Below are 57,138 nucleotides of genomic sequence, written 5' to 3' on the forward strand. Positions count from 1 at the left end.
GCGGCCTGGACGCGTACTGGCCCGAGCAGGCGGTGGCCCTGGAGCTGGACACACGGGCTCCGCGCCAGGACGAGGACGCCCTGTGGTCGGAATACGCGCGCAAGCGGGAACACCTGGAGCGCCTGGGCATCACGGTCGTGCACACGACCCCGAAGAAGCTGCGCAACGCGATGGAGCAGCAGGCGGCGGTGGTCCGGACGGCACTGATGGCGGCGGGCGGCCGCGAGCCCGCGGCGTATGTCGTGGTGTTGCCTCGGTCGTGAGGGGCCGGGAGGCGTCAGGGGGGCGAGGAGGGGCCGCCGTATCGGGTACGGATCCGGTATGGCGGCCCCTCCTCGCGTACGGGCCAGATGTGACGCGTGACGCTGTGTGCGGACTGCCGCGCGCCGATAGAGTTGCTCGCGCTATCAGCCGTACGGGGACAGGGGGCACTCGCGGTGGCGAGCGGAGAGTACAGCGTCGATCTGAGCGCGCTGGAGGATGTGCTCAGACAACTCAACGAGGTTATTTCGAATCTGGGCAACACCTCTTCCAACGCGCGCTACCAGACGTACCTGCCGCCCGGCGCACTGGGCAGCGCGGACTTCGCTGAGGCGAACGATCTCCACCTGGCGCACACGGAGATGAAGCAGCACCTCGAAGACATCGTCGCCCACATCCATGGCCTGATGGATGAGTTCGGGACGAAGACGAAAAAGACGCACGGCGCGTACCAGGACCAGGAAGCGGAGATCAAGGCGGCGCTGTCGGGCGGGGGCACGGCATGAGCTCGGGCGGGAAGAAGAGCGACGACGGCTACACGTACGAGTACGTCCCGGCGGGGATGTGCTTCAACGAGAAGGCCACGACGCCGTTCGCGGATCTGGACATGGACCAGATGAAGGCCATGGTCATCAACGCGAAGCCGGGCGAGGTCCACGACGTGGCGCAGGGCTGGCTCAAGGTCAAGCATGACCTGGTGGGCGGCAAGGAGGGTGGCGGCGGGGCCCGGCACGACTTCCTGCAAGCGGTGTACGGGGTCCTGGAGCACTGGGAGGGCGACGCCGCCGACCGGTTCAAGGAGCAGGCCGAGGTCATCGCGAAGAAGATGCAGGACGGCGCCGTGTACGCCGATTACACCTCCACCGCGATGCAGAACGCGGCCACGGTGCTCGGAACCATCAAGACCGCGGTCGACAACATGGAGAAGCCGGGGACGCTGGCCAGCGCGGGTGACTTCATCGCGGACGGCTTCATGCACGACGACAGCGGCTACGACGCGGACCGGCGTGCCGGGATGTCCGCCCAGGAATCCCTGGACCGCAACGACGACGACCTCTCGGCGGGCAAGGAGGCCCAGCTGAGGATGGCCGCGAAGATGGAGGAACTGGGGGCGGCGTACGCGTCGCAGGCCAGGGCCATGGGGTCATGGAACATCAGGAAGGTTGACGAGGGCCACGACTACCCCGGTGATCCCGGAGGCACTGTGCCGATGCCGATCGTCGCGATCCCGACCGGAAACGGCCCTAGGCTGATGGGCCGGACTTCTGCCAGCAACGCTGCGTCGAGCGGCTCTGGCCGGTCCACCATCACGACGTCTCCCAACAACCCCAACCACGTTGCCGGTGCAGGTACCGGTTCCCCTTCCAAGGTGCCCGCGCCCTCCGGCGTCGGTACGGATGTGGACGGCCTTGCGACCGCCACGCCCCGTGGGACTGGCCCTGGAGGCGGCGCGGGGGCAGACAGTGGCCGAGCAGGCGGCGCGGGCACGGGATCTGGAGCAGGTGGCGGTTTCCCGGGCGCACCCGGCGGCCCTGCAACTGGCTCAGCACGTGGTGTCACTGCCCCCGGTGCAGGCTCTGCGACAAGCAACGGCCGTTCGGGCATGGGCGGTGTGGGAGCAGGGGCGGTGGGAGGTACCGGAGCCGGTAAACAGTCCGGTGGCCGCGGCCCTCTGGCCCGTTCGAAGGGCGGGGTAATGGGCGAGCCTGAAGGCACCTCCTCCCCCGGAACCCGGGCCGGTTCTGGTCTGCACGGCAGCCGCGGTGGCACGAATGAGGGCCGCAGAGCGGCGGGCCTGTCGGGCTCCGGGCATGCTGGCGCGGTCGGCAAGGGTCGTGACAGGAAGGCGAAGGACAGTAAGGCAGTTCCGGACTACCTCGTCGAGGACGAGGAGACCTGGGTGCCGAAGCGGGACGACACAACCCCGCGGGTCATCGAGTAGGCACGAACGCGGCAGCGCGGAAGCAGTACAGAAACGGGGCTCGCGTGATCCACTGCGCAGGCCCCGCCCGGCGGGACGAAAGAGGGATACACGGCATGGGCCTCACGCGGACGCTGCGCATGGCAGGCAGTACAGCAGCGGTGGGAGCACTGCTCTTCGCCACCGCGTCCCCTGCATCGGCGGACCAGGTGAGGAACGACCAGTGGCCGCTCCGCGCCCTTGACGCCGAGGCGGTCTGGAATGTCGCGACGGGCAAGGGCGTCACTGTAGCCGTGATCGACGACGGCGTTGACGCCTCCCACCCCGACCTGAAGAGCAACGTCCTCCCGGGCAAGGACTTCATGGACGGGGACTCCGACGCCTCGCCTGTCACAGGCGAAGATCACGGAACAGCCATGGCCGGCGTGATCGCTGGCCACGGCCACGGCGCCAACGGCGCTGACGGCGTGAAGGGACTCGCTCCCCAGGCAAAAATCCTGCCCCTGCGTGACGAAGGCGGCCGGTGGGGCGGCCTCGCCTCGTCGATCAGGTACGCGGTGGACCACGGTGCATCGGTCATCAACATCTCCCAGGGTGGCCCTACGCCAGCCCCTGGCGGCGCGGAACGAGAGGCGATTCAGTACGCGCTTCAGCACAATGTGATCGTCGTGGCGGGGGCGGGCAACGACGGGAAGAGCGGCTCCGAAGCCGCCTTCTACCCGGCCAGTTATCCAGGCGTGGTGAGCGTCGGCGCCGTCAAGAAGTCCAACGAGTTCTGGGAGAAGTCCAACTCCGGCGCAAACCTCCTGCTGACGGCCCCTGGCTACCGCGTCGTCTCGGCTAAGGCGGACTCGAACGGCTACCGCATGGGCGACGGTACTTCCGACGCCACCGCCTACGTCTCCGCCGCCTGCGCCCTGCTGCGCGAGAAGTTCCCCGACCTCACCGCGGGCCAGATCGTCAACCGCCTCACCAAGACCGCCGGCCTCCCCGCCTCGGCCAAGGGCCTGAAGCTCCCCGACCAGAAGTACGGCTACGGCTACATCCGCCCCCTCGCCGCCCTTCAGCAGAACATCCCGGCCGGCTCCAAGAACGGCCCACTGACCATGCCCGCAGCCCAGCCCCCGGCAGCGTCCTCCACGTCCGATGATTCGAGCGGCGGCCTGACCACCAACTCGATCATCGCGCTCAGCGCGCTCGGAGTTCTCGGTCTGCTCATCGTGATCGGCGTACCCCTGCTTCTGGTCCTGCGCGCGAAGCGCCGGGCGGCGGAGCAGAGCCAGGTCAACCAGTACGGCCAGGTCAACCAGCAGCCCGAATACGGAAGCCGGTATCCGTAGATGGCGCCCCGATAGCCTGTCGGGCATGGATAACCCACAGGACACTCCGCTCACCCGTGAAGAAATGCAACGGCGTTGGCCGTCAGCAACGCCTAAGGAGCGGCGCGAGATGATGCGCCGTGTACGGGAACACGAGCTGAACACGGATGAGGGCGCGGCACGGGACAGGCAGCGCAAGGCGATTTTTTATGGGGTGTTGGCACTGATCATTATCGGCGGCCTCGCCTACCAACTACTCCCCCGATACGCCTCGGATCAGCTGGCGACGGCCTGGCTCAACGCCATCGCAGTCAACAGCAGTGCGAGCGCTGCCCAGCTGAGGGAGACCCTCTGCCGCCGCCACCCCGCGAGACCGAGTCCAGCGCTCGCCGAGACCAGCACCGTGACAAGCAGACCGCCGAAGGTGAAGTCACCAGTGAAGATCGCAACCAGCAAGGTCGCCCAGTACCCCAGGGCGAAGAGGACTCCGGCGACCAGCGCAGACACGTAGATCATGCGGTTGGGGTCGTCCTTGCCGTCCGTGGTATGGGGGTTTTCGCTCCCGGGCATACGCATGCAACTACCCTATACGGAGAGGGCGCTTGCGCCGACACCGGCTGAACTATGCGGAGAACCATGGGATTCAAGGTAGTTCCAGACGATCTCGAAGCCTACGGAAAGATGATCGATCGCGCTGGACAGGACGCGCTGCAGGGAAAGGCGTACCTCAACCGTCACAGCGAAATATCTACCCAGGACCAGGGACTTTTCACCCGGCCATTTGATTTTCACGATTCCCTGCGCGCCGACGTGGCGGACGTGTTCGACCGACTGCACTCACTTCTCGACGCGTCGTCCCGGGAGCTCGTCAGGTCCGCGGGCTACTACCGGGATACCGACCAAGCCGAAGCAGCCAAGGTGGACGCTGTCCAGCCTCCGTCGAAACGTTGAGGACGCAACATGGCTTTCACGGACGTAACTGAACCAACCGGTCGACTCAAGGCGCCCGAGAATCCTGCGGATTTTCACAGCCCCTTGAAAGTGCTGAACGACGCAAGCGACCTCGTCAGCCCGACGTACTGGGTGAATGAGATCATCAAGGCGTCTACGGGATACAACCCTCTGGACAAGGCCAAGGAGTACTTGGCCGGCGATTGGGCAGCGTACGCGAAGTGCGGCGAGGTTTGGGAAAGCCTGGGCAAGATGTGTGCCGACATTTCCGAGAACATCAACGCCGGCAATCGTGAGCTCGACGCCACCTGGGACGGCAATGCCGCGGATGCTGCCTTCAACTACTTCAAGGCTCTGGCCGAGCGTTGTGATGAACTGCAGGCTGACCTCAGCGCTCTGAGTACTCAGTACGGCATCGTGTCGCATGGCGTGTGGTCCACAGCAGAGGGAGTCGGCGCGATCCTTGGCCAGATCGGCGATGCCGCTGCCACGGCGGCAATCTCGGCTGCCGCTGGCACGTTGACCTCTTGGACCGGCTGGGGCGCGGCAGTCGGCTACGGCCTTGCCGGATTCGAGATCCTTCGAATCATCGAGCTGTGGGGTGATGCCACCAAAATGATCAACAATGCTCAGTTGATTGTCAACGGTGCTATGGGCGTCACGGAGTCGGTCGGTGGCGAACTGGCCGGCAAACTCCGTGACTTTCGACTGCCTGCGGAAGCGTACGACAACGCCGTGGCCTGACCGCGTCCCGGAGCAAGGATGGAACCAGCGATGGACCGCCACGACAGTAATCCGGATTCTGCGGTGAGTGACGCGGAATTTGAGAGTTCCACTCGGGACCAGGCTCAGGCTCGCGCCCTTCGCAAGCAATTGCAGCAACTGGCGGGCGGCGGCGCCGGCGAGGTGCTGCAGGAAATGTCCAAGGAAATCCTCTCCGGTCGAATTGGGCTGCGTGAGGCTCTGCGGGTCCCCGCCTACGCCGAGGCTCTCGGGGAGCGCACTCGCACCTTCCGGGAGGCGTGGGAGCACATGACACCGGAAGAACGAGAGAGCCAGCAAGCCGGAGCCCGACGTTTCCTCGATGCTCAGCGTCAGGAGATCGAGGAAGAGCGCCGAGAGAAGCAGGACCCGCCGGCCTCAGGCAAACCCGCACGCCACAGCGGCCGTGGCTGGAGTGCGTATTGACCCGACCTGCCCATACTCCAGCCGTAAGGTCAGCAGGTCAGTCAGCGCTTCCTCAGCACCAACTCCGTGTTCCGGTCCCCCGGCTCCCCCGCCAGAGACTTGGCGCCCGGGGCGTTGAAGGAGAGCTCCCGGTACAGCGCCGCCAGGCCCGTCTGGGAGAGGTCCGCGAAGTCCGTGCGGTGGGGAGCCGCGGACTCGATCAGCGTCGTGAACAGGGACAGTGTGCCGTCCTTGTTGTCCACCAGCTCGATCACGCGGGCGAGTTGGGGATGGTCCACGTGGGAGGCGGTGGAGATCTCCCAGAAGGAGTGGCCGTCCTCGGCGCCGGTGTGCGGGGTGATGACGTTCTTGTGCATGTGGCCGTTCACCCAGGCCAGTACGTTTTCGTGGCGGGCGAGCGCGGCGACCAGCTCGTCGCCGGTGTGCCGGAGCTCCCCCGGGCGGCGCGGGTCGGTGCGCGTGTTGTCCATGGACTTGCTCGTGTGATGGCTGAAGACGACGGCGTACGCGTCCTGGTTGTCGCGCAGGGTCTGCTCCAGCCACTTCAACTGGGCCGTCCCGATGGAGCCCTCGTAGTGGCCGCCGGGGTCGGTCGTGTCGAGGCTGATGCCGATGACGTCGTCGGAGATGCGGAAGGCGTAGTACTGGGTGCCCGCCTCCAGGTTGGCAGCCGAGTAGCCGTGGCCGACCGGGCCGCGTCCGGCGTAGGCCGGGTTCAGGTGGGCCTTGAGGTAGTCGGACGGGGTGTACGGGGCACGGGACTCGTCGGGGGTGACGGACCGCATCTGCCGGGTGTGCGCCTTGAGCATGTCGCGGAAGTCGGTGCCGTGCGGGTCCGTGGCGTTCTTCATGGCCTTCTGCAGCTTCGCCGCCTCGGGCTCGGACAGCGTCATCAGCTTCTTGCCGCCGACGGCGAACTCGGCGAAGTAGGAGTCACGGGGGCCGTAGCAGCCGAGCGGGAGCGAGTCGTGGTTGCCGACGGTCGAGTACCACGGCAGGTTGAGGCCGGGGCTACGGACCTCGCGGACGGCGGCGGCCAGAAAGCCGGGCAGGTGCGGGAAGCCGAGCGCCTTGTCGCTGTCGCGCAGGGAGGAGTCGGGCTGCCAGTACTGCTTCAGGTCGCTGTTCTGGACGCCCTCGTAGTGCCGCCGGTCACCGGAGTTGGGGGTGATGCGGCCGCCGCTCATGACCTTCATGAACCACTCGAGTTCGAGGTGGGCGTTGTTGTCGGTGTTGTCGCCCGTGGTCATGACGAAGTGGAGCGGGGAGCCGGTGACGGGCGCGCCGCGCAGGGCGTTGACCCGCTCGACGAGCGAGACGGCGCCGGGCACGGTGAGCGCCTCCTGCGGACGCCAGGCGTGCGGGTCGCAGGAGCGGAAGAACTCCCAGCGCAGGGGGTGCTGGACGTCCATCAGGTGCAGGTCGGTGAACTGCACGAACGCCGCGAGTGCGGTACGGCGCCTGGCGCGGCCCGCCTTGGGCGCGGTCAGTTCGCCGCGCACGACGCGCTGCCAGCCGGGGCCGGCGCCGAGGCGCCGGTAGCCGGAGCTGCTGAGCGGGGCGGCGACCGAGGCGAGGGTCGTGCCCTTGGTGTAGGGGACGAGGGGCGCCGGAACCTTGCGCGAGGAGGCCACGGGCGCCTCGGACGCGGCGTGGGCGGGGGCGGCCTGGCCGTCGGCCGGGCGCAGGGCGTAGCCGACGCCCGCGGAGGCGGCCACCGCCCCGGCGGCGGCGAGGACGGTGCGGCGGTGGACCCGCGGCGCGGAGGTGTCGTCGGAGGTGTCGACAGAGCGTGTGCGCGGCATGGCGCGATCTCCCCGGGTGCGAACGCGTCGGCAGTGGTCGCGGGCGGTCGCGGTCGCTAACTTCCCGCTTCCTGTGGATCGTTGGCACCGGGAATGACCTGTGCGTGAACGAGATCGCAACAGGCGGCGCCGATCACCCGACGTCGGCCATGGCACGGGGATGCGGCCATGAAGCGGATGGTGAGCCGCCGGAGGACCGTCACTCGGTGTTCATCCGCGGGGGTACGAGAGGGCCCTCAGCCCAACGGCCGTCCCGTGGCCGGCCGTCCGGCGGCTGGCCGTTCGCGCCACAGCCCTGAGGGCGGCGTCGACGAGCGGCACCCGGTGCAGGCCGGAGATGCGGGGCGCGCCCGCCCAAGGGGAAATCGCCGGTTCACCGGCGGCCTCGCGCGCTCTATGGCGGAAGTACGCCATGGCTCCATCCCGCCACGGTCAACTCTCCCCAAACTTCTCCTCCTTGGGTAAAGCTGAGCGACCGTCCGGCGTCGGCGCTTCGGCCCCTCGGCGCCCGGACGGACGGACGTGCCGTGCAGAACGCACCTTCACTTCAAGGGATGCCGATGACCCTCACCTCCAGCAGCGACCCGATACCGGGTCCGAGACGCGCGGTCCGGATCGCCGTGGCTGCCGGCGTGGTGGCCGCGCTCGCGGCCGCCGGGCCGATACCCCTGGCCGTCGCGGCGGGCGACTCCGGACCCGCGACGGCCGACCCGGGCGTCAAGTCGTCCCAGTACAAGCTGGGTTCAAACGACGCCGACCTGCTCGCCGAGGCGAAGGCCGAGGGCGACAAGACCGTCACGATGATGGTCGCCACCGCGCCCGGCCAGACCGAGCAGGTCGCGGACCAGCTCGACGCGGTCAAGGGCGGCCTGGTGGGCCGTACCTTCGACAAGGTCGGCTACGTCCGTGCCACCGTGCCGACCGCGAAGGCGGACGCGGCCATCGCCGCCGCCGCGAAGCTCTCCTCCGTGCAGGGCATCGACCTGCGCCAGGAGATCCCGCTGGACGACCCGGCGCCGAACGCGGAGGGCGCCAAGTCGGCGTCGGGTACGACGACTTACCCCGCGCCCGGCAAGGACACCCCCGCCGAGAACCCGTACAACCCGTCCTTCGAGACGGGCGCCGTCGACTTCGTGAAGGAGCACCCGAAGGCGGACGGCCGCGGCGTCACCATCGGCATCCTGGACTCCGGTGTCGACCTGGGTCACCCGGCGCTGCAGAAGACGACGACCGGTGAACGGAAGATCGTCGACTGGGTCACCGCCACCGACCCGGTCGCCGACGGTGACCTCACCTGGCGGCGGATGACCACCTCGGCCTCCGGTCCGTCGTTCACCAGCTCCACGGCCGACCAGGGCACCGAGACCTTCAAGGTCCCTGAGGGCGACTACAAGTTCAACTACTTCCGCGAGTCCGTCACCGCCGGCGGCGACGCCAAGGGCGACGCGAACCGCGACGGCGACACCAAGGACGCCTGGGGCGTGCTGTACGACGCGGCCTCCGGCACCGTGCGCGTCGACCTCGACGACGACCTCGACTTCACCGACGAGGAGCCGCTGAAGCCGTACAAGGACGGCTTCCAGGTCGGCTACTTCGGCACCGACGACCCGTCGACGGACGTCGTCGAGCGCCAGCCGTTCGTGGTCGAGATCCGCAAGGACGTCGTCTTCAACTCGGCCGGTGACAAGGCCGATTACGTCAACATCGGTGTCATCGAGTCCGAGCACGGGACGCACGTCGCCGGCATCACCTCCGCCAACGGCCTGTTCGGCGGGCGGATGAACGGCGCGGCTCCCGGCGCGAAGCTCGTCTCCTCGCGTGCCTGCACCTGGTCGGGCGGCTGCACCAACATCGCGCTCACCGAGGGCATGATCGACCTCGTCACCAAGCGCGGTGTCGACATCGTCAACATGTCCATCGGCGGTCTGCCGGCGCTGAACGACGGGAACAACGCGCGCGCGGCGCTGTACAAGCGGCTGATCGACACGTACGGCGTCCAGCTCGTCATCTCCGCGGGCAACTCCGGCCCCGGCGCCAACACCATCGGCGACCCCGGTCTGGCCGACAGGGTCATCTCGGTCGGCGCGGCCATCTCCAAGGAGACCTGGGCGTCCAACTACGGCTCCCGGGTGGAGAAGTCGTACGCGATGATGCCGTTCTCCTCGCGCGGTCCGCGGGAGGACGGCGGTTTCACGCCGACGCTGAGCGCGCCCGGTGCGTCCATCAACTCCACGCAGACCTGGCTGCCGGGCTCCCCGGTCGCCGAGGCGGGGTACGCGCTGCCCGCCGGTTACTCGATGCTCCAGGGCACTTCGATGGCCTCCCCGCAGGCCGCGGGCGCCTCGGCGCTGCTGCTGAGCGCGGCGAAGCAGAAGGGCATCGACCTCACCCCGGCGAACCTGCGCACCGCCCTCACCTCGACCGCCGACCCCATCAAGGGCGTGCAGGCGTACGAGGAGGGCGCGGGCCTGATCGACATCGTGGACGCCTGGGACGCGATCAAGGACGGCGCCACCGCCCACGACTACACCGTGAAGGCGCCGGTCGACACCGCTCTCGACTCCGGCCTGAAGACGCCGGGCTTCGGCACGGGCCTGTACGACCGCGAGGGCGGGCTCAAGGCCGGTGACAAGAAGACGTACGACATCACCATCACGCGTACGTCCGGCACCGACAAGGCGATCCGCCACGAGCTGCACTTCGAGAACAACGCCGGCGACACCTTCCGGATCGTCGGCTCCGACGAGGTGCGGCTGCCGCTGAACCAGCCGGTGACCGTCCAGGTCGAGGCCGCTCCGCGCTCGGCCGGCCTCAAGAGCGCGATCCTGGAGGTCGACGACCCGGCGACCGAGGGCGTCGACCAGCAGATCCTGTCGACGGTGGCCGTCTCGGCGCCGGTCAAGTACACGTACGCCGCGTCGGACTCGGTGCAGCGCAACAGCACGCGGTCGTACTTCGTGACCGTGCCCGAGGGCGCGAAGGCGCTGGAGGTCGCGATCGGCGGGCTGGCCGACAAGAGCCAGACGCGGTTCATCGCGATCCACCCGTACGGCACTCCGGTCGACAGCACCTCCACGCCGAACTGCTACAACAACTACCTGAACGGCAACGGCTGCCGGCCCGACGTGCGGTCGTACGCCGACCCGCAGGCCGGTGTGTGGGAGATCGAGGTCGAGGCGCGCCGTACGTCGCCGCTGCTCGACAACCCGTACAAGCTGGACGTCAGTGTGCTCGGCGCGGCCTTCGACCCGGAGACCGTGACCGTGCCCGAGGCCAAGGTCGGCACCCCGGCCCCGGCCTCCTGGAAGGTGACGAACCACTACGCGGCCCTCGACGGCAAGCTGGTCGGCGGTCCGCTCGGCTCCGCCAAGAACGCGCGGCCGACCATCGCCCAGGGCGCCACGCAGACCACCACCGTGGCGGTGCCCGAGGGCGCCGCGTCCCTGGACGTCGTCATCGGCGGCGTCTCGGACAACGCCGCCGACCTCGACCTGACGGTGAAGAACGCCGCCGGCACCGTGGTGGGCCAGTCCGCCGACGGCGACTCGGAGGAGGCCGTGCACCTCGACTCCCCCGCCGCCGGGACGTACACCATCGCGGTCGTGGGCTACTCGGTTCCGTCGGGTTCGACCGCGTACGACTACCAGGACGTGTTCTTCGCGTCCACGCTCGGCACGGTCACGGTCGACGACTCGGCGCCGGTGAAGCTCGGCACGGGTGACTCGGCGACGGTCACCGGCTCGGCCACCGCGGCGGCGGTGGCGCCCGAGGGGCGTGAGTTCTTCGGCCAGGTCCAGCTGGTGAACGCGCGCGGCACGGTCGCGGGCGCCGGCAGCATGAAGATCGAGAAGGTCACGCAGTAGCCGTTACGGCGTGGGGGCGGGCGTCCGTGGTGCACGGACGCCCGCCCTTCCTCATGCCCGCGCGGTGCTGTAGGTCACACCCCGTGTGGCGGGGGCGGAGAGGGGCAGGCGAGCTTGCGGCGCGGGCCCGGCGCAAAATGAATATCTGCAGCTCAGCGCGGTCCAGACCGAAGGTCCGTAACCGGCTTCCCTGTCCGGTCGTCCCTTTCCTCGGGCCGCTGACGGGCTTCCGGGCAAAGAATTGGACAGGTGGGCCCGGGTCGGCCGCATGATGGGAATGCCTCGGCCAGGCAGAACGTACGTAGAAGACGAGACAGAGGAGTCGCCGTGAGGGTCGGAATCGTCGGAGCCACCGGTCAGGTCGGCACGGTCATGCGCAGGATCCTCGTGGAGCGCGACTTCCCGGTGGACGAGCTGCGCCTGTTCGCCTCGGCCCGCTCGGCGGGCACCGTGCTGGACGGCGTGACGGTGGAGGACGCGGCGACCGCCGACTACACCGGCCTGGACATCGTCCTGTTCTCCGCGGGCGGCGCGACCTCCAAGGCGCTGGCCGAGAAGGTCGCCTCCCAGGGCGCCGTCGTGATCGACAACTCCTCTGCCTGGCGCCGGGACCCGGACGTCCCCCTGGTGGTGTCCGAGGTGAACCCGCACGCGATCGCCAACCGCCCCAAGGGCATCATCGCCAACCCGAACTGCACGACGATGGCCGCGATGCCGGTGCTGAAGCCGCTGCACGCCGAGGCCGGCCTGGAGGCCCTGGTCGTCGCCACCTACCAGGCCGTGTCCGGCTCGGGCCTCGCGGGCGTCGCGGAGCTGCACGGCCAGGCGCAGAAGGTGATCGCCGACGCCGACAAGCTCACCCACGACGGCGAGGCGGTCGACTTCCCCGAGGCGCAGGTCTACAAGCGCCCGATCGCCTTCAACGTGCTGCCGCTGGCCGGCAACCTCGTCGACGACGGTCTGAACGAGACCGACGAGGAGCAGAAGCTCCGCAACGAGTCCCGCAAGATCCTGGAGATCCCGGGCCTGAAGGTCTCCGGCACCTGTGTCCGCGTCCCGGTCTTCTCCGGCCACTCCCTCCAGGTCAACGCCCGTTTCGCCCGCCCCCTGAGCGTCGAGCGCGCCCAGGAGCTACTGGCGGACGCGCCGGGCGTGGTCCTCACCGACATCCCGACCCCGCTCCAGGCGGCCGGCAAGGACCCGTCGTACGTCGGCCGCGTCCGCCGCGACGAGACGGTGGACAACGGCCTGGCCTTGTTCGTCTCCAGCGACAACCTCCGCAAGGGCGCGGCCCTGAACGCGGTGCAGATCGCGGAGCTGGTGGCGGCTGAACTGAGCGCGTAGGCGACATGGTGAAAGAGGGGGCGCCCACCGGTGATCAGCGGTGGGCGCCCCCTCTTTTCGCTCTCACAGCGCCAGATGCCGTCGCAGCGCCGCGTTGCTCTCGGCCATGCGCTGCCGCGGCACCGAGCCGATCGGCCGCAGCAACCGCTCCGGCGCAAGCGCGCGCACCTCGTAGAGGAAACAGCCATACTCCACGGCCCGCACATGGACGAGGACCACCTCGGGATCAGCGAAGGCCTCCGCGAAGGCCGCATCAAGGGTGGCCGGGTCCTCGACCAGGCGTCCGCCGAGGATGTGCCCCTCGGCCGAGTACCGGCGGACGGTGCGGTGGGCGTTGGCGAACGGGTAGCCGTCGCCCTCAGGCCCCGGACACCCGTCGGCGTGGATGAAGACCGGCCCCTGTTCGTCGTACGCCCCCGGCTCGGCGCCCGTCTCCGCCGCCCAGCGGCGCAGGGGCGCGTACGAGACGAGGGCGATCCGCTCTCCTGGGGCGCTTCGGCGCAGGCAGCAGCGCAACGGGGCGCCGCCCTCGTCGTCGGTCACGGCGGTCATGGGGCGGCCCGCGTCGTCAGCGGAGCGCAGCTCCTTCAGGGCCGTCGGGTCTATGGGGCGTGCGGTGAACGTCGTCATGGGTCCACGGTCAGGCACACGCGCCCCGTTCACCGGCGGTAAACGGCCATCGCCTTCCACACGGCTCCGTGGAAGGATGGCGCAACCCACCACATACCGAGGAGATGACCGCGTGCCTGGCACAAACCTGACCCGTGAAGAGGCGCAGCAGCGGGCGGAGCTGCTCACCGTTGACTCGTACGAGATCGATCTCGACCTCTCCGGCGCGCAGGAGGGAGGCACCTACCGGTCCGTGACGACGGTGCGCTTCGACGTGGCCGAGGGGGGCGCGGAGTCCTTCATCGACCTGGTCGCCCCGGCCGTGCACGAGGTGACGCTGAACGGGGACGCGCTCGACCCCGCCGAGGTCTTCCAGGACTCGCGGATCGCCCTGCCGGGTCTGCTGGAGGGCCGCAACGTCCTGCGGGTCGTCGCCGACTGCGCCTACACCAACACCGGTGAGGGTCTGCACCGGTTCGTCGACCCGGTCGACGAACAGGCGTACCTCTACACGCAGTTCGAGGTGCCGGACGCCCGCCGTGTGTTCGCCTCGTTCGAGCAGCCCGATCTGAAGGCGACCTTCCGGTTCACCGTGAAGGCGCCCGAGGGCTGGACGGTCGTCTCCAACTCGCCGACGCCGGAGCCCAAGGACAACGTCTGGTCCTTCGCGCCGACGCCGCGCATCTCGTCGTACATCACGGCGCTCATCGTCGGCCCGTACCACTCGGTGCACAGCGTGTACGAGAAGGACGGCCAGTCGGTGCCGCTCGGCATCTACTGCCGCCCGTCCCTCGCCGAGTTCCTCGACGCGGACGCGATCTTCGAGGTCACCCGGCAGGGCTTCGACTGGTTCCAGGAGAAGTTCGACTACGCGTACCCCTTCGAGAAGTACGACCAGCTCTTCGTGCCGGAGTTCAACGCGGGCGCGATGGAGAACGCGGGCGCGGTGACCATCCGCGACCAGTACGTCTTCCGGTCCAAGGTGACCGACGCGGCGTACGAGGTGCGCGCGGAGACCATCCTGCACGAGCTGGCCCACATGTGGTTCGGCGACCTGGTCACCATGGAGTGGTGGAACGACCTGTGGCTGAACGAGTCGTTCGCCACCTACACCTCCATCGCCTGCCAGGCCTACGCCCCCGGCTCGCGCTGGCCGCACTCGTGGACCACGTTCGCCAACTCCATGAAGACGTGGGCCTACCGGCAGGACCAGCTGCCCTCCACCCACCCGATCATGGCCGAGATCGGCGACCTGGACGACGTCCTCGTAAACTTCGACGGCATCACCTACGCCAAGGGCGCGAGCGTGCTCAAGCAGCTCGTCGCGTACGTCGGCATGGACGAGTTCTTCAGCGGCGTGCAGGCCTACTTCAAGCGCCACGCGTTCGGCAACACCCGCCTGTCCGACCTGCTGGGCGCCCTGGAGGAGACCTCCGGCCGCGACCTGAAGACCTGGTCGAAGAAGTGGCTGGAGACCGCGGGCATCAACATCCTCCGCCCGGAGATCGCCACCGACGCCGACGGCGTCATCACCTCCTTCTCGATCCGCCAGGAGGCCCCGGCCCTGCCCGCCGGCGCCAAGGGCGAGCCGACGCTGCGCCCGCACCGCATCGCCGTCGGCCTGTACGAACTCGACGCGGCGACCGGCAAGCTGGTGCGGACCGAGCGCGTGGAACTGGACGTGGACGGCGAACTGACGGCCGTACCGCAGCTGTCCGGCACTCGCCGCCCGGCCGTGGTCCTGCTCAACGACGACGACCTGTCGTACGCGAAGGTCCGCCTGGACGATGAGTCGCTGGCCTTCGTCACCGAGCACCTCGGCGACTTCGCGGACTCGCTGCCGCGCGCGCTGTGCTGGGCCTCGGCCTGGGACATGACCCGCGACGCCGAACTGCCCGCCCGCGACTACCTGTCGCTGGTGCTGTCCGGCATCGGCAAGGAGTCCGACATCGGTGTCGTGCAGTCGCTCCAGCGGCAGGTGAAGCTGGCGATCGACCTGTACGCCGACCCGGCCGCCCGCGAGGCCCTGCTCACGCGCTGGACCGACGCGACCCTCGCGCACCTGCGCACGGCCGAGCCGGGCAGCGACCACCAACTGGCCTGGGCGCGGGCGTTCGCGGCGACGGCCCGTACGCCCGAGCAGCTGGACCTGCTGGAGGCCCTGCTGGACGGCTCGCAGACGGTCGAGGGCCTGGCCGTCGACACGGAGCTGCGCTGGGCGTTCGTCGAACGCCTCGCCGCCGTCGGCCGGTTCGACGAGGCGGAGATCGCCGCCGAGTACGAGCGCGACCGGACGGCCGCCGGTGAGCGCCACGCGGCCACCGCCCGCGCGGCCCGCCCGACGCCGGAGGCCAAGGCGGAGGCGTGGGCGTCGGTCATCGAGTCCGACAAGCTGCCGAATGCCGTCCAGGAGGCCGTGATCTCAGGCTTCGTCCAGACCGACCAGCGCGAGCTGCTCGCCTCGTACACCGACTCGTACTTCGAGGTGGTCAAGGGCATCTGGGACACCCGCTCCCACGAGATCGCCCAGCAGGTCGCGGTCGGCCTGTACCCGGCGGTCCAGGTCTCCGAGGAGACCCTGGCCAAGACGGACACCTGGCTGGCGGCCGCCGAGCCCAACGCGGCCCTGCGCCGCCTGGTCTCGGAGTCCCGCGCGGGCGTGGAACGCGCGCTGAAGGCGCAGGCGGCGGACGCGTAACCGCAGCTGCGTTCGCCGGTACGTCGGCGGGGGCGCCCGGTGCTGCACCGGGCGCCCCCGTTCGTCGTGCGGCGGGCTCAGCCCACGTGTGCGGCCAGCGCCTCCTCGATCGCCGCCGGGCCGGCCGCGTCGGCGGCCCAGGCGACGTAGCCGTCGGGGCGTACCAGGACGGTGGTGCGGCGGTTGCTAGCCCAGTGGGTCAGGGTCAGACGGTCCTTGTAGGCGTTCCGGACCTCGTACGGCTCCGGGGTGATCAGCACGAACCGGCCGCCGCGCAGGGCCTCGTGGAGGCGGCTGCCGCCGGCGAGGCCGACGTCCGGGACGCGGGTACCGGTGAGGGGGTGGGCGCCTCGGGGGGCGGGGTAGCGGTAGCCGATGCCGGTGATCTGGCCCATCGCCTTGCGGCGGGCCGGGGCGAACCGGGTGCCCAGGGTGGCGAGGGCCGCGCGCAGCGCCAGTGTCCAGGGGCGCTTGGCCATGGCGAGGCGGACGATCGCGCCACTGCTGCGCAGCACCGTTCTGCCGATGGGGTGGCGTTCGGCCTGGTAGGTGTCGAGCAGCGCCTCGTCGGCACGGCCGGACATGACCGCCGCCAGCTTCCAGCTCAGGTTGGCCGCGTCCTGCATGCCGGTGTTCATCCCCTGGCCGCCGGCCGGGCTGTGGACGTGCGCGGCGTCGCCGGCCAGGAAGACGCGGCCCACCCGGTAGGCGGGGGCCTGGCGTTCGTCGCTGTGGAAGCGGGACATCCAGCGGGCGTCGTGCATCCCGAAGTCCCGGCCGAGGGCGAGGCGGGTGATCTCCTTGACCTCAGCCAGGTCGACGGGCGCGTCGTCGGGCACGTCGCGGCCGCGGTGCCAGGCGATGGCGCGGTAGTAGCCGTCGCCGAAGGGGACGAGGAAGGCGAAGGCGTCTCCGACGGCGTTGGCGGTGAGCAGGCCTTCCGGCTCCTCGGTGAGCAGGACGTCGGCGAGGACGACGGAACGGATGACGGAGCGGCCGGGGAACGGCAGCCCGATCGCCTCGCGCACGGCACTGCGCATCCCGTCGGCACCGACGACGTACGCGGCCCGCATGCGGTCCCCGCCACCGTCGGGGGTGCGCACCTCGACCGACACCCCGTCCGCGTCCTGGGTCAGCCCGGTCAGCTCGGTCTCGTACCGGAAGTCCACCCCGGCCCGCACCGCACGCCCCTTCAGTGCCTTCTCCACCTCGTACTGAGGGAGGACGAGGACGTGATTGAAGCGCGAGGGGAGAGTGTCGAGATTGATGGCGAGCCGGTCGAAGAGGCGCAGCCCCTCGATGGGCCGCCCGACGGCCTCCAACTCGTCGGCGAGCCCGCGGGCGTCGAGCTGTTCGAGGGTCCGGGCGTGGAGGGCGAAGGCTCGGGTGAGGTTACTGATGGTGTGCGGACGCTTCTCGACGAGGGTGACCGGGACGCCGGCCTCGGCGAGATCACCGGCGAGGAGGAGGCCGGTGGGACCGGCGCCGACGACGATCACGGTGGGTGTGGTTGCCGAGCCGTTCGTGCCATTCGTGCCATTCGTGCCATTCATGGTGGACCCTCCTGGAGTGCCAACGCATGTGGGTCAACGCCTGTTTGTCAACGCTCGTTGGCAAGCGTAGGTTCGCCGCGACGGCGATGTCAACGATTGTTGGCCAACACTTGTTGGCCCACGTTTGTTGGCCCACGTTTGTTGGCCTACGCTCGATGGCATGACCGCCATCAACGGGAGCGCCACCCGCCGCTCCGACGCCACCCGTAGTGCCATCCTCACCGCGGCCCGCGAGCGTTTCGCGTCCGACGGCTACGAGCGGGCCACCATTCGCGCGATCGCCAAGGACGCGGGCATCGACCCGTCGATGGTGATGCGCTACTACGGCAGCAAGGAGGGTCTCTTCGCGGCGGCCGTCGCGGTCGACCTGCGGATGCCGGACCTGACCGCGCTGCCGCGTGAGGAGATCGGCCGGGCCCTTGTCTCGCACTTCCTCGACCTGTGGGAGGACAACGGCGAGCTGACCGCCGTGCTCCGGGTCGGCGTCACCCATCAGGCGGGGGCCGAGCGCGTGCAGAGCATCTTCCGGGACCAGTTGCTGCCGGTGGTCCGGCAGGCGTGCCCGGATCCCGAGCAGGTCCCGGCGCGGGCCGTGCTGTGCGCCGCGCAGCTGCTCGGGCTGGCCCTCAGCCGCTACGTCCTGCGGCTGCCGTCGGCCGTGGCGCTGAGCCGCGAGGAGATCGTGGCGTGGCTCGCGCCCACCGTGCAGCGGTACGTGACGGCGCCGCACCCGGGGGTCAACCCGTAGGGACGCACCCGAGGGTCACCCCGTAGGGAGCACCCGGGGGTCACCCCCGTAAGGACGCGCGCAAGGGCAGGCGTCGGCAAACGCGCCGAGGGCGCCGTCCTCACCGCCGTACGACACGTACGGACGGGAGGCCGGCGCCCTCGGCGCAGCGGTTCGGGAGGTCGCTCAGGCCTTGGACTTGGCGGCGCTGGGCTTGGTCACGCGGTTCTTGGACTTGTCCAGGACCATCACCAGGCCCGCGATGACCACGAACAGCGCGAGCGGGAGGATGACGTAGAGGCCCAGCGTCTCGATGGCGCTCAGGCCCGGGCCGGGGTCGTCACCGTCGTCGCGGGTGAGCGCGAGCGCGGGGGACGACATGAGCAGCATCATCAGCGTCGTACCGGCTGCCAGGGCGCCGGCGCGCAGGGCGTTCTTCTTGTCCACGGTGCAAAAGTAGCGAACGCCTGGAAGGGGCGCGCGCCCGGGGTGCCTTATGCGCGCTCGCACCCCGGCGCACCCGCACCAAGTCACCCGAATCGGCCCGCGTTCACCGCCGGTCGGCCTCCCTGCCCGACGCCCTCCCTCAGCACGTCGAGCAGGGCGCGCAGGCGCGGCGAGGCGGTGAGGTCCTCCAGGGTGACGGGGCGCCCGTCGGCGTCGGCGATCGGCAGCCGCCAGTTGGGGTACTGGTCCCAGGTGCCCGGGAGGTTCTGCGGGCGGCGGTCGCCGGTGCCGTCCGGGAGCCAGACGCCGATCATGCGGGCGGGCGTGCGCAGCAGGAAGCGGTGCACGGCCTGGATCTCCGCCTCCTCACCGGCGGACGGCCGCTCTCCGGACGCGCCCTGGAGCAGTCCGAGGCGCGCCAGCAGCGTCAGCCACTCCCCCGTGTCCGCGGCGGCCGCGGCCCGCTCCTCCTCCACCGGGTGGGCCAACAGGCCGAGTCCGTCGCGGAGTTCGACGTGGTCGCCGGTGAGGCGGGCGGCGGTGGGCGGCAGGTCGTGGGTGGTGGCGGTGGCCAGGCAGTCGGCGCGCCAGTGCTCGGGCGCGAGGGGGCGGCCGTCGCCCTCCCAGTCCCGTTCGAACCACAGCACCGACGTGCCGAGCACCCCGCGCCGCTGCAGGGCCTCACGCACCCCCGGCTCGACGGTCCCCAGGTCCTCGCCGATCACCAGGGACCCGGCCCGCGACGCCTCCAGCACGAGGAGGGCGAGCATGGCCTCGGCGTCGTAACGGACGTACGTCCCCTCCGTCGGCGGCTGTCCCTGGGGCACCCACCAGAGCCGGAACAGGCCCATGACGTGGTCGATGCGCAGGGCGCCGGCGTAGCGGAAGAGGGCGCGGAGCAGGCCGCGGTACGGCGCGTAGCCGGACTCGGCGAGGCGGTCCGGGCGCCAGGGCGGCAGGCCCCAGTCCTGGCCGTGGGCGTTGAAGGCGTCGGGCGGGGCGCCCACCGACATCCCGGCGGCGAAGTGGTCGGCCTGAGCCCAGGCGTCGGCGCCGCCCGGGTGTACGCCGACGGCGAGGTCGTGGACGATCCCGACCGGCATGCCCGCCTCGCGCGCGGCGCGCTGGGCGGCGGTGAGCTGGGAGTCGGTGAGCCAGGCGAGCCAGGAGTGGAAGTCGACCCGGTCGCTCAGCTCGTCGCGGGCGCGGGCGGTCTCGGGCGAGCGGGGGTCGCGCAGCCCCTCCGGCCACCGGCTCCGGTCCGCGCCGTGCGCCTCGGCGAGCGCGCACCAGGTGGCGTGGTCCTCCAGCGCCTGCCCCTGCTCGGCGCGGAAGGCGTCGTACGCCGCCTGCCGCCCGGGCCCGAGGGGAACCTGCCGTACGAGTTCCAGCGCCTCCCGCTTGAGCTCCCCCACCGCGTCCCGGTCGATGAGGGCGTCCTTGTCGAGGACGGCGCCGCGCAGCCGTTCGGCCCGCTCCAGCAGAGTCCGGACGCGCTCGCGGTCCTCGACGTGGGCGAACTCGGGGATGTTCTCGATCCGCAGGTGGACCGGGTCCGGGAAGCGCCGGGAGGAGGGCCGGTACGGGGAGGGGTCGGTGGGGGCCGCGGGGGTGCCGGGGACGGCCGCGTGCAGCGGGTTGACCTGCACGAATCCGGCGCCCGCCGTGCGCCCGGCCCAGGCGGCGAGCTCGGCGAGGTCCCCGAGGTCGCCCATGCCCCAGGAGCGGCGGGAGAGGAGGGAGTAGAGCTGGACGAGCAGCCCGTACGAGCGTTCCGGGCAGCCGGGGAGCCGGTCGGGGGCGACGATCAGATGGGCGTCGGCGGTGCGGCCGTCGGGGGCGGTGGCGGTGAGGCTGTGGACGCCGGGCGGGAGCCCCTCGGCGTCGGCCCGCGTCCCGCCCTGCTCGGTGTCGATACGCAGGCGGGTGCCGGGCGGGAGGGCGGCGAGGGGGTTCTCCGGGGCGCCGGTCCAGTGGACGACGGTGGGCGGCAGCAGGCGGGTGCGCAGCTCCTGCTCGCGCACGGCGAGGGCGGCGCGGGCGGCCTGCGGGGTGCTCGCGTCGACGCCGAGCGCGGCCAGCGCGGCGGCGACGGCACCGGCGGACACGGTGACCGTGCGGTCCGGGGACGGGCTGTAGCCGGTGGCGACGCCGTGCAACGCGGCGAGCCGGGACAACTCCTCGTCGGGGGGCTCGGCCGGCCCGGACGCGGTCACTGCAGCTCCGGCCCACAGGTGTCGGCGGTGGCGTCGGACTCGCTGGTCAGGGGTGCGGCGTCGGCGAGCGGCGGCTCACTGGTCAGCGGCTCGGCGTCGGGCAGCGGCGGCTCACTGGTGAGCGGCAGCTCGACGCAGGATCCTTCCGCGCTGAACACGCAGAGCTGGGGCTCCTCCGGTCCGAACCAGGGGCCCGGCACGGGTTTGGACTGGGCCGGGATCAAGAGGTGAGCCGATGCGGCCACGGGGGCCTCCTTGTGGGGTGAGGCTTCGGGCGGACAACGAAAGGCCTACCCGCCGCGGGCGCAAGCACTCCCCAGAAGGTTTCGAGATCACTATGTACTCAGTACATGTAGTGAGTACATAATCATCGCCATGAGCACCCGTCACATCCTTCTGGGGCTGCTCGCGACAGGGCCGAGCCATGGCTACGACCTGAAGCGGCGCCACGACGAACGCTTCCCGCAAGCCCGCCCGCTCGCCTACGGGCAGGTCTACACGACCTTGCAGCGCCTGGTCCGCGACGGCCTCGCGGAGGTCAGCGGCACCGACGCGGACGGCGGACCCGAACGGACGCTGTACCGCGCGACGGCCGCCGGTGCGGACGAACTGGCCCGTTGGGCCGGGGAGATCGCCCCGCCGGCGCCGTACGTGACGAACGAGATCTTCGCGAAGGTCGTCGTGTCGATCCTCTCCGGCGGCGACCCGGCCGCCTATCTACGCGCCCAGAGGGCGGCGCACATGGAACGCATGCGGGAGCTCACGGCCGTCAAGACCGGCGCCCACGCCGATCTGGCGACCGTGCTCTCCGCCGACTACGCCCTCAATCACCTGGATGCCGACCTCCGCTGGATGAACACCACGGCGGCCCGGCTCACCCCCCTGATCACGGAGGTCGACAGCGCATGACCCAGCCACTGCTGAGAGCCCAGGGGCTCGTCAAGAAGCACGGCACCACACCGGCGCTGCGCGGCGCGTCGGTGGACCTGCACGCGGGCGAGATCCTGGCCGTCACCGGGGCCAGCGGCAGCGGGAAGTCCACGCTGCTGCACTGCCTGGCGGGCATCGTCACGCCGGACGAGGGCAGCGTCGAGTACGCCGGTGAGCTGCTCGAACGGCTTCCGGAGCCGCGGCTCAGCGAGCTGCGGCGGACCGACTTCGGGGTGGTGTTCCAGTTCGGGCAGCTGATACCCGAGCTGACCGCCGCCGACAACGTGGCGCTGCCGCTGATGCTCGCGGGCGCCTCGCGCACGGCCGCGCGGGAGCGGGCGGGCCGGTGGCTGGAGCGGTTCGGCGTCCGGGGGCAGGAGGGGCTGCGGCCCGGCGAGATGAGCGGCGGCCAGGCCCAGCGGGTCGCGCTGGCGCGGGCCCTGGTCACGGACCCGAAGGCCGTCTTCGCCGACGAGCCGACCGGCGCGCTCGACTCCCTCGCCGGGGAGCAGGTGATGACCGCGCTGGTCCACGCGGCCCGCGAGTCCGGCACGGCGGTGCTCCTCATCACGCACGACGCCCAGGTGGCGGCGTACTCGGACCGGGAGGTGTCGCTGCGGGACGGCGTCGTGCTCGACTCCCTCGGCGCACCCGTCGCGCCGGCCGCGCCCTCGTCGGAGGTGTCCCGGTGAGAACCGATCTGCGGCTCGCGCTGCTGCTGCTGGGCGGCTCCGACCGGCGGGAGTGGTGGCGGGTGGGGCTGACGGCGCTGGGCGCGGCGCTGGCGACCGGCTTCGGGACGGCGGCGGTCGCGATCGCCGCGCTGGGTGGCGATCAGTACAGCGTCGGGCTCGCCCACGGCCTGCTCAACCAGCCAGGGCAGCGCGCGGGCGCGATCCTCACCCTGGTGCTCCTGCTCGGCCCGGTGGTCGGCTTCCTCGGTCAGTGCGCCCGCATCGGGGCCGTCCACCGCGACCGACGGCTGGCCGGGCTGCGCCTGGCGGGGGCCTCTCCGGCCCAGGTGCGGCGGATCGCCGCGCTGGAGGTGGGGCTCGCCTGCCTCGTGGGGTCCGTGGTCGCCACGGCCGCTTCCGTGTTCTTCCTGCTGCGTGAGTGGCAGCACCCGCCGGGGTCGGTCTGGGCCGAGTGCGCGCTGGCAGTGGTGACCATACCCGTGCTGGGCACGCTGGTGAGCGTGGTCGCGCTGCGCCGCGTCGTCGCCTCGCCGCTGGGCTGGGTGCTCCGGGTGCGCCCGCAGGGCGGCAGGCGGCCGGGCATCGTGCTGCTGGCGGCGGCTGTGGTGATCCTCGGCGCGGGGCTGATACTCACTCCGGAGCGCTTCGGCGGGTTGCTGACCGTGTTCACCGCAGTGGTTCTCGTGGGGTTGAACGCAGTGTGGCTGACCGGCGCCACGGCCCGGTTCATGGGTCGCCGTCTCGCGGCCCGCACCGAGAATCCGGGGACGCTGATCGCGGCGGAGCGGTTGCGCGACGACCCGTGGGCGGCCGCGCGCACCCATGCGGCTGTACTGCTGGTCACCGTCGTGGGCACCGGATTCATGGGAATCCGGGAGGTTCTGCTCGACGTTCTGCACCGCGCCCATCACCCGATGGACCTGTCCTTCTACACCACGGGCATCGATCTCACCGGCACCGCGATCCTGATCGCCCTGGCGATCACCCTCGCCGGTCTCGCCGTGGGCGCCGCCGAGTCCGTGGCAACCCGGCGCCGCGGCCTTGCGACACAGGCCGCAGCTGGGGTGCCCCAGTCCGTACTGGACCGGGCGCTGCTCCTGGAGACCGCCCTGCCGCTCGCTCCCGCGGTCGCGCTGGCCGGCGCCGGTGGGATGGGGATCGGCGTCTGGTACGCGCAGTTCGGCGGCGTCGACTCCGTGCCGCTGCTGCCGCTGGCCGTGCCCGTGTTCGTCTACGCCGCATGCCTGCTGGCGGCGGCCACCTCGCTGCCGCTGCTGCACCGCTCGGCGCACACGGCGGAGCTGCGCTACGGCTGACGAGCCGGCCGTGTGGGGCGTACCTCCGTACCGGAAGTACGCCCCACACGCACGCCGCGAGCGCCGTGCGAGGCAATGCGAAGGCCCGGATCTCAGGCGGAAATGCCGTCGATCCGGGCCAAGGCGGCCTCGGCGCCGTAGGGCTGCAAGTAGGGCAGCCAGCGTGGGTCCCTGTGCCCGGTGCCGATGATGCGCCAGGCCAGGCCGGTGGGTGGGGCGGGTTTGTGGCGCAGCCGCCAGCCGATCTCGAAGAGGTGACGGTCGGCCTTGACGTGGTTGCAGCGGCGGCAGGACGCCACCACGTTGTCCCAGACGTGCTTGCCCCCGCGGCTGCGCGGGATGACGTGGTCGACGCTGGTTGCGACGCCACCGCAGTACATGCACCGGCCCCCGTCACGGGCGAACAGCGCCCGTCGGGTCAGAGGAACGGGCCCCCGGTAGGGAACCCGCACGAAACGCTTGAGCCGGACCACGCTGGGTGCGGGGAGCGTGACGGTCGCGCTGTGCAGATAGGCGCCGGACTCCTCGAGGCAGACTGCCTTGTTCTCGAGGACGAGGACGAGCGCGCGGTGAAGCGGTACGACGCCGAGCGGCTCGTACGACGCGTTGAGGACCAGGACATGCGGCACGGATGCCTCCTTGTACGCCGGCGGCGCGTGGCTCGCGCCGGGACGATCTGCAGCCAGTCTCCCCTCATGCCTGGTGGACGCGCCACCACGTCCAGGTAACGGGCTGGGAGTGTTTTCGACCACACCGGGATTCATCCCCAGGGCGACGCCCTGTTCAAGCCCAGGTCAGCGAAGTCTGACGCGTACACATCGCCCTGCCACCACACAATGCCCCGTTAGTGTGGTGGTTCTGCCCGTCCGGTGACCCTTACGTGATCTTGAGCGTCACGCCGGAGGGGCGGTGCAGCACCTGGAGGTTCCTGCCGTGTCCTTGTTCGCCGCCGTGATGGCCGCTGGTTCGTCGCCGTCGCCCTCGCCGTCCCCGTCCGCGAGGACGACCCGGGTGCCGACGTTCCAGGACGCCCAGCAGAGCGCGACGCACGCCGCCGGCTGGATCGAGGAGAACTGGTCCACGTGGCTCGCCATGGGGCTCAGGATCCTGCTGATCGTGGTGATCGCGGCGGTGCTGCGCGTGGTCGTACGGCGCGCGATCACCAAGCTGATCGACCGCATGAACCGCACCGTCCAGGCCGTCGACAACACGGCGCTGGGCGGACTGCTGGTCCACGCCGAGCGCCGCCGCCAGCGCTCGCAGGCGATCGGCTCGGTGCTGCGCTCGGTGGCGAGCTTCCTGATCCTCGGCACCGCGGCCCTGATGATCCTGGCCACGTTCCAGATCAACCTGGCCCCGCTGCTGGCGTCCGCCGGTGTCGCCGGTGTCGCGATCGGTTTCGGCGCCCGCAACCTGGTGACGGACTTCCTCTCCGGCGTCTTCATGATCCTGGAGGACCAGTACGGCGTCGGCGACCAGATCGACGCGGGCATCGCCTCCGGCGAGGTCATCGAGGTCGGCCTGCGCGTGACCAAGCTGCGCGGCGAGAACGGCGAGATCTGGTACGTCCGCAACGGCGAGGTCAAGCGGATCGGCAACCTCTCGCAGGGCTGGGCGACCGCCAACGTCGACGTGACGGTCCGCTCCGGCGAGGACCTGGACAAGGTGAAGGCCACCCTGGACGACGTCGCCGAGCGGATGAGCAAGCAGGAGCCCTGGAACGAGATCCTCTGGGGTCCGATCGAGGTGCTCGGCCTGGACAGCGTCCAGATCGACTCGATGACGGTCCGCGTCACCGCCAAGACGATGCCGGGCAAGGCCGTGGCCGTCGAACGCGAGCTGCGCTGGCGCGTCAAGCGCGCCTTCGACGCCGCCCAGATCCCCCTGGTCGGCGAGTCCCCGCACGTCACGGAGGAGCCCGACGCCGCCGTCGTGGACGCCGCCGCCCCGTCGGCGTACGCCAACCCCACGTCCCCGCAGTCCCGCGAGGCGTCGCCGATCACGCCGGTCGCGCCCGCCGTCACCCCGCCGCGGTCGCTCGGGAAGTAGGAGCGGCCGTCCCGCAGGCCGGGCCGGTACGCCTCGCGCGGCCAGGGGCCGGTGGCGCGGTGGCGCAGCGCAGGCTGCCGCGGATGGGAGTAGAGCGGCCGGGGCAGGCGGCGCTGAAGCGCGCTTCCACCACTCCGACGCCGTCGGCCTGGACGTAGCGTCCGCTTCGGCGGCCGCCAGCGGATGTGGGTACGCGAAGGGCTACGCCGCCGAGTCGGAGCAAGACGGACACCAGGGAACCGATCGGACTCACCGGACGTATTCATGGGCAAGGGGTTGCGCGGCGGCCGGGGCGGGCGTGCGGTCGGGGATCGTCAAGGCCGGTGCGGATGTCGGTGCCGGCGGTGATACTGGGCGGCGAGCGGGTGACCATGGGGGAGGTCAGCGGTGACACATACGTCGGAGAGCAGGGCTGCGCCCTCGGGGGCGGGGGCGGGCACCGTGCCCGTCGTGCCGCCTCAGCGGGGCTCGTCCGCGCCCGTTCCGGCCGCGCGGCGTACCGCCTTCGTCGAGGGCGTCGACCGGGTGCGGGCGGCCGCGACCACCGAGCCGGGCCGGTTGCGCGTGATCGGGGCCGTACTCGCGCTGCTGGTCCTCGCGTTCGGGGCGGTCACCGCCTGGCAGGCGACCGACCGCGCGGCCGCCGCCTCCGACGTGCTGCGCAGCAGCCAGCCGCTCAGTTCGGACGCGGCCGACATCTACCGCTCCCTCGCCGATGCCAACACGGCGGCCTCCAGCGGCTTCCTGGCGGGCGGGCAGGAGACGGCGACCTCCCGCGAGCGCTACGAGAAGGACATCCGCACGGCCGCCGCGAAACTCGTGACGGCCGCCATCAGCTCCGAGCCCAACTCGCCCTCCGCCGAGGCGATATCCCGGCTCAACCGGCTGCTCCCGGAGTACAAGGGCCTGATCGAGCGGGCCCGGACGTACAACCGGCAGGGCTATCCGGTGGGCGGCGCGTATCTGCGGTACGCCAACACCACGATGCAGGAGGAGATGCTTCCGGCGGCCGAGGAGCTGTACACGAAGGAGAATCAGCGGCTCCGGTCCGACTACGCGGACGCGACGCCCTACCCGTGGGCCGCGATCGCCCTCGGTGTCCTCGCGCTGGCCGCGCTCGTCTGGGCCCAGCGTCGCACCTACCACCGGACGAACCGGGTCCTGAACCATGGCCTGGTGGCCGCCACGGCGGCCGCGGCGGTGGTGCTGCTCTGGCTCGTCGTCGGCCACACCGTCGCCCGCGCCGACCTCGTCCGCTCCTACGACCACGGCATCCGCTCGCTGAACGCCCTGCACGACGCCCGCATCGCCTCGCTCAAGGCCCGCGGCAACGAGAACCTGAGCCTGGTGGCGCGCGGCGCCGACACGGTCAAGCTCGGCGACACCACGTACGACGCGTACTACTACGACTTCGAGCAGGAGATGGACGTCCTCGGCAAGGGCCTGGCCGAGGCCGGGAAGCTGGCCGACGACCAGGCCGGCAGCAGACCGGTGACGGCCGCCGAGAGCAGCATGGCGGTGTGGAAGAAGCGCCACGCGGCCGCCCGTACCGAGGACGAGAACGGCAACTACCAGCAGGCGCTGGACAAGGTGATCGGCTCCGAGGGCGCGACCGGTGAGTGCTTCGACAACGTGGACGCGAGCCTGAGACGCGCACTGGCGCACGAGCAGACCGAGTTCAGGTACGCGGCCGGGGACGGACTGGGCGCGCTGGGCGGGCTGCCCGCCGGCGCCACCGTGCTCGCCGTCCTGGGCGCGGCGGGCGCGGTGCTCGGCATCGGGCGCCGGCTGTCGGAGTACCGGTGAGCGGCGGGCCGTACCGGCGGAAGGGGCCGGGATACCGGTGACAGGGGTCGGGATACCGGTGACAGGGGTGGGGTACGGGTGACAGGGGGTGTGGCGATGAACGTACGGCGGGTGAGGGCGGCCCTGCGCGGCTGGGGCGGTGTCAGCGCGATGGCGGCCCTCTGCGCCCTCGTCCTGACGTTCGCTCTGCTGCTGCCGCTGACCCAGTCGTCCGGCGGCGGGGAGGGGCGCGGCGGGGTCACGGACCTGGCCGGACCGCGCGTCGCCGTCGGCAGTCCGGCGCGGGCCGAGGACTGCGAGGAGTCGGAGGCACAGAAGCAGACGCTGCCGCCCTCGGGCGACGACGGTCCGGCCATCGACGCCATCAAGTCCCGTACGGGAGCGAAGCGGAAGCTGATCGTCGGCATCGACCAGAACAGCTACCGCTGGGGCTACCGCAACCCCAATGCCGAGGGCGCGAAGCTGGAGGGCTTCGACATCGACCTGGTCCACCGGATCGCGGAGGACATCCTCGGCGACCCGGACGACGTCCAGTTCAAGGCCATACCCACCAGCCAGCGCATACCCGCGATCCAGGACGGCCGGGTCGACATGGTCGTCCGCGCGATGACCATCACCTGCGACCGCCTGGACCAAGTCGCCTTCTCCGCGCCCTACTTCAAGACCGGGCAACAGGTGCTGGCGCCCAAGTCCTCGTCCATCAAGGGCTACGACGGCTCGCTCGCCGGCAAGCGCATCTGCACGGCGGCCGGTTCGACGGCGTACGCCAAGCTGGAGGCGGACCGGCGTGCGGGCCGGCTGGCGTCCACCGCCGACATCTCCCTGACCGTGCCCAACCAGCTCGACTGCCTGGTCCGGCTCCAACTCGGCGAGGCCGACGCGGTGGTGACCGACGCCGCGCTCGCCGCGAGCCAGGCCGCGCAGGATCCGACGGTCGGGCTCCGGGGCACCGCGTTCACCACCGAGTACTACGGCGTGGCGATGAAGAAGGACGCCGACGATCTGGTACGCCGGGTGAACCGGATCCTGGAGGACTACCGGGCGAGCGGCTGGCAGCAGTCGTACGGCACGTGGCTGTCGGCCACACTGGGCAAGGACGCGTCACCGTCGAAGCCGCCCGCACCGGAGTATCTGCGCAAGAGCTGACCGACAGGGGCCGATCCGCCCCGACCGACCGCGGGGGACGGCCCGCACCAAGAGCACGGCCGAGCACCGCCGGCACAGTTCCGTACGGCCAGTACCGCCTGTACCACCAGCCCCGCCAGTACCGTCAGCACCGCCAGTACCGTCAGCACCGTTCCGACTACGCAGCGAGAGGTGATCGATGAGCGTCACGGATCCCGCCGGGCCGGTGATGGACCGGGACGAGGTGGACCGTGCGCTGGCGCGGCTCGGCTCGGAGCACGAGGCCATCGAGACCTCGCTCCTGGCCCTCCAGGACCACGCGGGCCGCCGACTCCTCGAAGGAGCCCGCCTCACCGGCATCACCGAGGAGCGCTGGAGCGCCGCGGAGGCGTCGATCACCCTGCTGTGGACGTACTTCGACGCGTACACCGACGCGCTGCGCGGCGCCCGCGAGATCCGCTCCCGCCGCCGCTGGTCCAGCCGCGAGGACCTGGTGGCGCTGACGGAGCTGCTGCGCGGCGAGTGCGTCACGGTCGCGGACAGCGCGGCGGCGACCGCGCACGCGCCGAGGCCGCTGTCCGCGGCCGGCCGGCTCAGCGAACGGTTCACGCTGGCGGCCCTGGTGGAGCGGATGAACGAGCTGTACGCCACCTCGCTGGACCTGGTGGTCGCCGCCGACACGGTGTGGTCGGCGCTGCCCGCCCGCATCGATTTACTGGCCGCGGAGCTCCGGCGCACCCGCACGCTCGCCCACTCCGTCGGCGTACGTCCCGGCGAACACCCGGCGGGCGACGACCTGGAGCGCATCACGCGCACCCTGACGCGGCTGCGCGAAGAGGTCGTCTCCGATCCGCTCGCCTACTGGGTTCCCTCGCCCGGCAGTTCGGCTCCGGGGGGCGGCCGGCCGGACACCACGGTGTACGACCGGGAGGCGCGCGCGCTGGAGGACGTACGCCGGGAGATCGACGCGGTGCTGACGGTCCGCCAGGACGCCGAGCAGCGGCTGGTCCGGCTGCGGGACGTGCTCTCCCGCGCGGACCGCACGCTCGCCGAGGCGCGCACGGCGCGCGGCGAGGTCCTCGCGAAGATCGCCGCCACCGAGGTCCCCGTGGTCAGCGGGCCCTCGACCGTCCTGCACGAGCAGTTGGCGACCGCCGCCGAGTACCGACGGCACGCCCAATGGCACCGCCTCTCGCCGCTCCTGGAGTCGCTGGAGCAGCGGGCGGAGGACGAACTGCTGCGCGCCCGCGAGTCGTTGACGGAGGTCACCGCGCCGCTCGCGGTCCGCGCGGAGCTGCGCGGCCGGCTCGACGCGTACAAGGCGAAGGTCGCCCGGCACGGGCTGGCGGAGGACGCGTTCCTCGTCGAGCGGTACGACGCGGCGCGCCGCATGCTGTGGAGCGCGCCCTGCGATCTGCGCGTCGCCGAACAGGCCGTACTGCGCTACCAGCAGGCGGCCGCCGAACTGCTCAGCACCCCGCGGGTGCCGCAGCAGGGCGGACCGCAGGACCCGCAGCACCCGCAGCACCCGCAGCACCCGCAGCACCCGAGGGAGGAGTAGCCGGCCATGAGTCAGGCGGGACAGACGTGCCAGCGGCCCGGCTGCGACGGCACGTACGAGGACATGGGCGGCGGCGAGCTGTACTGCGGCACCTGCGGTCTGGCGCCGGTCGTCTCGGTCACCGGGACGGTCGCCTCGCCGCCCACGGGACTCGCCGGCGGCGGCTCGGCGAGCGGCACCAACTCGCGCTCCACCGCCGGTTCGCGCACGTCCTCGCAGTCGTCGCGGTCGCGGCGCTCGGTGTCGGGACGGCTCTCCCGCTCGCTGTCGGGCGGGGCGGGCGGGCGCTCGGTGTCGGTGCGCGGCGCCGGTTCCGCCGCCGGGTCGTCCGGGCGCGGCCGGCTGGGCGCGGGTCTGGTGGCGGTGGAGCAGGTGCCGCGGCCCGACCCGCGCGCGAGGGTGCTGGAGAACCCCGAGGTGCCCGAGCGCAAGCGGTTCTGCTCACGCTCGGACTGCGCGGCGCCGGTGGGGCGTTCACGGGGTGAGCGGGCGGGGCGGACGGAGGGGTTCTGCACCAAGTGCGGGCACCCGTACTCGTTCGTGCCGAAGCTGCGGGCCGGGGACATCGTGCACGGCCAGTACGAGGTCGCGGGCTGTCTGGCGCACGGCGGTCTTGGCTGGATCTACCTCGCGGTGGACCGGGCGGTGGCGGACCGATGGGTGGTGCTCAAGGGTCTGCTGGACACCGGCGACCAGGACGCGATGGCCGCCGCGATCTCCGAGCGCCGCTTCCTCGCGGAGATCGAGCACGCCAACATCGTGCGGATCTACAACTTCGTGGAGCACCTCGACCAGCGCACCGGCTCCCTCGACGGCTACATCGTCATGGAGTACGTCGGCGGCCGCTCGCTCAAGGACATCGCCAACGCCCGCCGGACGGTGGACGGCAGGCGTGATCCGCTGCCGGTGGAGCAGGCGTGCGCGTACGGCATCGAGGCCCTGGAGGCGCTCGGCCATCTGCACGACCGCAACCTGCTGTACTGCGACTTCAAGGTGGACAACGCGATCCAGACCGAGGACCAGCTCAAGCTGATCGACATGGGCGCCGTGCGGCGGATGGACGACGAGGAGTCGGCGATCTACGGCACGATCGGCTACCAGGCGCCGGAGGTCGCCGAGGCGGGCCCGTCGGTGGCCAGCGACCTCTACACGGTGGGCCGGACCCTGGCCGTGCTGACCTTCGACTTCCAGGGCTACACGAGCACCTACACGGACGCGCTGCCCGACCCCGACCACATCGAGGTCTTCCGCCGCTACGAGTCCTTCTACCGCCTGCTGGTCCGCGCGACCGACCCGGACCCGGCGCGCCGCTTCGCCTCCGCGCAGGAGATGTCCGATCAGCTGACCGGCGTCCTGCGGGAGGTCGTCTCCCTCCAGACGGGCCGGGCCCGCCCCGCCCTCTCGACGCTGTTCGGTCCCGAACCGAGGGTCACCGACACGGAGTTGTTCCCGCGGATCACGGGGGACGTCTCGCGCCTGGGGGTCCGCGGCCCCTCCCCGGCGGCAGCCTCCTCCGCAGCGGCTTCGTCCGTCCCGGCCCTCTCCCCGGGCCTCGTGCGGCCCGTCGCCACGGCCGCCGCCGCGCTCGCGCTGCCCGCCCCGCTCGTCGACCCCGCCGACCCCAACGCCGGTTTCCTCGCCGGCCTGCTGGCGCCCGCGCCGGCCGAGCTGATCAGCGCCCTCGCCGGAGCGCCGAGCCGGACCCTGGAGACCCGGCTACGGCTGGTCCGCGCCCGGCTGGAGAACGGTGAAGCCGAGACCGCGCTCGCGTCACTGGCGGAGCTGGAGGCCGAACGGCCCGACGACTGGCGGGTGGTGTGGTGCCGGGGCGTGGCCGCGCTGGTCACGGGCGACTTCGAGGCCGCCGCCCCGGCCTTCGACGCGGTGTACGACGCCTTCCCCGGCGAGGCCGCGCCCAAGCTGGCGCTCGGCCTGTGCGCGGAGGTGCTGGGCCAGCTGGACAACGCCGCCGAGTACTACCGCCTGGTGTGGTCGACCGACCCGAGCTTCGTGAGCGCGGCGTTCGGCCTGGCGCGCGTGCAGCTCGCGTCGGGCGACCGGCAGGGCGCCGTACGGACGCTGGAGTCGGTTCCGGAATCGTCGATCCACTACACGGCGGCGCGCGTGGCCGCCGTACGGGCGCGGCTGCGCGAGCGCGCGGCGGGCGCGGCGGACGGGGCGGGCGGGTCGTTCCCGGACGAGGCGGACGGGTCGTTCCTGGACGATCTGACCGCGGCCGCCGGCCAGGTGGAGGCCCTCGACGCGTACGGTCTGGACCCGGCGCGCCGGGAGCAGTTGTCGGCGGAAGTGCTCGGCTGCGCGCTCGACTGGATACTCTCCGGAGGCCAGGGCGTCCCGCCGGCCGCCGGCGGCGGGGGACGGGTGCTGCTCGGCAGCGGCCTGGACGAGCGGGGGCTCCGCTTCGGACTGGAGCGCTCGTACCGCACGCTGGCCAGGCTCGCGCCCGGCGGCGAGGAGAGGATCGACCTGGTGGAACGGGCCAACCGTTACCGCCCCCGGACGTGGGTGTAGTTCATGTCGCAGATGCCCCAGAAGGCCGCGCTGTCGAAGTGCCCGAGCTGCGCGGAGCCGCTCGAGTCGGGTGACCGTTTCTGCGGTGCGTGCGGTTACGACCTGTCGGCGGTGCCCGCCCGCCCGCAGGACGGCCCGACGCCGACCCTGAACGGCGCGGGTGACGCCGCCGAGGACGGTGTGGCCTGGCCCGCCGCCCCGGAACCGGACACCTCCGGCGCCTCGGCGCGGGAACACCTGCCGTCGGACCTCCAGGCCGTCTCCTCGGCCGACACCACGCCGCCGGAACCACCGGGGCCGATGGATCCGGCAGGTCCGACGGGTCCGTCTTCGGGCGTACGGTTCGACCGGGCGGCGGAGCCGGAGGAGTACCCGCTCCAGGCACCGGACCCGCGAGTGCCCGCGCCCCCCGCCGAGGAGGCGGACGAGGCGGACGAGGCGGACGAGGCGGACGAGGCGAAGATCTGCGTGGCCTGCCGGGCGGGACGGGTCGACGGAGACGGCTACTGCGAGAACTGCGGGCACGCCCAGCCGCGCGAACGCGACCACGTGGAGCAGGAGTCGGGGCCGATCGCGGCCGTCAGCGACCGCGGGCTGCGCCACCACCGCAACGAGGACGCCTTCGCCGTCGGCCGGACCACGCTCCCCGACGGCTCGCCCGTCGCGCTCGCGGTCGTCTGCGACGGCGTCTCCTCGGCGACCCGTCCCGACGACGCGTCGCTGGCCGCGTCGCGGGCGGCGAGCGAGGCTCTGCTCGCCGCGCTGCCGCGCGGTACGCATCCGCAGCAGGCCCTGCACGAGGCGATCGTCGCCGCCTCGCACGCCGTCGACGCGCTGGCCGAGGAGCCCGCCACGGCCCGCGAGCACAGCCCGCACCAGAACGCCCCGGCCTGCACGCTCGTCGCCGCGGTCGTCACCGGCGGCCTGCTGGTCGTCGGCTGGGTCGGCGACAGCCGCGTCTACTGGGTGCCGACGGACCGCGACGCTCCCCCGGCCCGGCTCACCGAGGACGACTCCTGGGCCGCGCAGATGGTCGCCGCCGGCCTGATGAGCGAGGCGGAGGCGTACGCCGACGAGCGCGCCCACGCGATCACCGGCTGGCTCGGCGCGGACGCCTACGAACTGGAGCCGCACACCGCGTCCTTCAAGCCTGACCGGCCGGGCGCGGTCGTGGTCTGCACGGACGGCCTGTGGAACTACGCGGAGACGGCCGGGGAGATGGCCGAGATCCTGCCGCCCGACGCAGGCACCCGCCCGCTGCACAGCGCACAGGTGCTCCTCGGCCACGCCCTGGACGGCGGGGGCCACGACAACGTAACAGTGGCCGTTCTGCCGTTCCCCCTCCCGCCGCAGGGGGCAGGATCGGTCTGAGGCCGCGCACGGGCGCGTAGCGGCGCGCAGGGCGCACACGGGGAAGGCCTCGGCGGAGCGGAGGGGACCGGTCCGCACCAGCCGTCTCCCACGCGACCGTGGGGCTCACAGGGGGGAGCAGTACGGGATGGCCGATTTCTCGAAACCGAACATGCCGCGGTTCTCGGTGGACGTGTACCAGAACGAGTACCTGCCGGAGGGCGGCCGTGAGGTCAACGCCGTCGTCACCGTGACGGCGACCGGCGGCGGCACCCTCGCGAGCGCCGTCGCGGCGCCCCACCTGTACTCCCCCGGCGCGGGCCCGTCCGCCGCCGTGGCGGTCATGGTCGACTGCTCCGGGTCGATGGACTACCCGCCGGCCAAGATGCGGGGCGCCCGTGACGCCACGGCGGCGGCCATCGACACCCTGCGCGACGGCGTCCACTTCGCGGTCATCGGCGGCACGCACCTGGCCCGGGAGGTCTACCCGGGCGACGGCCGGCTCGCGGTCGCCGGCCCCACCACCCGCGAGCAGGCCAAGCAGGCGCTGCGCCGGCTGAGCGCGGGCGGCGGTACGGCCATCGGGACCTGGCTGCGGCTCGCCGACCGGCTGCTGTCCTCGGTGGACGTGGACATCCGGCACGGCATCCTGCTCACCGACGGCCGCAACGAGCACGAGTCGCCGCAGGACCTGCGCGCGACGCTCGACTCCTGTGCCGGGCGCTTCACTTGTGACGCGCGGGGCGTGGGCACCGACTGGGAAGTGAAAGAAGTCACATCGATCGCCTCCGCGCTGCTCGGCGGGGCCGACATCGTCGCCGATCCGGCGGGCCTGGCCGCCGACTTCACCGGGATGATGGAGACGGCGATGGGCAAGGAGGTCGCGGACGTCGCCCTGCGGGTGTGGACACCGGTCGGCACGGCCATCAGGTTCGTCAAGCAAGTCGCGCCCGCCGTCGAGGACCTGACCGGCCGTCGTACCGAGGCGGGCCCGCGCGCCGGGGACTATCCCACCGGTTCCTGGGGCGAGGAGTCCCGCGACTACCACCTGTGCGTCGAGGTGCCCGTGGCGGGCCTCGGCCAGGAGATGCTGGCCGCCCGGGTCTCCCTGGTCGTGCTCCAACCCGACGGCGGCACACAGAACCTGGGCGCGCAGGGCCTCGTACGGGCCGTGTGGACCGACGACCTGGCCGCCTCGACCTCCATCGATCCCCAAGTCGCCCACTACACGGGCCAGGCGGAACTGGCCCATGCCATCCAGCAAGGCATCGATCTGCGCAAAGCGGGCGATATGGATGGAGCAACGGCCAAACTGGGCAGGGCGGTTCAGCTCGCCAGTGCCTCGGGAAACGCCGATACCGCCAGACTGCTCTCGAAGGTGGTGGACGTCGTCGACGCCGCGACGGGTACTGTGCGACTGAAGGCGAAGGTCGCCGAGGCCGACGAGATGACCCTCGAGACACGGTCCACGAAGACTGTTCGCGTGAAGAAGTGACCCGGCACAACCTAAAGAACTGACCCGGCACAACCTCAGGAAGACCCTGACAGAGAGGGTGAAGCGCCGACATGCCGACCTGCCCGAACGGACACCAGTCGGGTTCCGACGACTGGTGCGAGGTCTGCGGTCACCGCATGGCCGGTGCCGTACCTCCGCCGCCTCCGCCGCCGGGCGGGGGCTACGGCTTCCCGCCGCCCGCCGGTGGCCCCGCCGGCCGGCCGGGACGCCCGCCCATGGGCTTCCCGAACCCGGACCCGGAGCTCTGCCCGCAGTGCCGCACGCCCCGCGAGGGCGGCGCGCCGTTCTGCGAGGAGTGCCGGTGGAACTTCCTCACGAACACGGCCACCTCGTACACCCCGCCGGCCCCGGCCGCCCCGCGCCCGCCGACATCGGCCCAGGCGACGCAGTTCCCGCCGCCGGGCCAGTCGTACGGCGGCGGTGACGCGTTCGAGTACCAGGGCTCGCGTCCGTCGCAGATCAACCGTCCCGCCGAGCCGATCCCGCCGGGCCCGCTGGGCAACGAGCCGTCCGGGCCGACGCCCTTCGGCACCGATCCGTCGCGCTCGGTGCCGCCGCAGTCCGGGCCGCCGCGGTCCGGTCCCGGTGCCCCGGCCGGTGGCCCGGGTGCCACGTCGAGCGGGCTTCCGGCCTCGTTCCTGCAGTCCGGTCCTCCCCCGGCACCGGCTGCTCCCGCCTTCCCGCAGGAGACGGAGCGGCCCCCGGCGGGCGGTGCGTCCTCCGGCGGCGGTGACGACTGGGTGATCTCCCCGCCCTCGCCCACCAGCCCGGGCGGCCCCGGTGCCGGCGGCCAGGGCGGCTACGGCTTCCCGCAGCCCGGCGCCTCCCAGGCCCCGCCGAGCCCTGCCTTCCCGCAGGCCCCGCAGGCACCCCAGGCCCCGCAGACTCCGCAGGCCCCGGCGACCTGGACCGCGACGATCGGTCCGGACCGCGAGTACTTCATGGCGATGATGCAGCGCTCCGGCCCCGAGGCCGCGGGCCTGAACCTGCCCGCGTACTCGCCCGAGCAGCAGCGCATGCTCACCGGCAGCCAGCTGACCATCGGCCGCCGTCGGCACTCCACCGGTGACACCCCCGACATCGACCTGTCGGTGCCGCCGGAGGACCCGGGCGTCTCACACCAGCACGCGGTCCTGGTCCAGCAGCCGAACGGCGGCTGGGCGGTCGTCGACCAGAACTCGACGAACGGGACGACGGTCAACGGCGGCGAGGACCCGATCCAGCCCTTCGTGCCGGTGCCGCTCCAGGACGGCGACCGGGTGCATGTCGGCGCCTGGACGACGATCACCATCCGCCGGGGCTGACGCTCCCGGCGTTCGCAAGAAGGACTCAACTCCGCAGGGGCCAGCGGTACGGCCCCTGCGGATCGTCCAGCCATGCCCACTCGTGCCCGCCGTCGATCGTGACGCCGTACCGCTCGCGCGCGGGCGCGCCCTCGCACTCCCACACCTCGTACGCCTCCCGGGCATCGAGGCTGCCGCGGGTCAGGGCCAGCAGAAACCGGAACAGGTCGTGGTCGCGGGCCGGGCGCGGCACTGTGGCCAGGGGCGCCGGTTCCCGCTCGGGCCGGCGCTCGCCGCGCAGGGGCACGAAGTAGGCCGGCGTGGACAGGAAGCGGCCCTCGGCGTGCCCGGCGTCCCGCACGGTCAGCGCGACCAGGCCGGTGCCCAGGGGCGTCAGGATGCGGCCGCCGGAGCGGCACTGGGCGAGCCAGGCGAGCGGCACCGAGGGCAGCGTGCAGGTCGCGATGATCCGGTCGAAGGGGGCGCGTTCGGGAACCCCGCGCGCGCCGTCCCCGGTGACCACGGCCGGGTGGTACCCGGCGGCGGCCAGGTGCTGCCGCGCCGCCTCGGTGATCTCCGGTTCCAGGTCGATGGTGGTGACGAGGCCGTCGTCGCCCAGCCGGTACGCGAGCAGCGCCGCGTTGTAGCCCGTACCGGCGCCGATCTCCAGGACCCGGTCGCCGTCGCGGACGCGGAGTGCGACGAGCATCATCGCCATCAGCGAGGGCTGACTGCTGGAGGAGACCAGCTCGCCGTCGCGCACCCGGGTGGCCAGCGGGGCGTCGGCGTAGGCGCCGCGCAGCCAGCGCTCGCGCTCGCCGGGGTCGGGGCTCTGGCTCCAGCAGCGCTCGTAACCGCCGAGGACGCCGACGTAGTAGAAGGGCACGAACAGGTGCCGCGGCACCTCGGCGAACGCCTCCCGCCACACCGGGTCCTCGGCCCAGGCCCCGCTCGCGTCGATCTCGCGCACCAGCGCCGCCCGTGCCGTGGCGGCGAGGCGGGCCGGTCCCTGGCCGTCGGTGTCGAGTGCAGCGTGCGCGCCCATGGGTCCACTGTGCGGCCCGGCACGCCCCGAGGCGAGCACCGGCCGGGCGGATGGCCGCGCCCATGGCCGGATTCCGGCCGTGATCCGGGCCTGATCCGAACCTGGTACGGGCCTGGTACGGGCCTGATCCGGGCCTGATGCGGGCCTGATCCGGGCCTGGTCCAGACGGGAGGTCCTAGGACTGAAGTCCTGGGTCGTGGCTTCTGAGACCATGGACGGGTGAGAGAGATTCGGCGCGGCACGCTTCAGGAGAAGACCTTCTACGAGCAGGTCGGCGGGGAGGAGACCTTCCGTCGGCTCGTCCACCGTTTCTACGAGGGGGTCGCGGAGGACCCGCTGCTGCGGCCCATGTACCCGGAGGAGGACCTGGGGCCGGCCGAGGAGCGGCTGACCCTGTTCCTGATCCAGTACTGGGGCGGCCCGACCACGTACAGCGACAACCGCGGCCACCCGCGCCTGCGCATGCGCCACGCCCCCTTCACCGTCGACCGCGCGGCGCACGACGCCTGGCTGAGGCACATGCGGGTGGCGGTCGAGGAACTCGGCCTCTCCGAGGAGCACGAGCACACGCTGTGGAACTACCTGACGTACGCGGCGGCTTCGATGGTGAACACCCCGGAGTGACCGCTTCGGCGTGACGGTCCCGACGTAAGGACGAACGGCGCCTGACCTGGTCACGAACGCTGAGCGGCCCCGGGCTCGGGGGCGTTCGTACGGGAGCCAGGTCAGCGCACGCTGACGTCCAGCGCCCCAAGTCCTGTCCGTCGTACGGCGATCGACCCGTACGCCGTACGCAGCCTCAGCCACGCCCCCGATGAGAGCAGGGCGACGTCCCCCGCTCCCTCGGGACGCAGGAAGCCCAGTGACTGCGCCGCGTGCACGGCGCGCACCGGGAGCGGGGTCTCCCCGACCGTCCTGGACCAGATGTCCCGTCCGAGCCGGTCGAGCTCGGCACGGGTACGCCGCTCCGGCGCCAACTCCTGCGTACGGGACCGGAATTCGGCGACGACCGCGGCGACCAGTGCCCGCAGCGTCGCCACGGCCGGCAGCCCCGGTTCGGCCCGCCAGCCGCCGCGCGGTGGCAGCACGCCCGCCCACGGCGGTCCGGTGACCGCGGCCGGGACGGCGGCCGTGGCCCCCGCCTCGTCCACGCTCTCCAGCAGTTCACCGGCGGAGACGGTCACGTCGAGGGTGCCGTCGAGCCCGATCTCGTAGGGCTTGGCGAGCCGTACGGAACGGATCGCCAGCACCTCGAAGGACGGCGGCCGCCCGAACACGGCGAGCGTGGTCCCCGCGCACTGCAGACGCACCGCTGCTCCACGGTCGTAGTGGAGCAGCCGTGAGAGGAAGGCCGCGAGGTCCGCCGCCTCCCCTTCGTCGGCGAGGTGGAGCACCGTCATGCGGCGACGGCCTCCCGCTCGTCGGCGTCGTCCGTGTACTCCTGGAGGAACTCGCGCTCCTCCGCCGTGATGCGCCTCGGCCGCTGGGCCTCGAAGTCGAACGGGACGATCACGGTGGACGCCCGTACGTAGACGAGATCGCCGTCCTTCACCTCGTAGGCGAGGGTGAAGGACGCGGCCCTGATCTCGGTGACCCACAGCTCGATGTCCACCGGCTCGTGCCGGTGGACGAGCTGCCGCTTGTAGTCGATCTCGTGGCGCGCCACCACGGACCCCTGCTTGAACTCCTTGTCCGGACGGAAGAGGAAGTCGATACGGGCTTCCTCCAGGTAGCGCAGGAACACCACGTTGTTGACGTGGCCGTACGCGTCCATGTCCGCCCAGCGCAGCGGGCAGCGGTAGATGTGGCGCAAGAGTCGATCAGCCCCGGGTCAGCTTCTTGTAGGTGGCGCGGTGCGGACGGGCGGCGTCCGCACCGAGCCGCTCGATCTTGTTCTTCTCGTACGACTCGAAGTTGCCCTCGAACCAGAACCACTTCGACTCACCCTCGTAGGCGAGGATGTGCGTGGCGACCCGGTCCAGGAACCAGCGGTCGTGGGAGACGACCACGGCGCAGCCGGGGAAGTCCAGCAGCGCGTTCTCCAGGCTGGAGAGGGTCTCGACGTCGAGGTCGTTGGTGGGCTCGTCGAGGAGCAGCAGGTTGCCGCCCTGCTTGAGGGTCAGCGCCAGGTTGAGGCGGTTGCGCTCACCACCGGAGAGGACGCCGGCCGGCTTCTGCTGGTCCGGGCCCTTGAACCCGAAGGCGGAGACGTACGCCCGCGAAGGCATCTCGACCTGACCGACGTTGATGTAGTCGAGCCCGTCGGACACGACCTCCCACAGCGTCTTCTTCGGGTCGATGTTCTCGCGGCTCTGGTCGACGTAGGAGATCTTGACGGTCTCGCCGACCTTGATGTCGCCGGAGTCCGGGGTCTCCAGACCCTGGATCATCTTGAACAGCGTGGTCTTGCCGGCGCCGTTCGGGCCGATGACGCCGACGATGCCGTTGCGCGGCAGGGTGAAGCTCAGGTCGTCGACGAGGAGCTTCTCGCCGAAGGCCTTGTTGAGGTCGTTGACCTCGACGACGATGCTGCCCAGGCGCGGGCCCGGCGGGATCTGGATCTCCTCGAAGTCCAGCTTCCGCATCTTCTCTGCCTCGGCGGCCATCTCCTCGTAGCGGGCGAGGCGGGCCTTGGACTTGGCCTGGCGCCCCTTGGCGTTCGACCGCACCCACTCCAGCTCTTCCTTGAGCCGCTTGGCGCGCTTGGCGTCCTTCTGGCCCTCGACCTTCAGACGGGTCTGCTTGGTCTCCAGGTAGGTGGAGTAGTTGCCCTCGTAGGGGTAGGCGCGGCCGCGGTCCAGCTCGAGGATCCACTCGGCGACGTTGTCCAGGAAGTACCGGTCGTGGGTGATGGCCACGACGGTGCCCGGGTACTTGGCCAGGTGCTGCTCCAGCCAGTTCACCGACTCGGCGTCGAGGTGGTTGGTGGGCTCGTCGAGGAGCAGCAGGTCGGGCTGCTCCAGCAGGAGCTTGCAGAGCGCGACGCGGCGCTTCTCGCCACCGGAGAGGGTGGTGACGGGCCAGTCGCCGGGCGGGCAGCCCAGGGCGTCCATGGCCTGCTCCAGCTGGGCGTCGAGGTCCCAGGCGTTGGCGTGGTCCAGCTCCTCCTGGAGCTTGCCCATCTCGTCGAGCAGCGCGTCCGAGTAGTCGGTCGCCATCAGCTCGGCGATCTCGTTGAACCGGTCGAGCTTGCCCTTGATCTCGGCGACACCCTCCTGGACGTTCTCCAGGACGTTCTTCTCCTCGTTGAGCGGGGGCTCCTGGAGCAGGATGCCGACGCTGTAGCCCGGGGAGATGAAGGCGTCACCGTTGGACGGCTGCTGCAGTCCCGCCATGATCTGCAGCACGGTCGACTTACCGGCACCGTTCGGACCGACGACGCCGATCTTGGCACCCGGCAGGAAGTTCAGGGTGACGTCGTCGAGGATCACCTTGTCGCCGTGCGCTTTGCGCGCCTTGCGCATGGTGTAAATGAACTCAGCCAAGAGAAACCGTCCGGCAACTTGAAATCTGGCAGTGGGCAGATACAGCCCATCTTGCCTGACGGCCAGCCCTGTATGGAAACTCGTCGCCCCGGGCGCTCGTGACCTGGGCTTTCGCGGGTGACGGCTGCGGCTCCTTCGAATCGATCAGTAGCCGGTCCGCTGCCCGACGGATCCGCGAGGCACCCTCGTACCTCCCCTCACGCCTCCTCCAGCGCCTCCCCGAATTCCTTCAGCACCTTGCTGTGGCGGTTGCGGGCGAGTTCGTGGCCGACTCCGACGGCCAGGGCTATGGGCCACTCGATGAGTTCCAGGGCGGTGAGGAGGCCGAGGCCCGCGAGGAAGGCGAGCTGGTCCGGGGGTGGGAGTTCCAGCCGGACGTCGCCGAGGTGGAGGGTCGTCTCCTGTTTCGCGACGACGCGGTCGGCCGCGGCGCGTGGGCCGTGGTGTTCAGCGGTCGGAGCCGGGGTGCTGGTTCGCGCGGTCATGTCCCATTCCGTCCCCTCGGCCGGTGGCAGGCATCCGCTCGGTCGTACGTCCGCTCTTCCACGCTAGCCCCGCCCTGGCCGACGCCCCAGTCGGGAGGCGCCCGGTGCGGGCGACGGCCCCGGGTGCCGTGGGGCACGCCGGGGCCGTCGAGGGAGTCACCTGTCGGCCACTCTCTGTGGAGTTGTCAAGGTTCCGTACGGCTCAGTCGCCCGCCGGTGCCTCGTTCTTGCGGAGCAGGATCAGGGCCGCGCCGCCGATCAGGACGAAGCCGATGGCCACGCCCGCGATCACCGGGGTGGTGCTGGTGCCACCGGTGGCGGCCAGGTTCGGGCCGCCGGTGGTGTTGCCCACCGTGGCCGGGCTGGGCTCGCTGACCGTCTGGGTCGACGGACCGCCCTCGCTGCTCTGGGTCTTGCAGTCGAGGATGCCAATGAAGCGGTGCTTGAAGCCGTTCGGCCCGGTGATCGTGAAGTCGTAGGCCTGGTCCTCCTGCAAGGGGATCGTCACCGTCCGCGAGGCACCGGCCGGGATGGTGTGCTCGAAGCCCAGCAGCTTGAAGCTGAACGGCCGGTCGCCCGTGTTGGCTGCCGTGATGTCCACCCCGCCCTTGGCGCAGTTCTTGCGGGCCGACAGTGCGGGGATCGGGCCCTCCTCCGCCCAGGAGGCGCTCGCGGTCGCGGAGACCGTGGACTCGCTGGAGCCGGCCAGGATCTGCGTCTGGCTGCGGCTCTCGGAGGCGAAGGCGCGGCCGACCGGCACCGTGGTGGACGCCTGGACCGTCAGCCGGGCCGCGCCCGCTCCGCCGCCCGCCTCGCCGCTCGCCTCGTGGGCGCCGTCCGCGGCGTCGTCCGCGGCGTCGTCCGCGGGTATGTCGAAGAACAGCCTGCTGCCGTTCGTCGCCGACGTGACGACCTTGCCCGTCTTGTCGGTGATCCGCACGCCGCTGGTCGCCGCGTCCTCCGGCGCCGACACCGACACGGCGCCGGCGTTGGTGTGCACCGTCACCGGCCCGATCCGCTCACCGGGGTGACCGGAGACCGCGGGTGGGTCCAGCGTCAGCGAGGCCTGGGGCTCGCCCATGCCGCGGGCGCTCTTGGTCAGGTAGTCCGCGAGCTTCTCCGCGCCGGGATCGGCGGCATCGACGTGGGCGCCGTCGGAATAGCGCCAGATGGCCACCTGCGTGCCGGCCGCGGCGTCCTGCTCGGTCAGTCCCCGGGCGCCCGCCTTGCGGGCGAGCGCGGCGAGGTCGTTGACCTGCGGGTAGGAGTTCTGCAGGATCCAACGGATCTTGCCCGCGTCCTTGTTGGTACCGAGGGACGTGCCGCTCCAGGGCGTCTCCTGGTACTTGGCGTCCTTCTGCGTGGGGTTGTGGATGTCGACGCAGTACGTCTGCAGGGTGCCGCCGCCGTCGACGGACATCTCGAACAGACCGGCGGACACCTGCTGGTCACCGGTGTCCTCGTGGATGACGGCCTGGCCGTAGGTCTTCAGGCCGCCGATGGCGGCGGTGGCACCGCCCTGACGCTGAGGTGGCTCGTCGGCGGACGCCGCACCGGCACCGGCCAGCACACTGGCGGCGACGAGGCCGGACACCAGCACGCCGGCGGCGACGCGGTCGGTTCCCCGCCGGCGCGCGGAGAAGGTGGACGTGGTTCCGGAGGACCCCGAGGAACGCGGACGACCCGGGATCCCAGAGAACGCAGCAAGCACAGAATTCCCCTTCGAGCAGGACCCGTTGATGTGGGGGGTGTGGTCCCACCAGCAGAATCAGTAGCCCCCGTGAGCTACGCCCGAAATCCTAAGGATCAGCCGGACCCAGGCCCGTCCGTCCTCTCGCCGGACGGCTGATCCGACTCGGAATCGTTATCGCCAAGACCCCTTGGGGGCAGGGCTTATCGACAAATCCACACACGCTTTCGGAGCGCATTCGTCGATAAGCCGCAGTTCGGTCAGCCCACCCATAAACGCTGCCTGACGCTACGTCACACCTACTGCATCTGCCCCTTGTTGCTCATCGGATGCCTCCAACTTGCCTGCTGTCACCTCCCAGTTGGGCTCCGGCGACTGCGGCGTGCTCGCCGCCTCCGGCCTTCCTCCGCGCCGGAAGGCCGAGGTGCCGCGGGCGAGATCGTGGCCGATCGCCACCGCGTCGATGTCCGCGGAGGTCCAGCTCTGCTGCCCCTCGCGTTCCTCCGTGCGCACCTTCAGCCGGCCCTGCACCATGACGGGGTCGCCCACTCCGAGCGAGGCCGCCGCGTTGACGGCGAGCTGCCGGTTGGCCCACACGGTGAAGAAGTTGGTGTGCCCGTCCGTCCAGGCGCTCTTCTCGCGGTCCCAGTAGCGCGAGGTCACCGCCAGCCGGAACCGCGCCGACGGCCCGGCCGCCGACTCCCGGTACACCGGCTGCGTGGCCACGTTGCCCACCGCGCAGATCATCGTCTCGTTCATCGCGCATCCCTCCCTCGCCCGGACACTCGCCCGGGCGGACACGCGTACGGGCCCGTCCCGTACGGCTGCGTCTGCCGCGCCGTCCGCGTACGTCCCGTACGCGATCGCCGCGGAGCCAGACTGCCTCCGCCGGGCCGGGCCCGCTGAGCGCTGTGCACCACCGGTCGCCTGTGGAAAACCGGGCCACCCGGACGGGTGATCCGCCACCCCCGTCACCTGCCGGCGACACCCCCAAACCTCCCGGACAACGGACTCACCCCACGGGAGCCCCGCTCCCGCTGACCTTCCCGTACTGCTCCCGCACCTCGCGATACCGCAGCAGCTCCGCCGCCAGCGGATCGAGGACCCGGGCCCGGCCGCAGCCCGCGGCCGCCTCCCGCAGCCGCCGTTCCGCGTCGAGGCCGTACCGCCGTGCGGGCCCGCGTGCCGCCATCCGGCAGCCCCACTCGACGAGCGGGCCCCCGACGATCCCGGCGACCATCAGCAGCACCGGCACGCCCAGGTTCGGGGCCATGACGCCGACGATCTGCCCCACCAGCCACAGCCCGCCCACGATCTGAAGCAGCGTCATCGACGCCTGGACGAACACGGCCAGGGGCCACCAGCCCGGCCGGGGCGGACGCCCGCCGGACCCGCCGACCGGCGCCGCCGCGCCCGCCGCCAGCTCGTCCAGCGCCTCGGACAGCCCCTCGGACCCGCGTACGGCCGCCTCGCGCACCGCCTGCGCCCACGGCGTCGGCAGCCCGGCCGCCGCCCGCTCCGAGACCGTACGCACCGCCTGCTCGACGCGCTGGCGCGCCGTGGCCTCCTCGTCCTCCTGGGCGGCCCGCAGGACCAGCCGTCCCGTGGGCGGGTCGCAGCGGTCCTGGTACCAGTGCCACAGCCGCAGCCAGGGCGTGCCGCACGCCTTGTTGGCGTTGCGCAGCCACGCGCGCTCGGCCGCCTCGCCCGCGGCGGTGGCGCCCACCGCGTCGGCCAGGCTGGCGGAGAAGGCGTCGCGGTCCTCCTCGCTGAGCCCGGTGCGCTGCCCGGCGACGTACACGGGCCGCAGCCCGGCCGCGGCGGCGTCCACGTCGGCCGTGACACGGCGGGCCGCCGCCCCGCGCTCCGCCACGAACTGGCCGAGCACCTCGCGCAGGTCGCCGAGCCCTTCCCCGGTCAGCGCGGACAGGGCGAGCACGGTCGCGCCCAGGTCGCCGTACTCGCCCAGGGCGATGCCATCCTCGTCGAGCAGCCGCCGCAGGTCGTCCAGGACCTGCTCGGTGGCCTCGCCGGGCAGCCGGTCGATCTGGTTGAGGACGATGAACATGACCTCCGCGTGGCCGGCCATGGGCCGCAGATAGCGCTCGTGGAGGACGGCGTCGGCGTACTTCTCGGGGTCGACGACCCAGATGACCGCGTCGACCAGCTTCAGGATGCGGTCCACCTGCTCGCGGTGCTGCACGGCCGCGGAGTCGTGGTCGGGCAGATCGATCAGGACGAGCCCGCGCAGCTGCGCCTCCGCTTCCGGGCTCTGCAACGGGCGCCTGCGCAGCCGGCCCGGGATGCCGAGCCGGTCGATGAGGCTCGCCGCGCCGTCGCTCCAGCTGCACGCGATGGGCGCGGCGGTGGTCGGCCGCCGTACCCCCGTCTCCGAGATGGCCACCCCGGCGAGCGCGTTGAACAGCTGGGACTTGCCGCTGCCGGTGGCTCCCGCGATGGCGACGACGGTGTGCAGCCCGGAGAGCCTGCGCCGCGCCGCCGCCTCGTCGAGGACCCGGCCGGCCTCGGCGAGCGTCGGGCTGTCGAGCCGGGGGCGGGAGAGCCCCACCAGTTCGTGCAGGGCGTCGAGGCGCGAGCGCAGTTCGCCGTCGTACGCCAGCGGGGCCGCGCCCTGGGCGGCGGCTCCACGGGGCTGGAGGGCCACGGCCCGCTCGGCGCCGGGGGTATCGGCCAGGCGCCGGGCGATGAGGCCGTCGTCCCAGGCGCCGGCGGGGTCCTCCGCCGCACCACCCGGCTCGCGCGCGTCCGCGTGCCGCTCGTCGTCCGTCCCGCGCGCGTGGGGCTGCGTTTTCTCGTCCTCGCCCTGCGCGCCGTCGTCGTCCGCCTCGTCCGCGGGTTCCGGTTGTGCGGGCTCGGCGCTCATGGTGTCGTCCCTGCGCCGATCCGCCGCCCGCCCGCCGGCGACGCCGTCCGTGTACGCATGCGGGGTGCCCTCCGCGAGGTCGTCCGCCCCGGAGCGGGGCGCTTCGATGAAGCCGTTGCCGAAGGCGCGCTCCGAGGGTCCAGTCCCGGGGCCGCCCTCCATCGGGAGGGCGATGAGGCGTCCCTCCGCGCGCGCGGTTCTCGCCTCTGCGTCCCGGCGCGTCGGGTCGGGACCCCGGGAGCCCGTGTCCCCGGTGTGCTCGGCGTGTTCCGTGTGGTCCTGGTCAGTGACGGCCGTCACCGGTCACCTCTCCTTCTGCAGTACGGACAGCGCGGCGATGAGTTCGGCCTGGGGCTCGGCCTGGACGGCGAGGCCGTCGAGGGGGGCGAGGCGGCGCTCGCGCTCGCTGTGCATCACCCGGTCCAGGTGGTCGGTCAGCAGCCGTCCGGCGCGGTCGCGCAGCCGCAGCGCGCCGTGCGCGCCGAGCCGCTCGGCGAGCCGCTCTCCGGCCGGCCGGGCACGGCGGCCGCCCAGCAGCGTGGTGGCGACCAGGGCGGCGACGGCCTCCGCGTCGGGCGCGACGCCGCGCTCGAGCCGGCGTACCTCCTCGTCGGCGTACTCCTCCAGCTCGCGGCGCCACCGGCGGACCGCCAGCCCGATGCGGTGCTCGGCGCTCTCCAGGGACGGGTCCCGGCCGGCGAGCACGGGCGCTTCCGCGGCCGGCTCCCGCCGCCAGGCCTCGTCGACGCGCTCGTCGGCGGCGGTGACGGCGCACAGCAGCAGCGCGCCCAGGCTGCCCACCAGGGCGTCGAGGAGTTCGCCTGCGGAGCAGTCGAGGGGGAAGGCGCGCCAGCGCTTCAGGGCGTCCCCGGCGAGGACGGCCCCGGCCTCCAGACGCCTGCGCACGCGCGCGTGCTCGCTGTCGTACGCCGTGTCGACGGCGGTGGTCAGCCGCAGCGCCGCCGCGTACTGGGCGGCGGCCGCGCCGGCCAGCTCGGGCATCCGGGACTTGAGCGAGTCGAGGATGCCGTAGGCCGTACGGGCCATGACCTGCTGCCGGGCGTCGGGGTCCTGCGCCTGGTGGGTGAGCCAGGTTTTCAGGGGGGCCACGGCGGTGGCCGGGAGCAGACCGCCGCCCCAGGCGGACTCGGGCAGTTCGGGCACGGTGAAGCGGGGCAGGTCGCCGAGGCCCGCCTTGGTGAGGAGGGCGCCGTACTGCCGGGAGACCTCGGCGACGACCTGGTGCGGCACCCGGTCGAGGACGGTCACCAGGGTGGCGTCGTACTCCTTGGCGGTGCGCAGCAGATGCCAGGGCACGGCGTCGGCGTACCGAGCGGCCGTGGTCACCATGACCCAGATGTCGGCCGCGCACATCAGCTCGGCGGCGAGGACGCGGTTGGCGGCGAGCAGCGAGTCGATGTCGGGCGCGTCGAGCAGGGCGAGCCCGCGCGGGAGGGTGTCGGCGGTCTCGATCCGCAGGACGTGGTCGGGATCCTCCCCAGGGAGGAGAAGATCGTCCCCGTGGTCCCGGCGCGGCACCCACACGCGCGTGAGGTCCGGCAGCACCCTGGCGCCGCTGAACCAGTGATGGTCCTCCGGATGGCATACCAGGACCGGCGTGCGGGTCGTCGGCCGCAGCACGCCCGCCTCGCTGACCCGCCGTCCGACGAGGGAGTTGACCAGCGTCGACTTGCCCGCGCCGGTGGATCCGCCGACGACGGCCAGCAAGGGCGCCTCGGGCGATTTCAGCCGGGGTACCAGGTAGTCGTCGAGCTGGGCGAGCAGTTCGTCGCGGTTGGTACGCGCGCGCGGGGCCCCCGCCAGGGGCAGCGGGAAGCGTGCGGCGGCGACACGGTCGCGCAGGGCGGAGAGTGCGTCGAGCAGCTGAGGCCGTACGTCCAAGGTCACCACATGCGAAGAATGCCCAATTTCAGGGGATTTCTGAAGCATATAGATTTGTCTGCGCGCCGACGGAACACAACGGACGGAAGGGATGACTAGGACGCCAAGGCACTCCAGGCATAACGAGTGCACAACACCCGGCGCGCCGGGCGCCAAAAGCGATGCACGATTCGCACCCGCCTGCGATTATCAGGACCGCTTCACCGAACCTCCACATCGAGCCGCGGAGGCGAAGCATCAGGGACATGGAGCCGGGAGCCCTATCCTTGTCCCCGGCAACGTCACGGATCAGCCCGTACCCGGGCACCACGCACGACGAGGCCACCACACCGGCCCCCGTAGCTCAGTGGATAGAGCAGGCGCCTTCTAAGCGCTTGGCCGCAGGTTCGAGTCCTGCCGGGGGCGCCAGTCTCCGCCCTCCCGCTCGGGAGGGCTTTTTGCTGGTCAGAGCGGATGTCAGCGGGTACGACGAAGCCCCGGACGCCCTCTTGATGATCAAGGGCAGACTCCGGGGCTGCCCGGCTGTCACCGGGTTTTCGCGGGTGGCCGTGTCGAATACGTGTCGAAGTTCTCGACCGGGGGAAGATCAGCCAGCGCCCGGCACCTCCGCCTCCGGAAGGTCACCCGCGGCTTCCAGCCGCCGCTTCAGGTCCGGCAGCTGCCCGTCGATGCACCGGGCGTAGGTCGCCAGCAGCACGGCAACGCTGTTACCGGCCCACTCGGCCACCTGAGCGGGCGGGATGCCGTCGTTGAGCCACTTCGTCAGGCGCGTGTTCCGGTTGTCGTACACGCGCCGCCCAGTGGGTGACTCGAAGACGTGCGGGGGCAGTACGGCCTTCCGTGCGCTGCGCCACGCCCGGCGGATGACGGAGCCGGCGAGGATGCCGCCGGACTCACCCTGGAAGAGCAGATCACCCGGCTGGAGCTGTTCGTCCTCGATGTGCTGCCGCAGGATGCGCGTGAGGGCCGGATGCCCCGGCACCGTGCGCGTCTCGCCTTCCGCTCGGCCCTTCAGGTCACGTTGCTCCTGAATCTCCCCCGTGTCGGTCCACTGCTTCCCGATCTCCGGCGTCGCTGTGTGGATCAGCAGCTCGCACCACTGGTCGTCGGCGTCGGGTTCCGGCAGGGTCACGTCCTCCACCCGCATGGCTACCGCTTCCTCGGGCTGTGGACCGTAGTAGTACAGCGTGGCGAAGAAGGCGTGGAGCCGCTTGCCGCCCCGCGGCCGGCGCCTGATCCAGTCGAGGATCGCCGCCGCCTGCTCGGGATTCAGCAAGGACCGCTTGTCCACGGCGTTCGTGGTCTTCGTGACCGCCGTCGACTCCTTGCCCTTGGGAAGGGGGTTGGCCCGAAGGATGCGCCGCCGGATCGCGTACTTCATCGCGACGTTGAGGATCCGGCGGTTGCGCTTCCGCGACCAGGCCGCCGCTTGCTTGCCATCAAGGCCCGCGCACGGCGCGGGCATGAAGTGGGGAGACACCCTCTGCGGCTGGGGCGGTCGGCTCCACGGCTTTAGAGGTCGTTCTCTTTCCGAACCTCGTGTGTGGTTCTCGCTGGTCAGGCATGAGATGGCCGCTGTCGCGGGAGTCTCGGCTTGTTGCTGGCTGAGATGTCGTGGGGGTGACGGGGATGCCGTCGATGCGGGCGGTGCTGGAAGCACGGCGGAAGGCTGCGGAAGTGCGGGTGGAGGCACTCGAAGCCGAGTTGGAGCGGGTGCGGGCGGCTCTCGCGGACGCTGAAGAGGCGCTCAGCCGCCGAGTGATCGGTCTGGAGCAGTACCTGGAGGCACTGGCCGAGGCGGATGCGCCCGCCGAAGGGATCGGCAGGGTGTCGCAGCGAAAGCCGGTGGGACCGCGCCGGGCGGTGCCTCACCGGCAGAACGCCTCAGGGGCCGACGAGTTGTCGCCGGACTATCAGGCGTTGATGGCCGCCGCTATAGAAGCGGGAGGAGACGGGCTGGGTGCCCGCCGGGCAGCGGTGGTGCTGGGCTGGGGCAGCGCCTCCGCCTCCCGCGTCGAGGGAGCGAGGGCCCGGCTGAAACGGCTGGTGGAGCGTGGCTGGCTGGTCGAGGAGAAGCCGGGCAGGTTCATGCCGCCGGCGCCGGAACAGGTTCCTGATGCCGGACGGCCAGACGGCGGCTCATGAGCACGGTCATCGACCACAGGACGACGGCTTCGCTGGTCTCGGTGCGTCGTTCGTAGTCACGGACCAGGCGCCGGCTGCGCAGGAGCCAGGCGAAGGATCTTTCGACGACCCAGCGGCGGGGCAGGGCTTGGAAACCCTGGACGTCGTCGCTGCGGCGGACGATGTCGAGGACGACTCCGAGTTGCTGGGCGGTCCAGTCGGTGAGGTGGCCGGTATATCCGCCGTCGGCCCAGACGCGCGCCAGCCGCCGGAAGTGATTCTTCGCTGCGGGCAGCAGGACGCGGGCGGCGTCCCGGTCGGTCGTGGAGGCCGGCGTGACCAGGACGGCCAGCAGCAGCCCGAGGGTGTCGGTGAGAAGGTGCCGCTTGCGCCCGTTGATCCTCTTGCCAGCGTCGAATCCGCGTGCGGTGTGGGCGACGGTGGCGTCCGCCTTCACCGACTGCGAGTCCACGACCGCCGCGCTCGGCTCCGGCCTGCGGCCCTCCGCCCGGCGAACGCTCTCGCGCAACCGTTCGTGCAGCTCGGCGACCAGCCCCGTGTCCCGCCAGCGGGCGAAGAAGGCATACACCCGCGGCCAGGGCGGGAAGTCGCGGTCACGTCCGCCGAGGTGGTGTATTGACGGCCACTCGGTGATCTCGTTTTGAGGCTATGCGGTGAGTTCGGTCGGGACGACGGTCTCGTCGGTTTGTGACTCGATCGGGTGGAGACGGGTCTTGGCGAGTAGCTCGAGTCCCATGTAGCGGCGGGCCTCGGTCCATTCGTCGTTCTGCTCGGCCAGCACCGCGCCGACCAGGCGGATCAGGGCGGTGCGGTCGGGGAAGATACCGACCACGTCGGTGCGACGCCTGATCTCCTTGTTGAGCCGTTCCTGCGGGTTGTTCGACCAGATCTGCCGCCAGATCTCACGCGGGAACGCCGTGAACGCCAGGACGTCGTGCTGGGCGGCATCCAAGTGGGCTGATGCTTTGGGGAACTTGGCCTCCAGCGCGTCCAGGACGTGCCGCATCTGGGCCTTCACGGCGTCGGTGTCGGGCTGTTCGAAGATGGTCCGCAGCAGGGTGGCCACCCACGGCTGGGCCGACTTGGGGACCTGGCTCAGCAACGCGCGGGCGTAGTGAGTGCGGCAGCGCTGCCAGCTCGCGCCGGGCAGGGTGGCGCCGATCGCGTTGACCAGGCCGGTGTGCGCGTCGGAGACGACCAGTTGGACGCCGGACAGGCCGCGGGCGACCAGGGAGCGCAGGAAGGCGAGCCAGCCGGCACCGTCCTCGCTGGAGGCGACGTCGATGCCGAGGATCTCGCGGTGGCCGTCGGCATTCACGCCGACCGCGATGAGGGCGTGGACGTTGATGATGCGGCCGCCCTCGCGGACCTTCTGGGTCAGTGCGTCGACCCAGACGAACGCATAAGGCCCTTGGTCCAGGGGCCGGTTGCGGAACGCGGCGACCTGCTCGTCCAGGTGCTTGGCCATCGCGCTGACTTGTGACTTCGACAGCTGGGTGACGCCGAGGGACTCCGCTAGTTTCTCGACCCGGCGGGTGGAGACACCCAGCAGGTAGGCGGTGGCGACCACGCTGATGAGGGCCTGCTCGGCCCTGCGGCGTCGCTCCAGCAGCCAGTGCGGGAAGTAACTGCCCTGACGCAGCTGGGGATGGCCAGTTCGACGGTGCCGGCGCGGGTGTCCCACTCGCGCGGGCGATATCCGTTGCGGTGGTTGACCCGCTCGTCGCTGACCTGCCCGTATTCGGCATTGCAGAGGGTATCGGCCTCCGCGGACATGAGCGCGTCGGCGAAGGTCTTGATCATCGCGCGCAGCAGATCGGGACTCGCCGCGGCAAAGTCGTCTTCCGCGAGGACGTGCAGGGGCAGACTGTCGGGTGCGGTCATCGTGCTGATCTCCTTCGAGGCTTCGACACTTCGAAGATCAGCCGGTGACCGTTCATCTATGCAGGCACCATCCCGATGCCGGAGCAAACCCCCGGATCAGGTCGAACCCGTACACCACTTCCTTGGACGCAACCCCGGCCTCGGACGGCAGGCGTTCACCAGGCTTGATGCGGCCGGTCGTGATCTGGTGCCGGAGATCGTCGGCGATCTCGTGATGACGTGAAGGCACGGACCGGGTCACCGCCTTCTCAGTATCCGAACGGCGGCAAACCGGGTTCGCGCGTGCATGGTCAGCAGCTCGCCCGACTCAAAGAGGAGTTGCTTTGCCCCTTGGGGGAGCTGGAAGAGGTCGCTCACCCGGCAAGCCCTGCCGCCGAGTTGGATGACGTCGCCACGCTGCACAGTGGCCGCGGTGATCTCGACGTTAGACGCCAGCGCGCCCCCGGGTGCCCAGCCGCTCACCGCTTCACCTCCGTGGGCGTGGGCTGGTGGGCCGCCGAGTGACACTGGCAGGCGCACGTCTCGTAGATGACCGGTAGGTCGATCGGTGCGGAGACCGGCGAAGACTCCTTGCAGGCAAGGTGCGTGCCAATACGACAGGCGGTTGACCGGTACTGGACGGCCGAGGCGTCGGCGATGTGGGGCTGTGGGCGAGGAGGCATCAGCGGACCCCCGCGAGGGACGACCAGGCTTCAGCAGGCAAGTGGGAATCCACTACCACCGCGCGCGGCCGTACTCGTTCCTCCCGAGCCAGCATGTACGGGCGGACGAGCGCGTTTTCCTCCCCCGCGAGGGGGTGTCGGTGGTTCGCGGTGTCGGAAGTCCGCCGCAGGAAGACCGTCGCCGCGTCAGCGGACGCAGGGAAGACGGGGGTAGCCGGCTGCCGGGAGGGCGTTAAGGGGCGGCGGTGCCTGCCCTTGGGGAAGTACCGCGCTCTGGTGAGCGAGGCGGCACGGCGGATACGGTTGAGCACGCTGCTCAGCTCCTATCGCTGATAGCTCGGTCCCCCGACATCGCCCGTCGTGGGGACCGCTTTATGTACGACCGCCCAGAGGGTGCGGTCGTACAGGCTGGTGGCGAGGAGCCCGAACCGATCGGCCTCTGCCACCACTTCCAGGACCTCCCGCCATAAGTCGGCGGAGAGCGTTTCCGGCACCTCCGCTTCGACCGACGTGTACCGGTCGTGCTCCTCCACCCGTGTGGGAAGCCCGACGTCGGACAGCCGGGCAGCGATGGCCGCCGCGCTAACTCCCGAAGCGGGCACAGGGCAGCCTCCGTTAACCGGCGATGACTTTGAGTGAAGCTGGTTAACCAGATTAGAGCTAGTGGACTAGATTTTCCATATGCCTGAGCAGCCGCCTTATCTCCGCATCGCTGACGAACTCCGGCGGCGGATCGCGGAGCACGTGTGGGAACCCGGGGACCGCCTGCCTTCCCGAGCCCAGATCGGCCAGGAGTGCGGGGTGGGCGAGAACGTGGTCCGTCGGGCACAGGAGCTGCTGATCTCCCAGGGCGTGCTGCAGGGCCGTGCCGGATCGGGCACTTACGTCGCCGAACCCCGGCAACGGGTCCGGGTCGTCCGGTCGTCGGCGCGAGAGCGGCCCGACGCGTCACCGTTCCGGGCGGACATGAAAGCCGTAGGGAGGCAAGGGGATTGGGAGAGCCGGACCGAGGCCAAGGTGCCGGCTCCGACAGACATCGCGGCGCGGCTCGGCATCACCGAGGGCGACCTGTGCGTCCGTACGGCGTACGAGTTCCTGGCCGACGGCAGGCCGGTGCAGCTGTCGACGAGTTGGGAACCGTACGAACTCACCGTCGGCACGCTCGTCGTTCTCCCCGAGGGAGGGCCGCACGCCGGGGCCGGTGTCGTGAACCGCATGGCCGCGATCGGAGTCACCGTCAGCCACGCCATGGAGCAGCCGGAGCCGAGGCAGGCGACCGCTGAGGAGGCGTCACTCCTCGGTATCCAGAAGGCTGCTCTCGTCACGCACATCCGGCGGACTTACTACAGCGACCAAGGGCGGCCCGTGGAGACGGCGGACATCGTGGTGCCTGCCGCCCATTGCGAGATCGTCTACGAGATCCCGATCAACCCTTAGCTAGCGCTCCCAGGGGCACTTCATGCTGGTGCCCAAGTAGGGTCCGCAGCCATGACCACTTCCCCTGATGACGTCACCGATAGAGAAGGCCTGGCAGCCTTCGTTCGTGCCTTGCAGCGCAGTCACGCCGAGCACGGAAGCTCATGGGAGAACGCGGACCTTTCGAGCTTCCTGGAGGCTTTGGCGGCCTGGATCGACGACGCGGACGGCTGGTACAGCAACACCGACCGGGAGTTGCCGCCCGGCGGTGACTGGACGTTCTTCGCCCGAGCTTTGCAAGCGGCGACCGTGTACGAGTAGGCCGAGCCGTGTCGAATGCGTGTCGAAGGCCAGTCGATGACGCGCGCGGCACGCAAAGAGAAGCAGCTCAGCAGGGGTGTGTCCCAAGATCCACCGGGCGCCTTCTAAGCGCTTGGCCGCAGGTTCGAGTCCTGCCGGGGGCGCAAGTCTCCGCCCTCGGCAGGGCGAAGCCCCGGACACCCTCTTGATGACCAAGGGCGGGCTCCGGGGCTGTCCGGCGGCCACCGGTTGTGGCACGCTAACTGGCTACTCCGAGCGTCACAGTTGGCTGGCCCGAGGAACCCGCCGCTGGTCAGCAGTTGACGGGGGGATTCCCGGAAGCGACTCGGCAGAAGTCCCACCCGAGTCCGCCGTCGACGGTGCCGGCGTTCGGGCCGACGAAGATGAAGTCGCCGTCGGGGCCGCCGAGGATCCTGCCGCTCGCCGTGGTACCGGCGTTGGCCGTGATGGAGTCGCTGCCGGCGCCGCCGTCGACGGTGCCGGCAACGATGCCGTTGATGACGATGTAGTCGCTCCCGCCCAGGCCGGCGACGCTATCGCCGAGGGCAAGGGCGCCGCAGCTGATGTAGTCGGAGCCGGCCGTACCGTTGACGGTCGTACCGGACACGGGGCGGCCGTTGACCGTACATGAAGTCAGGGCTTGTGCAGGTGTCGCGGTCAGGGCGAGGGGAGCGGCCGCGAGGGTGGCGGCGCAGAGCATACGCATCGCGTGTCTGATCATGTAATGAGTGGTTCATGGTGACTTCATGATCGCAATCCTCCACCATCGGTTACTCCGCCCTCCGGGGCAGTCTGCCGCCCGGACGGGCCTACCGCGGCCGACAGTCAGGTGATCGGGGTTGTGGCTGGTGTCCGAGGCATGGGCCAGGGGGCCATCCCGCAGGTTCCCGGGAACTGTATTTCCGCCCCCGTGTCCCACAGCTTCGTCATGCCCCCGTGTCCGCCATTCGGGAGGCGATAAGGGTGATCTCCGCATAACCGCCGTGACCAGGCACGTACGGCCGCGTTGAACGGGGAGTGCGGCGACCGGTCCGGCCGTCGCCCTCCCCCGAGCAATAAGGAGAACGTGATGTCTCGCATCGCGAAGGCAGCCGCCGTCGCCCTCGGCACCGGTGCCGTGGTGATCAGCGGGGCCGGTCTGGCTCTGGCCGACGCGGGCGCCGGGGCCGAGGCCATCGGCTCGCCCGGTGTGCTGTCGGGCAACCTGGTCGAGGTTCCCGTCCACGTGCCGGTCAACGTCTGCGGCGACACCGTCGACGTCATCGGCCTGCTGAACCCGGCCTTCGGCAACAAGTGCGAAAACAACGACAAGGACAAGCCCACCGTCCCGGGCACCCCCGGCACCCCCGGTTACGGCAGCGGCAGCTGACCGAGCGCGCGGACCGAAGAGCCCCGGCACCCCTCGTGCCGGGGCTCTCCTTGTGTCCGCCTGCCCTTGTGCCCCTGCGCCCCTGCGTCCCTGCGCCCGCCTGTGCCCTCGTGCCCGCCTGCGTCCCCGTCCGCCCGCCTGCGCGAAGGCCGTACGCTCGTCACGTCGTCACGCGTACCGGTAGATCCTGCTGACGTCCTCCAGCTCGTCCGGCGTCACGTCCCACGGCGGCAGCCGCTCGTGCCGGGCGACGATGCGCCGGTGCTGATCGCTGCCCCGGCCGGGCGGGCTCGCCGGCAGGTAGCGGTGCTCCCGGTGGCGCAGCTGCCAGCGGTGCCACTGGAGGTCCAGGAAGGCGTGGTGCAGCCAGAACACGGGGTCGTTGACGGACGCGCCGGTGAGCATCACGCCGCCGACCCAGCGGTGCACCCGGTTGTGGTTGTGCCAGGAGCGGCTGCCGTGCCCGGCGCCCCATCCCTCCAGCTTGTTGCGGAAGCCGCGGCCGACCGTCGAGTTCCAGGGAGCGACGTCGTAGACGGGGTCGTCCAGCGCCCACCGCACGTCGGCCCCGGTGGGCAGGTCGATCGGGTCGCGCCGGCGGCCGAGGTCGCGCGTGAGGAACTTCGCGTCGGTGACGCCCTCGCGGATCGTCCAGTGCCCCTCGGCGTAGGCGAAGGGCCCGGTCGTCACCTGCTGGTCGGAGCTCCGCCCGTTGCCTCCGAGCAGGTCCGCCGTCCATGGCACCGAGCGGGCCGTACGGTCCTTGGTCCAGTCCCAGTACGGCA

General features: G+C 71.3%; 49 protein-coding genes, 1 tRNA gene and 3 pseudogenes (2 of these 53 only partly in view). 28 read left to right on the plus strand and 25 right to left on the minus strand.

Annotation, left to right across the window (positions count from 1 at the left end):
• The 4 genes from QFZ74_RS10840 to mycP form a co-directional block, all read left to right on the plus strand.
• A protein-coding gene (locus QFZ74_RS10840; RefSeq protein WP_307620599.1) for a hypothetical protein crosses the window boundary here: on the plus strand, positions 1-263 show its final stretch. It extends 778 nt beyond the left edge of the window; the window shows 263 of its 1,041 coding nt (coding positions 779-1,041); its start codon lies beyond the left edge, outside the window; it ends in the stop codon at positions 261-263.
• Between the two features lie 96 nt (positions 264-359).
• Complete coding sequence (locus QFZ74_RS10845; RefSeq protein ID WP_307620600.1) at positions 360-767, plus strand: hypothetical protein; 408 nt, start codon at positions 360-362, stop codon at positions 765-767.
• 101 nt (positions 768-868) lie between these two features.
• Positions 869-2,203 (plus strand): hypothetical protein, encoded by a 1,335-nt coding sequence (locus tag QFZ74_RS10850; RefSeq protein WP_307620601.1) that lies wholly within the window; start codon positions 869-871, stop codon positions 2,201-2,203.
• Positions 2,204-2,298: 95 nt separating this feature from the next.
• Positions 2,299-3,522, plus strand: coding sequence for a type VII secretion-associated serine protease mycosin (gene mycP, locus QFZ74_RS10855; RefSeq protein WP_307620602.1), 1,224 nt, complete (start codon positions 2,299-2,301; stop codon positions 3,520-3,522).
• A gap of 255 nt (positions 3,523-3,777) precedes the next feature.
• On the opposite strand, the gene QFZ74_RS10860 is transcribed toward mycP, so the two are convergent.
• Positions 3,778-4,077: a hypothetical protein gene (locus tag QFZ74_RS10860; protein WP_307620603.1), complete on the minus strand. Its 300-nt coding sequence runs from the start codon at positions 4,075-4,077 to the stop codon at positions 3,778-3,780.
• Between the two features lie 60 nt (positions 4,078-4,137).
• Between QFZ74_RS10860 and QFZ74_RS10865 the strand changes: the two genes are divergently transcribed.
• Genes QFZ74_RS10865 through QFZ74_RS10875 form a run of 3 tightly spaced genes read left to right on the plus strand, consistent with a single transcriptional unit; the run spans position 4,138 to position 5,640 of the window.
• Positions 4,138-4,452, plus strand: coding sequence for a hypothetical protein (locus QFZ74_RS10865; protein ID WP_307620604.1), 315 nt, complete (start codon positions 4,138-4,140; stop codon positions 4,450-4,452).
• 9 nt (positions 4,453-4,461) lie between these two features.
• The gene (locus QFZ74_RS10870; RefSeq protein WP_307620605.1) at positions 4,462-5,196 is read left to right on the plus strand and encodes a hypothetical protein; all 735 of its coding nucleotides are present in this window, start codon (positions 4,462-4,464) and stop codon (positions 5,194-5,196) included.
• 30 nt (positions 5,197-5,226) lie between these two features.
• Complete coding sequence (locus QFZ74_RS10875) at positions 5,227-5,640, plus strand: hypothetical protein (RefSeq protein ID WP_307620606.1); 414 nt, start codon at positions 5,227-5,229, stop codon at positions 5,638-5,640.
• Between the two features lie 41 nt (positions 5,641-5,681).
• Here QFZ74_RS10875 and QFZ74_RS10880 read toward each other — a convergent pair whose 3' ends face one another.
• Positions 5,682-7,445, minus strand: a complete 1,764-nt coding sequence (locus tag QFZ74_RS10880) for a TIGR03767 family metallophosphoesterase (RefSeq protein WP_307620607.1) — start codon at positions 7,443-7,445, stop codon at positions 5,682-5,684.
• A gap of 560 nt (positions 7,446-8,005) precedes the next feature.
• On the opposite strand from QFZ74_RS10880, the gene QFZ74_RS10885 reads away from it, so the two are divergent.
• Both QFZ74_RS10885 and QFZ74_RS10890 read left to right on the plus strand, forming a co-directional pair.
• The gene (locus QFZ74_RS10885; RefSeq protein ID WP_307624110.1) at positions 8,006-11,308 is read left to right on the plus strand and encodes a S8 family serine peptidase; all 3,303 of its coding nucleotides are present in this window, start codon (positions 8,006-8,008) and stop codon (positions 11,306-11,308) included.
• 327 nt (positions 11,309-11,635) lie between these two features.
• Positions 11,636-12,652, plus strand: coding sequence for an aspartate-semialdehyde dehydrogenase (locus QFZ74_RS10890; RefSeq protein ID WP_307620608.1), 1,017 nt, complete (start codon positions 11,636-11,638; stop codon positions 12,650-12,652).
• Positions 12,653-12,814: 162 nt separating this feature from the next.
• Here the strand turns inward: QFZ74_RS10890 and QFZ74_RS10895 are convergent.
• Positions 12,815-13,282, minus strand: a pseudogene (locus QFZ74_RS10895) (DUF1203 domain-containing protein); the annotation flags it as partial.
• A gap of 112 nt (positions 13,283-13,394) precedes the next feature.
• Here QFZ74_RS10895 and pepN point away from each other — a divergent pair.
• Complete coding sequence (pepN, locus tag QFZ74_RS10900; RefSeq protein ID WP_307620609.1) at positions 13,395-15,959, plus strand: aminopeptidase N; 2,565 nt, start codon at positions 13,395-13,397, stop codon at positions 15,957-15,959.
• Positions 15,960-16,036: 77 nt separating this feature from the next.
• On the opposite strand, the gene QFZ74_RS10905 is transcribed toward pepN, so the two are convergent.
• Complete coding sequence (locus QFZ74_RS10905) at positions 16,037-17,512, minus strand: FAD-dependent monooxygenase (RefSeq protein ID WP_307620610.1); 1,476 nt, start codon at positions 17,510-17,512, stop codon at positions 16,037-16,039.
• A 160-nt stretch (positions 17,513-17,672) separates the two neighbouring features.
• Here QFZ74_RS10905 and QFZ74_RS10910 point away from each other — a divergent pair, with 160 nt between their 5' ends.
• Positions 17,673-18,260: a TetR family transcriptional regulator gene (locus tag QFZ74_RS10910; protein ID WP_307620611.1), complete on the plus strand. Its 588-nt coding sequence runs from the start codon at positions 17,673-17,675 to the stop codon at positions 18,258-18,260.
• A gap of 165 nt (positions 18,261-18,425) precedes the next feature.
• On the opposite strand, the gene QFZ74_RS10915 is transcribed toward QFZ74_RS10910, so the two are convergent.
• From QFZ74_RS10915 to QFZ74_RS10925, 3 genes are all read right to left on the minus strand, one after another.
• On the minus strand, positions 18,426-18,686 hold the full coding sequence (locus QFZ74_RS10915; RefSeq protein WP_307620612.1) for a hypothetical protein: 261 nt from the start codon (positions 18,684-18,686) through the stop codon (positions 18,426-18,428).
• An 83-nt stretch (positions 18,687-18,769) separates the two neighbouring features.
• Positions 18,770-20,902, minus strand: a complete 2,133-nt coding sequence (gene malQ / locus QFZ74_RS10920; protein WP_307620613.1) for a 4-alpha-glucanotransferase — start codon at positions 20,900-20,902, stop codon at positions 18,770-18,772.
• Positions 20,899-21,147: a hypothetical protein gene (locus tag QFZ74_RS10925; RefSeq protein ID WP_307620614.1), complete on the minus strand. Its 249-nt coding sequence runs from the start codon at positions 21,145-21,147 to the stop codon at positions 20,899-20,901. The genes malQ and QFZ74_RS10925 overlap by 4 nt, the downstream gene beginning before the upstream one ends.
• 130 nt (positions 21,148-21,277) lie before the next feature.
• On the opposite strand from QFZ74_RS10925, the gene QFZ74_RS10930 reads away from it, so the two are divergent.
• The 3 genes from QFZ74_RS10930 to QFZ74_RS10940 are packed head-to-tail and all read left to right on the plus strand — an operon-like array spanning position 21,278 to position 23,843.
• Complete coding sequence (locus QFZ74_RS10930; RefSeq protein WP_307620615.1) at positions 21,278-21,811, plus strand: PadR family transcriptional regulator; 534 nt, start codon at positions 21,278-21,280, stop codon at positions 21,809-21,811.
• Complete coding sequence (locus tag QFZ74_RS10935) at positions 21,808-22,524, plus strand: ABC transporter ATP-binding protein (RefSeq protein WP_307620616.1); 717 nt, start codon at positions 21,808-21,810, stop codon at positions 22,522-22,524. The genes QFZ74_RS10930 and QFZ74_RS10935 overlap by 4 nt, the downstream gene beginning before the upstream one ends.
• The gene (locus QFZ74_RS10940) at positions 22,521-23,843 is read left to right on the plus strand and encodes an FtsX-like permease family protein (RefSeq protein ID WP_307620617.1); all 1,323 of its coding nucleotides are present in this window, start codon (positions 22,521-22,523) and stop codon (positions 23,841-23,843) included. Before QFZ74_RS10935 ends, QFZ74_RS10940 begins: the two co-directional genes overlap by 4 nt.
• A gap of 92 nt (positions 23,844-23,935) precedes the next feature.
• Here the strand turns inward: QFZ74_RS10940 and QFZ74_RS10945 are convergent, their stop codons facing one another.
• Positions 23,936-24,472, minus strand: a complete 537-nt coding sequence (locus QFZ74_RS10945; protein WP_307620618.1) for an HNH endonuclease — start codon at positions 24,470-24,472, stop codon at positions 23,936-23,938.
• A gap of 325 nt (positions 24,473-24,797) precedes the next feature.
• Between QFZ74_RS10945 and QFZ74_RS10950 the strand changes: the two genes are divergently transcribed.
• From QFZ74_RS10950 to QFZ74_RS10985, 8 genes are all read left to right on the plus strand, one after another.
• Positions 24,798-25,892 carry a mechanosensitive ion channel family protein gene (locus tag QFZ74_RS10950; protein ID WP_307624112.1) on the plus strand — a complete coding sequence of 365 codons (1,095 nt, stop codon included), beginning with the start codon at positions 24,798-24,800 and terminating at the stop codon, positions 25,890-25,892.
• A gap of 441 nt (positions 25,893-26,333) precedes the next feature.
• Positions 26,334-27,698 (plus strand): hypothetical protein, encoded by a 1,365-nt coding sequence (locus QFZ74_RS10955; RefSeq protein ID WP_307624113.1) that lies wholly within the window; start codon positions 26,334-26,336, stop codon positions 27,696-27,698.
• Positions 27,699-27,794: 96 nt separating this feature from the next.
• A complete protein-coding gene (locus QFZ74_RS10960) occupies positions 27,795-28,844 on the plus strand; it encodes a glutamate ABC transporter substrate-binding protein (protein ID WP_307620619.1) in 1,050 nt (349 codons plus the stop codon).
• Between the two features lie 178 nt (positions 28,845-29,022).
• Positions 29,023-30,384 (plus strand): hypothetical protein, encoded by a 1,362-nt coding sequence (locus QFZ74_RS10965; RefSeq protein WP_307620620.1) that lies wholly within the window; start codon positions 29,023-29,025, stop codon positions 30,382-30,384.
• A gap of 6 nt (positions 30,385-30,390) precedes the next feature.
• The gene (locus tag QFZ74_RS10970; protein ID WP_307620621.1) at positions 30,391-32,916 is read left to right on the plus strand and encodes a serine/threonine-protein kinase; all 2,526 of its coding nucleotides are present in this window, start codon (positions 30,391-30,393) and stop codon (positions 32,914-32,916) included.
• 3 nt (positions 32,917-32,919) lie between these two features.
• Entirely contained in the window at positions 32,920-34,287 is a 1,368-nt protein-coding gene (locus tag QFZ74_RS10975) for a PP2C family serine/threonine-protein phosphatase (protein WP_307620622.1), read from the plus strand.
• 127 nt (positions 34,288-34,414) lie between these two features.
• Entirely contained in the window at positions 34,415-35,761 is a 1,347-nt protein-coding gene (locus QFZ74_RS10980) for a VWA domain-containing protein (RefSeq protein ID WP_307620623.1), read from the plus strand.
• Positions 35,762-35,832: 71 nt separating this feature from the next.
• Entirely contained in the window at positions 35,833-37,086 is a 1,254-nt protein-coding gene (locus QFZ74_RS10985; protein ID WP_307620624.1) for an FHA domain-containing protein, read from the plus strand.
• A 25-nt stretch (positions 37,087-37,111) separates the two neighbouring features.
• Here the strand turns inward: QFZ74_RS10985 and QFZ74_RS10990 are convergent, their stop codons facing one another.
• Positions 37,112-38,110, minus strand: a complete 999-nt coding sequence (locus QFZ74_RS10990; protein WP_307620625.1) for a methyltransferase domain-containing protein — start codon at positions 38,108-38,110, stop codon at positions 37,112-37,114.
• A gap of 219 nt (positions 38,111-38,329) precedes the next feature.
• Between QFZ74_RS10990 and QFZ74_RS10995 the strand changes: the two genes are divergently transcribed.
• Complete coding sequence (locus QFZ74_RS10995; protein WP_307620626.1) at positions 38,330-38,734, plus strand: globin; 405 nt, start codon at positions 38,330-38,332, stop codon at positions 38,732-38,734.
• Positions 38,735-38,835: 101 nt separating this feature from the next.
• Here the strand turns inward: QFZ74_RS10995 and QFZ74_RS11000 are convergent, their stop codons facing one another.
• The 8 genes from QFZ74_RS11000 to QFZ74_RS11035 all read right to left on the minus strand — a co-directional run bounded on the left by QFZ74_RS11000 (position 38,836) and on the right by QFZ74_RS11035 (position 48,565).
• The gene (locus tag QFZ74_RS11000) at positions 38,836-39,510 is read right to left on the minus strand and encodes a hypothetical protein (RefSeq protein ID WP_307620627.1); all 675 of its coding nucleotides are present in this window, start codon (positions 39,508-39,510) and stop codon (positions 38,836-38,838) included.
• Positions 39,507-39,923 (minus strand): thioesterase family protein, encoded by a 417-nt coding sequence (locus QFZ74_RS11005; RefSeq protein ID WP_307620628.1) that lies wholly within the window; start codon positions 39,921-39,923, stop codon positions 39,507-39,509. Before QFZ74_RS11005 ends, QFZ74_RS11000 begins: the two co-directional genes overlap by 4 nt.
• 7 nt (positions 39,924-39,930) lie before the next feature.
• Complete coding sequence (gene ettA / locus QFZ74_RS11010; RefSeq protein ID WP_307620629.1) at positions 39,931-41,595, minus strand: energy-dependent translational throttle protein EttA; 1,665 nt, start codon at positions 41,593-41,595, stop codon at positions 39,931-39,933.
• Between the two features lie 197 nt (positions 41,596-41,792).
• Complete coding sequence (locus QFZ74_RS11015) at positions 41,793-42,080, minus strand: hypothetical protein (protein ID WP_307620630.1); 288 nt, start codon at positions 42,078-42,080, stop codon at positions 41,793-41,795.
• 202 nt (positions 42,081-42,282) lie between these two features.
• Positions 42,283-43,680: a Cys-Gln thioester bond-forming surface protein gene (locus QFZ74_RS11020; RefSeq protein ID WP_307624114.1), complete on the minus strand. Its 1,398-nt coding sequence runs from the start codon at positions 43,678-43,680 to the stop codon at positions 42,283-42,285.
• Between the two features lie 378 nt (positions 43,681-44,058).
• Positions 44,059-44,529: a single-stranded DNA-binding protein gene (locus tag QFZ74_RS11025; protein ID WP_307620631.1), complete on the minus strand. Its 471-nt coding sequence runs from the start codon at positions 44,527-44,529 to the stop codon at positions 44,059-44,061.
• Positions 44,530-44,782: 253 nt separating this feature from the next.
• A complete protein-coding gene (locus QFZ74_RS11030) occupies positions 44,783-46,954 on the minus strand; it encodes a YfjP family GTPase (RefSeq protein WP_307620632.1) in 2,172 nt (723 codons plus the stop codon).
• Positions 46,955-46,957: 3 nt separating this feature from the next.
• Positions 46,958-48,565 carry a dynamin family protein gene (locus tag QFZ74_RS11035; protein ID WP_307620633.1) on the minus strand — a complete coding sequence of 536 codons (1,608 nt, stop codon included), beginning with the start codon at positions 48,563-48,565 and terminating at the stop codon, positions 46,958-46,960.
• A gap of 323 nt (positions 48,566-48,888) precedes the next feature.
• On the opposite strand from QFZ74_RS11035, the gene QFZ74_RS11040 reads away from it, so the two are divergent.
• Positions 48,889-48,964: transfer RNA gene (locus QFZ74_RS11040), tRNA-Arg, on the plus strand.
• 178 nt (positions 48,965-49,142) lie between these two features.
• Here the strand turns inward: QFZ74_RS11040 and QFZ74_RS11045 are convergent.
• Positions 49,143-50,021, minus strand: coding sequence for a hypothetical protein (locus QFZ74_RS11045; RefSeq protein ID WP_307620634.1), 879 nt, complete (start codon positions 50,019-50,021; stop codon positions 49,143-49,145).
• A 173-nt stretch (positions 50,022-50,194) separates the two neighbouring features.
• On the opposite strand from QFZ74_RS11045, the gene QFZ74_RS11050 reads away from it, so the two are divergent.
• Positions 50,195-50,701, plus strand: a complete 507-nt coding sequence (locus QFZ74_RS11050; protein WP_307624115.1) for a hypothetical protein — start codon at positions 50,195-50,197, stop codon at positions 50,699-50,701.
• Here QFZ74_RS11050 and QFZ74_RS11055 read toward each other — a convergent pair.
• From QFZ74_RS11055 to QFZ74_RS11075, 5 genes and pseudogenes are all read right to left on the minus strand, one after another.
• Entirely contained in the window at positions 50,643-51,269 is a 627-nt protein-coding gene (locus QFZ74_RS11055) for an IS5 family transposase (RefSeq protein WP_307620635.1), read from the minus strand. The genes QFZ74_RS11050 and QFZ74_RS11055 overlap by 59 nt on opposite strands.
• A gap of 78 nt (positions 51,270-51,347) precedes the next feature.
• Positions 51,348-52,585 (minus strand): annotated as a pseudogene (locus QFZ74_RS11060) (IS256 family transposase).
• Between the two features lie 82 nt (positions 52,586-52,667).
• Positions 52,668-52,826: pseudogene (locus tag QFZ74_RS11065) on the minus strand (GntR family transcriptional regulator); the annotation flags it as partial.
• Positions 52,823-53,047, minus strand: a complete 225-nt coding sequence (locus QFZ74_RS11070; RefSeq protein ID WP_307620636.1) for a hypothetical protein — start codon at positions 53,045-53,047, stop codon at positions 52,823-52,825. The gene QFZ74_RS11070 and the pseudogene QFZ74_RS11065, both read right to left, overlap by 4 nt.
• A 523-nt stretch (positions 53,048-53,570) precedes the next feature.
• Positions 53,571-53,849: a hypothetical protein gene (locus tag QFZ74_RS11075; protein WP_307620637.1), complete on the minus strand. Its 279-nt coding sequence runs from the start codon at positions 53,847-53,849 to the stop codon at positions 53,571-53,573.
• Positions 53,850-53,928: 79 nt separating this feature from the next.
• Here QFZ74_RS11075 and QFZ74_RS11080 point away from each other — a divergent pair, with 79 nt between their 5' ends.
• Both QFZ74_RS11080 and QFZ74_RS11085 read left to right on the plus strand, forming a co-directional pair.
• Positions 53,929-54,684 carry a GntR family transcriptional regulator gene (locus tag QFZ74_RS11080; RefSeq protein WP_307620638.1) on the plus strand — a complete coding sequence of 252 codons (756 nt, stop codon included), beginning with the start codon at positions 53,929-53,931 and terminating at the stop codon, positions 54,682-54,684.
• Between the two features lie 51 nt (positions 54,685-54,735).
• Positions 54,736-54,984 carry a hypothetical protein gene (locus QFZ74_RS11085; RefSeq protein ID WP_307620639.1) on the plus strand — a complete coding sequence of 83 codons (249 nt, stop codon included), beginning with the start codon at positions 54,736-54,738 and terminating at the stop codon, positions 54,982-54,984.
• A gap of 292 nt (positions 54,985-55,276) precedes the next feature.
• Here QFZ74_RS11085 and QFZ74_RS11090 read toward each other — a convergent pair whose 3' ends face one another.
• Positions 55,277-55,690, minus strand: coding sequence for a hypothetical protein (locus tag QFZ74_RS11090; RefSeq protein ID WP_307620640.1), 414 nt, complete (start codon positions 55,688-55,690; stop codon positions 55,277-55,279).
• 363 nt (positions 55,691-56,053) lie between these two features.
• On the opposite strand from QFZ74_RS11090, the gene QFZ74_RS11095 reads away from it, so the two are divergent.
• Complete coding sequence (locus QFZ74_RS11095; RefSeq protein WP_307620641.1) at positions 56,054-56,353, plus strand: chaplin; 300 nt, start codon at positions 56,054-56,056, stop codon at positions 56,351-56,353.
• Positions 56,354-56,521: 168 nt separating this feature from the next.
• Here QFZ74_RS11095 and QFZ74_RS11100 read toward each other — a convergent pair whose 3' ends face one another.
• On the minus strand, positions 56,522-57,138 hold the 3' portion of the coding sequence (locus QFZ74_RS11100; protein ID WP_307620642.1) for a tyrosinase family protein. 250 nt of this gene lie beyond the right edge of the window; 617 of the gene's 867 nt are visible here — the last part of the coding sequence; its start codon lies beyond the right edge, outside the window; the stop codon is at positions 56,522-56,524.

Origin of the sequence: Streptomyces sp. V3I7 (genome assembly GCF_030817495.1) — a bacterium.
Lineage (GTDB): Bacteria > Actinomycetota > Actinomycetes > Streptomycetales > Streptomycetaceae > Streptomyces.

What these genes read in the sequence shown, in the direction of transcription:
- QFZ74_RS10850 (WP_307620601.1), top strand. Translation starts at nt 869, where the DNA reads ATGGACCAGATGAAGGCCATGGTCATCAACGCGAAGCCGGGCGAGGTC.
- mycP (WP_307620602.1), top strand. Translation starts at nt 2,299, where the DNA reads ATGGGCCTCACGCGGACGCTGCGCATGGCAGGCAGTACAGCAGCGGTG.
- QFZ74_RS10860 (WP_307620603.1), bottom strand. Translation starts at nt 4,077, where the DNA reads ATGCGTATGCCCGGGAGCGAAAACCCCCATACCACGGACGGCAAGGAC.
- QFZ74_RS10865 (WP_307620604.1), top strand. Translation starts at nt 4,138, where the DNA reads ATGGGATTCAAGGTAGTTCCAGACGATCTCGAAGCCTACGGAAAGATG.
- QFZ74_RS10870 (WP_307620605.1), top strand. Translation starts at nt 4,462, where the DNA reads ATGGCTTTCACGGACGTAACTGAACCAACCGGTCGACTCAAGGCGCCC.
- QFZ74_RS10875 (WP_307620606.1), top strand. Translation starts at nt 5,227, where the DNA reads ATGGACCGCCACGACAGTAATCCGGATTCTGCGGTGAGTGACGCGGAA.
- QFZ74_RS10880 (WP_307620607.1), bottom strand. Translation starts at nt 7,445, where the DNA reads ATGCCGCGCACACGCTCTGTCGACACCTCCGACGACACCTCCGCGCCG.
- QFZ74_RS10885 (WP_307624110.1), top strand. Translation starts at nt 8,006, where the DNA reads ATGACCCTCACCTCCAGCAGCGACCCGATACCGGGTCCGAGACGCGCG.
- QFZ74_RS10905 (WP_307620610.1), bottom strand. Translation starts at nt 17,512, where the DNA reads ATGAATGGCACGAATGGCACGAATGGCACGAACGGCTCGGCAACCACA.
- QFZ74_RS10910 (WP_307620611.1), top strand. Translation starts at nt 17,673, where the DNA reads ATGACCGCCATCAACGGGAGCGCCACCCGCCGCTCCGACGCCACCCGT.
- QFZ74_RS10930 (WP_307620615.1), top strand. Translation starts at nt 21,278, where the DNA reads ATGAGCACCCGTCACATCCTTCTGGGGCTGCTCGCGACAGGGCCGAGC.
- QFZ74_RS10935 (WP_307620616.1), top strand. Translation starts at nt 21,808, where the DNA reads ATGACCCAGCCACTGCTGAGAGCCCAGGGGCTCGTCAAGAAGCACGGC.
- QFZ74_RS10950 (WP_307624112.1), top strand. Translation starts at nt 24,798, where the DNA reads ATGGCCGCTGGTTCGTCGCCGTCGCCCTCGCCGTCCCCGTCCGCGAGG.
- QFZ74_RS10960 (WP_307620619.1), top strand. Translation starts at nt 27,795, where the DNA reads ATGAACGTACGGCGGGTGAGGGCGGCCCTGCGCGGCTGGGGCGGTGTC.
- QFZ74_RS10965 (WP_307620620.1), top strand. Translation starts at nt 29,023, where the DNA reads ATGAGCGTCACGGATCCCGCCGGGCCGGTGATGGACCGGGACGAGGTG.
- QFZ74_RS10970 (WP_307620621.1), top strand. Translation starts at nt 30,391, where the DNA reads ATGAGTCAGGCGGGACAGACGTGCCAGCGGCCCGGCTGCGACGGCACG.
- QFZ74_RS10975 (WP_307620622.1), top strand. Translation starts at nt 32,920, where the DNA reads ATGTCGCAGATGCCCCAGAAGGCCGCGCTGTCGAAGTGCCCGAGCTGC.
- QFZ74_RS10980 (WP_307620623.1), top strand. Translation starts at nt 34,415, where the DNA reads ATGGCCGATTTCTCGAAACCGAACATGCCGCGGTTCTCGGTGGACGTG.
- QFZ74_RS10985 (WP_307620624.1), top strand. Translation starts at nt 35,833, where the DNA reads ATGCCGACCTGCCCGAACGGACACCAGTCGGGTTCCGACGACTGGTGC.
- QFZ74_RS10990 (WP_307620625.1), bottom strand. Translation starts at nt 38,110, where the DNA reads ATGGGCGCGCACGCTGCACTCGACACCGACGGCCAGGGACCGGCCCGC.
- QFZ74_RS11000 (WP_307620627.1), bottom strand. Translation starts at nt 39,510, where the DNA reads ATGACGGTGCTCCACCTCGCCGACGAAGGGGAGGCGGCGGACCTCGCG.
- QFZ74_RS11015 (WP_307620630.1), bottom strand. Translation starts at nt 42,080, where the DNA reads ATGACCGCGCGAACCAGCACCCCGGCTCCGACCGCTGAACACCACGGC.
- QFZ74_RS11025 (WP_307620631.1), bottom strand. Translation starts at nt 44,529, where the DNA reads ATGAACGAGACGATGATCTGCGCGGTGGGCAACGTGGCCACGCAGCCG.
- QFZ74_RS11045 (WP_307620634.1), bottom strand. Translation starts at nt 50,021, where the DNA reads ATGCCCGCGCCGTGCGCGGGCCTTGATGGCAAGCAAGCGGCGGCCTGG.
- QFZ74_RS11050 (WP_307624115.1), top strand. Translation starts at nt 50,195, where the DNA reads ATGCGGGCGGTGCTGGAAGCACGGCGGAAGGCTGCGGAAGTGCGGGTG.
- QFZ74_RS11080 (WP_307620638.1), top strand. Translation starts at nt 53,929, where the DNA reads ATGCCTGAGCAGCCGCCTTATCTCCGCATCGCTGACGAACTCCGGCGG.
- QFZ74_RS11085 (WP_307620639.1), top strand. Translation starts at nt 54,736, where the DNA reads ATGACCACTTCCCCTGATGACGTCACCGATAGAGAAGGCCTGGCAGCC.
- QFZ74_RS11090 (WP_307620640.1), bottom strand. Translation starts at nt 55,690, where the DNA reads ATGCGTATGCTCTGCGCCGCCACCCTCGCGGCCGCTCCCCTCGCCCTG.
- QFZ74_RS11095 (WP_307620641.1), top strand. Translation starts at nt 56,054, where the DNA reads ATGTCTCGCATCGCGAAGGCAGCCGCCGTCGCCCTCGGCACCGGTGCC.